This window comes from Acidovorax sp. M14, from assembly GCF_049331375.1.
GTDB lineage: Bacteria > Pseudomonadota > Gammaproteobacteria > Burkholderiales > Burkholderiaceae_C > Acidovorax.
In genome coordinates this window covers 57,672-113,633 of record NZ_CP186263.1, presented here as the reverse complement: position 1 = coordinate 113,633, position 55,962 = coordinate 57,672, and the positions used below count along the sequence as shown (strand labels likewise).

Below are 55,962 nucleotides of genomic sequence, written 5' to 3'. Positions count from 1 at the left end.
CGTGAACCGCGCCCGCAACTCCGGCATGCCCGTGGTGTTCTGGCTCGACTCGTACCGTCCGCACGAAGCGCAGCTGATCACCAAGGTCAAGATGTACCTGCACGAGCACAACACCACCGGCCTGGACATCCAGATCATGAGCCAGGTGCGTGCCATGCGCTACACGCTGGAACGTGTGATCCGTGGCCTGGACACCATCAGCGCCACCGGCAACATCCTGCGCGACTACCTGACCGACCTGTTCCCCATCATGGAACTGGGCACCTCGGCCAAGATGCTGTCCATCGTGCCGCTGATGGCCGGTGGCGGCATGTACGAAACCGGTGCGGGCGGCTCGGCCCCCAAGCACGTGCAGCAGCTGGTGGAAGAAAACCACCTGCGCTGGGATTCGCTGGGTGAGTTCCTGGCGCTGGCCGTGTCGCTGGAAGACCTGGGCCTCAAGAACAACAACCCCCGCGCCAAGCTGCTGGCCAAGACGCTGGATGCCGCCACGGGCAAGCTGCTGGACAACAACAAGAACCCCTCGCCCAAGACCGGCCAGCTGGACAACCGCGGCAGCCAGTTCTACCTGGCCCTGTACTGGGCGCAAGAGCTGGCCGCGCAGACCGAGGACGCCGAACTGGCCGCCAAGTTCGCGCCCCTGGCCAAGCAGCTGACCGAGAACGAGCAGAAGATCGTGCAAGAGCTGAACGCCGTGCAGGGCCAGCCCACCGACATCGGTGGCTATTACCTGCCCGATGTGGCCAAGCTGGACGCCGTGATGCGCCCCAGCGAGACGCTGAACAAGGCGCTGGCTTCGGTGGCCTGATCCTTTTCGGCCGCTCCAACGCAAAGGCCCCGCAGTGCGGGGCCTTTTTTATTTCGGGACCAGGGAGTTAGCGCGACCACCGAGGGCCGTGCGCCGCAGTCGATGCTCCGTCTGCCGCGCAGCCCCCAGAGCCACGTTCTCAGGGACGGTCGCGGTCCGCCACGCGGCTGCTCAAGGGCTTGGGCACATAGGCCGGCAAAAAGGCGCAGCCCTTGCCAAAACGCGCCTCGTTGGCCGGGCACTGCTGGGCAATGCCCTCAGGCGTGGGCTTGGCGCCCTCGTCCACCCAGCGCAGCAGCGCGGTCATCAGCGTGGGGTAGGTGGGGTCGCTCAGGTAGCTGTGGGTGTTGTGCTGGGTGAAGGTCTGCACCAGGCGCTCCGCGCTGCCGCCTTGCGCCATGGTGGCCTGAAAGGCCGCGTCCAGTTCGACAAAGGCCGTGGGGTCGTCCACGCCCTTGACGGTGAGCACCGGCACGGGGATGCGGCCGGTCAGGTCCGTGTCCTGCGCAAAGCGGGCCACGGCAGCAGGGTCGGCCCGGTAGCGCAGCACGGCGGCGTTCAGCGCGGCATCGTCGGGCGAGCCCCGGTACAACACGCCCCGGTTGCCAAACGGGCTGGCGCCGCCCGTGCGATGCTGCACCACGTCGCGGAAGTGGAAGGTGGCCCAGTTCATGTGGCCCTGGATGGAGCTGGCCGGGATGCGGATCACGTCCACGATGGTTTGGACCTTGCGCTGCTGCTCGGGCGTGCGCTCGGCCACCGGCTTGTTCAGCGCCAGGCATTCGTTCACGCGCGCGGCCAGGTCCGCCTGCGTCATCGCCGCATCGGCAGGCAGGCCGATGTTCAGCGGGTACTGCGCCTCGTTGGGCCGGGGGTGGTTGTTGCAGAGGTACTGGTAGACCACGCGCAGGTCGGTGCGAAAGTCGTACGAGCGCGTGCCGCCCGCCAGCACCCCGCTGGTGAGCAGCACGGCGTCGTAGGAGCGCTTGCCGTCGGCCGTGGTCTGGAACATCTCCGCCCCCTTGGCCGCCACGCTGGCGCCCCAGGACTGGCCGTGCAGGATGGTGCGCTGCGGCTGGGCCACATGGCGCACAAAGATCTGGCGCAGCCGCTCGGTGTCCTCGGCGGCGGCACGCACCTCGACGCCGCCCTGGCGGAAGGTGCTGCCCGCCCACGCGTACCCCGCGCGGACCATGATGGCCCAGCGCTCCAGGTCTTCCACCGACCGCTCCATCTTCGGCGCGCCCAGGGCCGGGCCGCCGTGGGCGTGCAGCACCAGGTGGCCGTTCCACTGCTGCGGCACCGCCACCAGATAGTACGCACCGGCCGAATCCTTGCCCGACAGGCAGCGGGCGATGGGCGCCAGGTCCTTGGGGCACGGGGTGGCCGTGGGCGCAGCCTCAGCAGCGGCACTCACCGGCGCCGAGGCTGGTGGTTGTACAGGCACCGGCGCGCAGGCCGAAAGCAGGCAGGTCACGCCGGCCAGCGCCAGGGCTGGCAGGGTGCGTGGTGTGGCATGGGGGGTGGGCATGGGTCGGGTCTCCGTTCTCTTTTTTGTCCGCGCTGGGCGTCGTGTCCAATACTACTATTTTGATAGCACATCAGGCATGTTTCACTAGCGCTACGGGTCATTTTGGCCCATTCTGCATGCTTGGCCCGCACGGCAGCCCCCAGGGCACCTTGGCGCCCCGGGACAGGGCCCAGGGTCAGAACTTGCCCATGTAGTCGCGCTTGCCCAGCTCCACGCCGTTGTGGCGTGCGATGGCGTAGGTTGCGTTCACATGGAAGAAGAACTGCGGCAGGCCGTAGTGCAGCAGGTAGTGTTCGCCCACAAACTGCTTCTCGCGCGGCGTGCCGGGCTGGATGGTGATCTGGCGCGTGGCGGCCTCGGCAAACGCGGCCTGCGGCAGGCTGTCGATGAACGCCAGCACGGTGCGGATGCGCTCGTTCAGGTCGGCAAAGCCGGGGCGCTCGGCGTCGGGCAGCGAAGGCACCTCCACACCGGCCAGGCGCGCGGCCACGCCCTTGGCAAAGTCGCAGGCGATCAGCACCTGGCGGGCCATGGGGAACATGTCGGGAAAGAGGCGGGCCTGCAGCAGCGCGTCCGGCTCGATCTTGCGTGCCGTGGCATGGGCCTCGGTCTTGGCCAGGATGTCCTGGAGCGAGCCCAGCATCTGGCGAAAGACGGGGATGCTGGCGTTGTACATGGGGTTCGTCATGGGCGGGGTCCTGGAAGTGTGTTGAAAACAAAGGGCGCCGCTCTGGTGTGGTGTTGCGCGCTGGATGGCACATTGAAAACCGATGGATTTTTGGTCAGGGCAAGGCGCAAACCGCAGCGATACCCGGAGGTATCGCGAGGATTTGCAACGCAGCCCTGGCCGAAAAGACGCGGTTTTTAAGTGCCAGATAGCGTGCAACACCACACTAGGCTCTGCGAACCAGGGCCCCGGCGCCACCGACCGCGATTGCAACACAGGCCCGCGCGGCGTGCTGGCCGCCGTGCGTATCCCCTCCCCCCCGGACCCTTCAGGCCGCTGCAGGCACGGGCCGCGCCGCCCGTGCGGCCACACCCACCCCCACCAGCGCCGCCGACACCACGCTCAGGCCCAGGGTCACGGCCGAGCCGTAGAAGATGCCCGCCGTCATGCCGTGGTCCAGCATGGCGCCAAACGCCGGGGCCGCCAGGCAAAAGCCCAGGTCCAGCCCCGAGTACACCGTGCCATACACGCGGCCCGTGGCGCCGGGGGGGGCAGCGCGCTTGATCAGCATGTCACGCGAAGGCCCGGCCAGGCCAGTGCCCAGCCCTGCCACCGAGGCCACCACCAGCGCCACCATGCCCGGCAGCAGCCCCGAGGCCACCACCACCAGCAACGCGGCCGAGCCCAGCAGGCACACGGAGATGATCTTCTCCAGCCGCTGCACACGGCCCACCAGAAAGCCGCCCACCAGCATGCCCGCCGCGCCGCACAGCATGTAGCCCGTGACCACCATGGCCGTCACGCTCAGCGGCAGGCCGTACATGGACTGCAGCGCCGGGCTGGCAAAGCTCTGGATGGCGCTGAGTGCACAGGTGCTCCAGAAGAAGAACGAGAAACACAGCCACACCGAGGGCAGCTTGAGGAAGGCCATGGGGTGCTCGGGCTTCTCCGCCGCCGCACCGCCACCGCCCTTGGCCTGGTGCGCCCAGGCGCCCTGGCGGTCGTCAATCGCGTCGCGGTTCCACACCATGATGGCCAGCACGGTGAGGGCCAGCAGGCCGCCGCACAGGCAGGCCGCGCGCCACGAGCCGGTGGCGGTGGCAATGCCCGCCATGAACACCGGCGCCGTCGCCCAGCCCAGGTTGCCGCTGATGCCGTGCACCGAAAAGCCATGCCCCAGGCGCTGCGGTGACACGCGCTTGTTCAGAATGGTGAAGTCCACCGGGTGGAACGGCGCATTGCCCAGCCCGGCCAAAGCCGCCGCCAGCAGCAGGCCCGTGTAGCCCTGCGCCGTGCCCGCCGCCAGGCCTGCGGCCGCAAAGCTAGACAGCGCAAAAAACATCACCGGCCGCGCGCCCACGCGGTCCACCAGAAAGCCCGACAGCGCCTGGCCCACGCCCGAGATGACGAAGAACACGGAGACCAGGAGCCCCAGCTCGGAATAGCTGAAGCCGAATTCACCGATCAGCCACGGGAACAGTGGCGGCAGCAGCATGTGGAAGAAGTGCGAGCTGCCGTGGGCCAGACCGATGAGGCCGATGGTGCGAGCGTCCTGCCGCAGGGGGACGGGGTTGACAGTGGTGGCGGTAGCGCCGGAGGTGGAAGCAGTCATGGGCTCGATCTTAGGCAGCATGGCCTCGGCAGGTTTACGATAGGCAGACAACTTCTATCGCAAACATGCCAAACCCGCCCACTGAACTCGCCGCGCCCGCCGAACCGGGGGTGGAACACTTTGCGGCCCAGGCCGTGTCCCGTGCGCCTGCCGGCAAGCCGCGCGGCATGTCGTACGTGGACTCGCTCACGCCCGAGCTGTTTGTGCCCACAGCCGCCCGCCCGGTGCGCGCCAAGCTGCGCTGGCTGGCCGCCGACACGCAGGTCATGCCCCACAGCCACCCGTGGGCGCAGGTGGCGATATCGACCACGGGCGTGATCCGGCTCACGGTGAACCACGGCACCTACATCGTGCCGCCCTCGCGCGCGCTGTGGATTCCGCCCGGCGTGGAACATGCCGTGACCATGGTCGAAGACGCCGACCTGCGCACGCTGTACTTCCACCAGCCCCGGGGTCGCTGCGGCCCCGGTGTGCCGCGCGACCAGGAAGACGCCTGGCGTCAGTGCCGCGTGCTGGAGGTGTCCGACCTGCTGCGCGCCCTGGTGCGCGAGATGCCCACCGCGCCCGACGGCGGCCCCGCGATCAGCCCCGCCGACCTGCGGCGCGAACAGCATTTGAGCGCCCTGGTCAGGGGCGAACTGGCCCGCGCCGCCGCCGTGAAGCTGGGCGTGGACCTGCCCCAGGACAAGCGCCTGCGCCACCTCTGCGAAGCCGTGCTGGCCGACCCCACGCGCCACGACACCCTGGCCGACTGGGCGCAGGACACCGGCGCCAGCCCGCGCACCGTGGCGCGCCTGTTCCGCTCCGAGCTGGGCAGCACCTTCACCCAGTGGCGCCAGCAGGTGATCCTGGCCAAGGCCGTGTCGCTGGCCGCCGGCCGCATGCCCATGGGCCAGATCGCCGCCGAACTGGGCTACAGCCCCAGCGCCTTCAGCGCCATGGTGCGCAAGTCGGTGGGGCAGCCGCCGGGGCGGTTTCTGGGGCAGCAGCAGCCGGCGGCCGTGGTCCCGTAGCCCCGTGCGTTTCGTGCAGCCAAGGCGCCGGGCCTCATGCGCCAGGTTCTGTACAGGCTTTGCAGGCCCATGCTTGCCTCATATTGGCTCATATTGGCTCATATTGCCGCTATGCAATAGAACCACATGCCTGGACAGCTATCAAAAAATGAGCATTCTGATGTCCCAGTGGCTGCAGTGCGCCGCAACTGCCGTTAAGGTTGCGGTCTGTTATCGCCCCACCCTGCCGAGTCCATGACCACCCCACCGCCCGCACGCACCTTCCACAGCTACGAACCCCGCCAGGGCCACGGCCTGCCGCACGACCCGTTCAACGCCATTGTGGGGCCGCGCCCCATTGGCTGGATTTCCACGCAAAGCGCCACGGGCGCCACCAACCTGGCGCCCTACAGCTTCTTCAATGCCTTCAACTACGTGCCGCCCATCGTGGGCTTTGCCAGCATTGGGTACAAAGACACGGTGCGCAACGTGCAGGCCACGAGCGAGTTTGTGTGGAACCTGGCCACCCGCGACCTGGCCGAGGTGATGAACCAGAGCTGCGCCGCTGTGCCACCTGAAGTGAGCGAGTTCGACCTGACCGGCCTCACCCCCCTGCCCTCCACGCGCGTGCGCCCGCCGCGCGTGGCCGAAAGCCCGGTCACCTTTGAATGCCGCAGCACGCAGATCCTGCAGCTGCAGGGGGTGGACGGGGCCCCGGTGGACACCTGGCTGGTGCTGGGCGAGGTGGTGGCCGTGCACATCGATCAGGCGCTGCTGAAAGACGGTGTTTACGACACCGCCAATGCGGGGCACATCCTGCGCGGCGGCGGCCCGGCGGACTATTTCACGGTGGGGCCGGAGCAGTTGTTCAGGATGTACCGGCCCCGGTGAGCTCCGGGCGCTCAGCGCTGCAGCGGTGCACACAGCCCGCCCTGGGGCGCGCGTGCCCACTGTTCCAGCCAGGCCCATACCTGCTGCAGACCGTCCCTCCGAGGTTCACCGCTCGCCGCAGGCTGCTGCAGGCCATGGTCTGCGCCCTCCATGCGGCGCGCGCACCACCCGGCGGGTGAACGCGGAGCTGCCCGTTGCGCAAACCGTTCGTAGGCCTGGGCAGGCACCAGCGCATCGTCCCCGCCCCACACCTGCAACACCGGCCAGGGGCCGTCGATGAGCGGCTGCGCCACGGGCCAGTTCGACAGGTCGCGCCAGTAACCCAGGCTGCGCCCCTGCACCACCACGCTGTCGTGCGGGGCACCCGCCACCAGCTGCCCCAGCGCGGTCCAGTCGCTCTCTGCGCCCACGCGGCGAGCCTGCAGTGCCCCCGCCTCCTGCGGGTCTAGGCCGCTGGCGCCAATGAGCACTAGCCCGGCCAGGTGCGGCACCTCGCGGGCCAGCGCAGGTAGCAGCTCGGCCCCTTCAGAGATGCCCACCAGCAGCTGCGGCAGCGCGGGCTGCCCCGGGCGCAACAGGGCATCGGCACGCAGGGCCGCACGGGCGTGTGCGAGCCAAGTGGAATGCCGGTCCAGCGAGACAAAGCTGTGCGGGCAGTCGGCGGGGGCGGTGCGAGCTCCGGGGTCTACGCCCGGCTTGTGCAGCACCAGCACCTGCGCGTGCAGCAGGCCGGCAAAGTAACGGTCCGCAATGGGCCCCATGCCCGCGCAGCCCGAGCCGGGGATGACGATCACGCGGTAGCGCAGCGGCGCGGTGCGCTCCGCGCGCTGCAGGGTCTGGAGCACGGCGCCGCCCGCACCCGGCACGGCCCGCTGGAGGAACCCAGCGCCCGGCGCCGGGCCCTGTTCTATGGCGGGCATCACAGGGTCCGGCTGTGCCGCACTCGCGCCCCCATGTGCGTGCGGGGCCACGCAACCAGTCAGCGTCAAGGCCAGGACGGCAGACGCAAAAAAGGCCAGCGCGGGGCTGGCCTTGGGGAGGGCAGGCACAGCACGGGCCGGGGCCCGCGAGGGCTGCGGGTGCACGGTGGGGCGCACTGCGGCTTACTTGAGGATCAGCACCTGCTCAGGCTGCTGCGGTTGCGGCACGGGCATGGGCTGGCCGCCCTGTTGGTACACCACCGGTGGGCGCACGCCGCGCGCCAGATTCGCGTCGGTGTAGCCCAGTTGCACCGCAAGCTGCTGGTACACGTCCTGCGCCAGCGACAGCGAGGTTTCACGCATCACCTTGGCCCGGTTGGGGGGCGCAATGTCGCCACGGATCGAGAGGATCTTGGTGTCGTTGCCTTCGCCCTGGGCGGAAAACGCGGCCTTGATCTCGTAGGTCTTGGTGTTGATGAGCGAGAAGTCGGCCAGCAGCTGCAGGCCGTACTGGCGCGTGGCGCTGGTAGTGCCCTGCAGGGGCGAGAGCGCATCGGTGAACTCGATGCTGGACACCACGCCAAACAGCACGTAGTCGGCGCCGTTGAACTCGCCCTTCTTGATGCGGGTGATCACGTCGTTGACCTGGGGCTGCGCCTGGGGCGTGGCCATCTTGCCGCCCTGCACCTGGTTGAGCACCTGCTCGGCCTTGCTGGGCTGGGGCTTGCCCGCGTCAAAGCCCTTGCCCTGCACCAGGCGGAAGTACGTGCCCTGCAGGATGGCGCCCTTGATGTCGTTGGTGTAGCCACCCAGTTCACGCTGCTCGATGTAGCTGTAGCGGCCTGCCACATAGGTGCCGCTGGCCTGCTCGGACGCCTGCATGGACTGCTGACCGGAGTACGAGCCCCCGCCGCCGTACATGCCGTGGCTGTGGCTGCCGCCCTGGCTGCCCTGCGCGCTCATCTGGCTGCTGCGCTGGTAGGTGCCGGCCATGAAGTATTCGGACACGCGCTGGGCGTAGGCCAGATCGGTCACGGCGATCTTGGGTGCGGCGCCGGGCTGCTGCGCCTGCGCGCCCGTTCCCCAGGCCAGCGTGGTGGCCGCGATCACGGCCAGGGCCGTGTGGAGGGTGATTCTGCGTTGCATGGTGTGCTCCTTGGGGCAGATCAGCGCTTGCTGGTCTTTCTGATTTCTTTCTCGTCCTGCCACTCGATCGTGCCTTCCTGCACATCAAACAGCTTCAGCGTGAACTTGTAGTACACGTCCTTGGTCGTGTTGTTCTGCTTGACGATGCTGGTCAGCTCGCCTTCCATGCTGTACTTGGCGGCGGTCATCTGGCCGACCTTGGCGGTGGTGCCCTGCTTGTACAGGCCGCTCTGGTTCTGGCGCTGCAGCTCGTCCACACCGGCCTGCATCTCGTTGATGGAGCGCACAAAACGCACCTTGCCCGACTTGACCAGCGCGGTCTGGATGGAGTTCATCACGTTGGTGGTGTCGATGTACTCGCTGGTCTTGTTCTTGACGGTGGAAATGGTCACCGTGGGGCGGCCCTGGAAGATGCCGGTTTCGAGCAAGCCGCCAGTCATCTTCTCGGCAATCATCTGCAGGTCGGTGGAGCCGAATTCGTTGGTCACCAGCTCGACGGCCTTGGCATCACCGTAATTGACTTGGCGGTCAAAACGCACGGTGGGCGACGACAGGTTCTGGCAGGCCGACAGGGCCAGGGTGCTGGCCGCAAAGGCCAGGATCAGCGCGCTGCGCTGGATGCGGTTCTTGGTTGTCATGGTTTTACTCCTCACTCAAACAGGGATTGGCGCGGCGCGATCAGCGCGGCTCCACATTCATTTCCAGGCGCAGGTCCACGGCGGCGCTGGTGGGGGCCACGCTCTTGACGGTCTGCTGGCCCAGGCCCAGCACGGTCATCTGCTTCCAGGACTCGCCGTCGCCCACCTGGTTGCCCACGTTGTCCAGCCACTTGAAGCGGTAGAACACGGTGCGGTCAGTGCGGCCCATGTTGGCCATATCGGCCTGCACCACCAAGATGTCGTTCTTGCGCACGATGCGCATCTCGCGCACGGCGATGCTGTTGGCTTCGCCGCGCAGGGCCACCTTGGCTGCCACGGCCAGCGGTGTGGCGGGGTCATGCAGCTGGGCGCTGGCGCTGCCAGCCAGGGTCATCAGGGCCGCGCACAGCACGGCGGGGATCGCGGCGGGGACAAAACGGGTTCTCATGCCAGAGGCTCCTTGAATGGGGTCAGAAACAGGGGTCAGTTCTTGGCGGCCGCTGCGGGCTGGGCGGCGGTGGGCTTGACGGTGGACGAGGGCACGGTGCGGGCGCGGTTGTTGTTGGTGGTGCGCACCGGGGCCGCGGGTGCCGCTGCTGCGGCAGGAGCCGGCTGGGGTGCCGCCGCCACCGTGGGCAGCTGGCCCAGCATGGCCACGTCGCCGATCAGCACGCTGTTGTCATACATGCGCAGTGGCACCAGGGCGTACTGGCCGTCGATCTTGATCGGCTGGGGCAACTGGCGGCCGTTGATGGAGACGGTGTGTTCGCCAGGGGGCAGGTAGCCACGGGCCACATAGACGCGGCCGGGCAGCATGCGCCACATGCGGTCGTCGGCCTGCTCGGTGGCCACCGAGGCTGCGGCGCCAATCAGGCCGCCGATGAGGCCGCCACGCTTTTGCAGCTCGTTCTGCAGCACGCCCTTGGCCACGGCGCGGGTGAAGCCGCGCAGCACCATGCCAGGCATTTCGTCCTTGAGCGCACGGCGGGCCATCACATTCACGTCCACCACTTTTTCGAGCTTGAGGTCGGTGCCGGCGGCCGACACCACCGTCAGGGGCGCGTCCTTGGAGGGCTCGATCACGGGGTACGAAATGCTGGCGGTGACCATGCCCCGGCCGGTGGGCACAGGGATGGTGAAGGCCTTGGGCTTGCGTGCAGGCGCGTCACCGGCCTCGACGATGAAGAGCACGTCGGTCATGCGCTGGCGGCGCTTCCAGGTGAAGCCGGTGCGGTTGTCCAGGCCACGCAGGCCTTCTTCGAGCACGGGGGTATCGGGCTTGAGCTCGATGGCCTTGCGGTAGCCGGGCGCAGCCAGGCCAGGCTCGTTGAGCATTTCGTACAGGAAGCCAGCCAGGTAGTGGGACAGCGCGTTGGAGTAGCCGTTCTTGAGGGCCAGCACTTCGGGGTCGTTGAGCGTTTCGACCGGGTAGCCATTCAGCTCCTTGCCGCCCGAGGTGGCGCCCTTGGACTTGGCCTCTTCTTCGGCCGCCAGGGTTTCCTTGGCGCGGAACTCGGCAATGATGGCTTCGCGCTCGTGCGTGCGCTTGATGTCCACACGGGCGTTTTCAAAGTCGCCCACGGCCATGCGGTTGAGCGCCAGGCGCGTGGTCAGCCACACCTTTTCATAGTCCTGGCCTTCGTAGACCTTCAGGCGCTCGCTCACCAGGGCCGCGCCCACGGTGCCCATCAGCTTGGAGGGGTTGGTCTTGGCGGTTTCTTCCCATTCCTTGACCTTGTTGTCGGCCAGCAGGAAGGCGTTGGTACTGTCGGGGTAGCGGCGGTCCATGCGCAGCAGCTCACCGCGCTCCATGTTGAAGAGCAGCGCCGTTTTTTCTTCTTCGGTCTTGGCCGTGCTCTCCAGGCTGGCCAGCGCGGCAGGGATGCCGCCACTGCGCCCGGCGGTCTGCATGTCAGTGGCCGTTTTGTCGTGGCTCTGCATGGTGGCGCAGCCGGTGAGGGCAGCGCTCAGCGCCAGCACCCACAGCAGGCGCGGACGGAAACGGGATGGGTGGGCGGTCATGGATGCTCCTTGCAGATCGGTCGGTTGCTCACCAGAAACACCCCGCGCTTCCCACGCGCAGCCGCGCAACAGCCCCGCCCAAAGGAGGGCGCAGCGAATACGGCGCGCATGGTGGAAGTCCGGTCAAGGCGGGTGCTGGCAGCCCGTGCGCCCCCTCCCGGCGCGGTTACGTGCTGTGTGCGACCCCCTCTGGCTGTGAGTTTCTTGGTTGTTGTGTATGGGGTTGTAGCCAGCCGCGCAATGTAGCAAAAGCTTGTATCTTTTCTGTAACCGTGTGGGGCCGGCGACACAGACGGACACAGGTGCGGGCGTATGGATTGCATGGTGTGCATGTCATCCCTCCTGCGGCTGGCGCGGCATGCGGTACAGCCACACCACCCGACCACCGGGCGCACGCAGCTGGGCACTGGGCAGCCAGCCGGGCACCGCAAACTCCAGGCTCACCAGCCAGGCACCGGGCGCCAGCTCGGCCTGGGCCTTGGCGGCCGCGCGGGCCATGCTTTCGGGCCGCTGGAACAGGTACACCATCTGGTAGGCGCTCCAGTCGGCCTTCCACATGTCGGCCCGCTGCACCCGGGCCCAAGGGCAGCGCAAGGCACACAGCAGGCGCAGCGGCCAGCTCCACTCCAGCCCGTCGAGCTGTGCGGCGGGGTAGGCATGGCGCAGCGCCTTGAGGCCATCGCCCAAACCACAGCCTGCATCGAGCACGCGCGCGCCCAGCGGCAGCGGTGCCTGCACGGCCAGAGACTGCAGCGCATGGCGCGGCGTGGGAAATAGGGGCGCATCGCGCCACGCATTGAGCGGGTAGACCAGCAACAACAACGACAGCGGCACCAGCCACGCCCACGTGGGCAGGCTGGCCGCCCCCAGCAGCGCCAGCGACAGAGGGAACCCGGCGGCAATCAGCCCGCGCCGCCACCAGCTGTCGCCCAGCACACTGGCAGCCGTGCCCAGCAGGCAGGCCACCAGCAAGGCGGCCACCGGTGGAACCGCGCGCTGCAGCGCCACAAAGATCAGCCACGCGCACGCCCACGCCGCCAATGCGGGCAGGGGCCAGGGCATGCGCAGGGCGAACATGGTTCTCCGTTCTCAGCGGCCAAAAATGCCGCGCAGCAGATTGACGGGGTTGACCACGTTGCCCGCGTCCGTGCCGCCGTCGCCTGCCGGTGGCTGGCCTGCGGGCGCGCCGCCCATGCCGCTGGAATAAGCGCCTGTGCCGCCCGACGGTGCAGCGGGTGCTGCGCCCATGCCGCCACGGCGCCCCTGCATCTCCTCGCCCAGCATGGCCATGGTGTGCGACTTCACCCGCACGCGCACCGACCATTCAGGCTCCCACGCAGCCTTGGGGTCGGCCGGGCGGGGTGGGTACACGATGTGGCTTTCGCCACCGTAGGCCATCATGCGCAGCATGGGTGTGGCGTCGCGCCCGCCGCCCGCAAAGATGCCTTGGGGAATCGCGCATTGCGTGGTCTCGGGCTGCAGCAGCACGCGCTCCTTGAGCCAGCGGTCGATGGTGGCGGGCGAGAGGTAGTCAAACAGGCCCATGCCGGTGTCGGGCGTCTCGGCGCTGGACCACATGATGAGGTCGTCCCCGCTTTGCGACATGGCGTGCAGGTAGTAGGCGCGCGCATTGCGCACCGGCTGCCAGCTGGTGCCCATGCTGTCCTGCGGCTTGCCGGTGGTGCGCAGGTCGATAGCGGGCATCAGGTCTTGCGCAGCGCCCAGCGTGAACTTCATCGAGGCAGGCACGCCGTCGCCCCGCACCTGGTGCTCGCCCACCACCGAGCTGTCCCGCGACAGGCTGACCTGGTTGCGTTCGTTGGGGTACAGCGCATAGGCCTGGCCCACGCGCGGGCCCCGGTCCGGCACGGCACGGCCCGCGAAGGCCTGGGCGTAGTCGGAGGGCTTGGCACGTGCCAGATCGATGACGCGGGGCTGGCCCGCACGCACCGCGCTACCGCAGCCCCAGTACAGCAGGATTCGGCCCTTGGGCTGCTGTTGCTGGTACTCACGGGGCACTTCGCCCGGCTCAGTCTGGGTGGGCTGGGCGCGCGGGGGGATCAGAGGCAGGGACTCGCCCATGCGCATGCCGGGCGGGATGGACTGGCTGGCTTCTACGCCGGGGCGCAGGCTGTTGTGCAAAGCGATGTCGATGACACGCGGCGGCATGATGGACATGGCGCGTGCGTTGCCGTACGAGGTGTTGCTGCCGCCCCCCATGCCCGGCGCTGCGCCGCCGCCCATGCCCCCCATGAGGCCCCCGAGCATGCCGCCGCCACCGGGCAGGCTGTCCATCTCGGGCATGCCGGCCATGGTGCCGGTGGACAGGTCCATCCACAGCTGCACCTTGGGAGCCTTGGTGTTTTGGGCCTGGGCGCCCAGGCTGGCAATGCACAGGCCGGCGGCCAGGCAGGCGGGGGTCAGGTAGCGCAAAGGGGTTGTCATCAGGTCTGCTCCAGGAGATACGTGGATCACCCGGCAAACCATCGTGGGCCGCAAAGCGGCTTCGTCGCCGCCCTGTGAAGAGGCCTTACGGTCAACCCGGGTGTGTTGAACGCAGCGCAGTGTAGGCCCGCAAGGACGCATTTTGCCCGTGCAAGTTACTTGTGGAAACCGTTTCTGTGCGCTATTTCACGCCATCTTGCGCGGCGACAACGCCGCGCCCCGGAGCGACGAGCGGGTCAACCGCGCAGGCGGTCGATCAGCCCGTTGAGCGCCTCCAGCGACCCGAACTGGATCGCCAGCTCGCCCATGTCCTCCACCCGGCCGTTGCGCTTGACGCGCTTTTTCACGCGCACCTCGACCTCGGCCATGAGCAGGTCCGACAGTTCTTCCTCCACACGCTTCAAGTCGCGCGACTTTTCCTTCTGGGGCTTTTGCGGCACCAGGCTGAACTCGGCGCCGATCTTCTTGACCAGCGCCTCGGCCTCGCGCACCGACAGCTTCTTGGCCGCGATCTGGTTGCCGGCCGTGATCTGTGCGGCGCGGTCCAGCGCCAGCAGCGCACGCGCATGGCCCATGTCGATGTCGCCCGCCATCAGCATGGTCTGCACCGGCTCGGCCAGGTTCAACAGGCGCAGCAGGTTGCTGGCCGCGCTGCGCGAGCGGCCCACGGCCTGTGCGGCCAGCTCGTGCGTGAGGCCAAACTCCTTGACCAGGCGCTGCAGGCCCTGGGCTTCTTCCAGGGGGTTGAGGTCTTCGCGCTGGATGTTTTCGATGAGCGCCATGGCGGCTGCCGACTCGTCGGGCACATCGCGCACCAGCACCGGCACCTCGGCCAGGCCCGCCAGGCGCGAGGCGCGAAAGCGCCGCTCGCCCGCAATGATTTCGTACTTGCCCGCGCGCTCCCCGCCCGTGAGCCGCCGCACCAGGATGGGCTGCATGATGCCCTGGGCCTTGATGGATTCGGCCAGCTCGTACAGCGCGCCTTCGTCCATGCGCGTGCGCGGCTGGTACACCCCCGGCACCAGTTCGCTCAGTGGCAGGCTGCTGGGCAGGCCCGCCTCGGCGGCCTGGGCCTGTTCCACTTTGTCTTCGACCTTGGGGCCCAGCAGGGCTTCGAGGCCTCGGCCGAGGCCCTTGGGTTTTTTGGTGACCATGCGATGTCTTCTTCTCGAAAAGGAATGGGGAGAGGGAAATCTTCAGCGGTCGATGATGACCAGCGTGCCGCGGCTGCCGGGCGCCACGGCGTGGGGCACGCCTGCGGGCACGATGAACACCTCGCCCGCGTTCACCTCGGTGACCTGCCCTTGCAGGTCCAGGCGCATGCAGCCGTCCAGCACCAGCAGGGCTTCGTCAAAGTCGTGCGACTCATCGGGGTAGGCCGCGTCATCCATGCGCAGCACCTTGAGGTTGGCACCCGCAGCGCGGCCCACCACCGTGGAGTTCCAGGCGCGGGGCAGTTGGTCGGCAAGGGCAGACAGGCTGATCTTGGTCATGGGTCGTTGGCCAGGGTTCAAAACGTCACAGTGCGGAGCGGCTCGCCACGCGGCGCCGCTTGCGACTGCGCCACAGGCGCAACCACACACCGAAGGCCACCGCGAGCAGCACGAGGGCCAGCATGAACTGCCCCAGCGCGCCCACCACCACCGCGCTGCTGGGCAGCAGCCAGGCAAGCACCACCTGCAAGGCGTCGCCAAGCCAGTAGAAGTCAGCCGTGACCCGCCGAGATGGAGGGACAGCGCCGTCCGCCACCACCGGCGGGCGCTTGCGCCAAAAAGCCCAGCGGCTCATGCCGGGGTGGCGAGCTGCATCAGCCAGCCGCGCCCCTCGTCCCAGTCACCCAGCCCGGATTCGGCATTGATATGCCCGCGCTCGCCATAGTCCACAAACCGCGCACCCCAGGCCTGGGCCAGACTTTCGGCGCGCTCGAAGCTGCAGTACGGGTCGTTGCGGCTGCCCACCAGCACGGCCGGGAACGGCAGGGGCTGGCGCACAATGGGCGCCCAGCCGTGGATCTGCGCGGCCAAGTCGGGCCGCTCCACATCGCCCGGCGCCACCAGCAGCGCACCGCGCACCTTGGCCGCATGGCGGGTGTGCGCCGCCCACCACGCGGTGAGGATGCAGCCCAGGCTGTGCGCCGCCAGCACCACGGGGCCCTCGGCATCGGCCACGGTTTCTTCCAGGCGCGCAGACCAGTCGCCGCGCAGCGGGCGCATCCAGTCGTGCTGCTCCACGCGCTGGTCGCCGTGCTGGGCTTCCCAGCGGCTTTGCCAGTGGTCGGGGCCAGAGTTCTGCCAGCCGGGCAGCAGCAGGATGGTGGTGGGCTTCATTACTATCAATTTAATAGCTATCAGCGCTTTCCTATCAGGCGCCAGCAGCCATTTTTGCCATGGAAGCCGTTGCCGCCGGCATGGTTTTGACGCGCGCGACCATCTCCTCGGCAAACTCGACAAACGCCTGGCTGCCCTTGGCCAGCGGATCGAACACCACACCGGGCAGCCCGTAGCTGGGCGCCTCGGCCAGGCGCACGTTGCGCGGAATCACGCTGTTGAACACCTTGTCGCCAAAGTGGCCCTTGAGCTGGTCGCTCACCTGCTGCTGCAGCGTGATGCGTGGGTCGAACATCACGCGCAGCAGGCCGATGATCTGCAGGTCGGCGTTGAGGTTGGCGTGCACCTGCTTGATGGTGTTGACCAGGTCGGTGAGCCCTTCCAGCGCAAAGTATTCGCACTGCATGGGCACGATCACGCCGTGGGCGCTGCACAGGCCGTTGAGGGTGAGCATGGAGAGCGACGGTGGGCAGTCGATGAGCACGAAGTCGAAGTCGGCATCCGCCTCGGCCAGCGCGGCCTTGAGGCGTTTTTCACGGTGCTCCAGCGTCACCAGCTCCACCTCGGCGCCCGCCAGTTCGCGGTTGGCGCCCAGCACCCAGTAGCCACATTTGTCCGACAGCACGGCCGCCTCTTTGACCGAGGCGGATTCGAGCAGCACGTCGTACACCGTGAGGTCGAGGCTGCGCTTGTCCACGCCCGAGCCCATGGTGGCGTTGCCCTGCGGGTCCAAGTCCACCATCAGCACGCGCTGGCCGATCTTGGCCAGGCCGGCGGCGAGGTTGACGGTGGTGGTGGTCTTGCCCACCCCACCCTTTTGATTGGCAACGCAAAAGATCTTGGCCATGTGGGTGCTGCAGTTCGTGTGGTGTTATTTGGAGATGGCCAGCTTGATGCCAAAGCCGATCAGGAAGACGCCCGCGATCTTTTCCAGCACGCGGCCGATGCGCGGGTTGGCGCGCATGCGCTCGGCCAGGTGGTGGGTGAGCAGCACGGCGACCAGGCCATAGAGAAACGTCAATGCCGCCACCGTGGCCGCCATCACGCCAAAGGTCAGCATGCCCTGGTGCCGGGCCGGGTCCACGAACAGCGGAAAGAACGCCATGTAGAACACGATGGCCTTGGGGTTGAGCAAGGTGATGAGCCCGGCCTGCTTGAAGTAGTGGCGCGGCTCGATGTTCAGGATGGGCTGGGCGCCCGGCTTGGCCGTGACCATCTTGAAGCCCAGCCACGCGAGGTAGGCCGCGCCCAGCCACTGCACGGCGTTGAAGGCCGCCGGGTACGTGGCCAGCAGCGTGGCCACCCCAGCCACCGCCGCCCACATCAGCACCTGGTCACCCGCGATCACACCCATGGTGGCAGCCAAACCACCCCGGATGCCGCCCTTGCTGGTGGAGGTGATGAGCGCCAGATTGCCCGGACCTGGGATGAGCAGGAACAACACAATGGCAGCGACAAAGGCGCCGTAGTCTGCGATGCCGAACATGGTTTCTCCTGGTGCGCGGGGAGGGTGCGGTGCAAAGATGCACCCGGGTGAGCAGCCGAGTTTACGCGAGCCCCCTGCTTCGGCTGCCGAAAAGTCGGCAGCCCGGTGGTCCGGGTGATCAGACGGGCTTCATCCAGACGATGCAACGCTCGGCATCCAGGCCCGGCACCGCGAGCTGTTCCACGTGAAACACCGCCACATCCGCAGGCAGCGCGGCAATTTCGTCCTCGGGGTGTTTGCCCTTCATGGCCAGCCACACACCATGGGGCGCGGCCAGTGCGCTGCGCGACCAGGTCACAAAGTCCGGCAACGAGGCAAACGCGCGGCAGCTGATGAGGTCGAACGGCGCGGCCAGCGTCTCGACCCGCGCATGCACGCCATGCAGGTTGCGCAGCTTGAGCGCCACCGCTGCCTGCTGGATGAACGCGGCCTTCTTGCCCACGGTGTCCACGCAGCTCACATCCACGTCGGGGCAGCAGATGGCAAACACCACGCCGGGCAAGCCACCGCCCGATCCGACATCCAGCAGCTTCACCGTCGCCACCCCACCCTGCTGCAGAACTGCGACATGCCTACGCAGCGGCGCCACGGCGGCCAGGCTGTCCAACAGGTGGTGCGTCATCATCTCCTGCGGGTCGCGCACGGCGGTCAGGTTGTAGACCTTGTTCCACTTCTGTAGCAGCGCCAGGAAGTCCAGCAACAGCCCGATCTGCGCATCGCTCAGGCCCAGCGCCAAGGCGTCCGCCCCGGCTTGCAATTGCTGGCGCAGGCTGTCGTTGTTGCTGTTCGCCACCATCGTCATGCCGCCACTTCGCCTTCTGCCTTGGTGGGCGTTGCCGGTGCCACGACGAACTCCTTGAACCCGCCCTTCTTCAAATGCACCATCAGCAGCGAGATCGATGCGGGCGTGATGCCCGTGATGCGCGAGGCATGGCCCAGGGTCTCGGGCCGGTGGCGGTTGAGCACCTGGCGCGCCTCGATGCTCAGGGCCGTGACCTGCATGTAGTCCAGGTCGGGCGGCAGGCGCAGCTTTTCAAAGTGTGCGGCGCGTTCCACCTCGTCCTTCTGGCGGTTGATGTAGCCCGCGTACTTGGCCGCAATCTCCACCTGCTCCACCACCGGCTCGCTCAAGTCGCCCAGGGTTTCACGTGAAACATCGGCGGATGCGTACTTGCCACCGTCCATCGACATCAGGTTGGCGTAGCTCACATCCGGGCGGCGCAGCAACTCGAACAGGTTGTACTCGTGCTCAATGCTCTTGCCCAGCACGCGCTCGGATTCAGCGGCGGGCAGGTTGCGCGGATTCACCCAGGTGGCCTTCAGGCGCTCTGTTTCACGTGAAACTGCATCACGTTTGCGACTGAAAGCATCCCAGCGCGCGTCATCCACCAGACCCATCTGGCGCCCCACTTCGGTCAGGCGCATGTCCGCGTTGTCCTCGCGCAGCTGCAGGCGGAACTCAGCCCGGCTGGTGAACATGCGGTAGGGCTCGGTCACGCCCTTGGTGATCAGGTCATCCACCAGCACGCCCAGGTAGGCCTCGTCGCGGCCGGGCAGCCAAGGGGCGTCGCCCCGGCATTGCAGCGCGGCGTTGATGCCCGCGAACAGGCCCTGGGCCGCCGCCTCTTCGTAGCCGGTGGTGCCGTTGATCTGCCCGGCAAAGAACAGCCCCTGGATCTGCCGCGTCTCGAAGCTGCTCTTGAGCGAGCGGGGGTCAAAGTAGTCGTATTCGATGGCATAGCCGGGGCGCAGGATGTGCGCGTTCTCCAGCCCCGGCATGCTGCGCACCAGGTCGTACTGGATGTCGAACGGCAGGCTGGTGCTGATACCGTTGGGGTAGTACTCGTGCGTGGTCAGGCCTTCGGGCTCCAGAAAGATCTGGTGGCTGTCCTTGTCCGCAAAGCGGTTGATCTTGTCCTCCACACTCGGGCAGTAGCGCGGGCCCACGCCCTCGATCTTGCCGGTGAACATGGGGCTGCGGTCAAAGCCGCTGCGGATGATCTCGTGCGTGCGCTCGTTGGTGTGGGTGATCCAGCAGGGCACCTGCTGGGGGTGCATCTGCGCATTGCCCATGAAGCTGAACACGGGCACCGTACCCTCGTTCACGCCGCCGGGCATGCCGTCCCCTGGTTGTTCGGTGCACTTTGAGAAGTCGATGCTGCGCCCATCAATGCGCGGCGGCGTGCCGGTCTTCAGGCGCCCCTGGGGCAGCTTCAGCTCTTTGAGGCGTGCCGACAGCGACACCGCCGGCGGGTCCCCTGCCCGGCCAGCCGCGTAGTTGTTCAGGCCCACATGGATCTTGCCGTCCAGAAAGGTGCCCGCCGTGAGCACCACGGTGCGGCTGCGAAAACGGATGCCCACCTGCGTCACGGCGCCCACCACGCGGTCGCCTTCCACCATCAGGTCGTCCACCGCCTGCTGGAACAGCCACAGGTTGGACTGGTTCTCCAGCATGCGGCGGATGGCGGCCTTGTACAGAATCCGGTCCGCCTGCGCCCGCGTGGCCCGCACAGCCGGGCCCTTGCTGCTGTTGAGAATGCGGAACTGGATACCGCCCTCGTCCGTGGCCAGCGCCATGGCGCCGCCCAGCGCATCCACTTCCTTCACTAGGTGGCCCTTGCCGATGCCGCCGATGCTGGGGTTGCAGCTCATCTGCCCCAGCGTCTCGATGTTGTGGGTCAGCAGCAGCGTTTTGCTGCCCATGCGCGCGGCGGCCAGCGCGGCCTCGGTGCCAGCATGGCCACCGCCGACAACGATCACATCAAATTCCTGGGGGTACAACATGGGGAACACTCCGGGGCCACGGTGGGCCCGACATTCAAAACCGTCTGCCGTCCTGCGACGGCCCCACAAGAGCGGGTCGCACGGCGGCGGGCTGCGCCACCACCGGCCCATCAAGGCGGCAAGGGTGCAAGGGGAAACCCGCGATTTTCCCACCTTTGCATGCTTTTTGTGCAAAGCCCTGGGCACAGCGGCTGCACCAACCGTCCGCAGTGCGGATGGCCACCGCTGCCTGGGGCAGATGTTCCACGTGAAACAAGCACCCACCCCCACGCGACGGAGAGCGGCAGCTTGCAGTATTCCTGCCCCGGCTTTGTGCTCCAATGGTTCGCATGACCACCCAACTTCTCATCTTCGCGGGCAGCACCCGCCAACAGTCCTTCAACCGCAAACTGGCCCACGCCACTGCCGCCATCGCGCGCGATGCGGGGGCCAGCGTCACGCTGATGGAGCTGTCGGACTTCAACATCCCGCTGTACAACGCCGACCTCGAAGCCCAGGGCACGCCCGCCGATGTCATCCGCCTCAAGGAAATCCTCTGGCAACACCCGGCCTGGATCATCTGCTCGCCCGAGTACAACGGCAGCTACACCGCCCTGCTCAAGAACACCATCGACTGGGCCTCCAGCCCCGTCAAGGGCAACCCGGACTGGCAGGACGGCGGCAAGAGCTTTCGCGGCAAGGTTGTGGGCATGCTCAGCGCCTCGCCCGGCGCCCTGGGGGGCCTGCGTTCGCAGAGCCACCTGGCCCCCCTGCTGATCAATGCCGAATGCTGGCTGGCGCCCAAGGCGTTTGCCCTGGGCTCGGCCGGCAGCGCGTTTGACGACAGCGGCAACCTCATCCAGCCAGCCCACCGCGACCGCGTGCGTGCCGTGGTGGACCAGGTGCTGTGGGGCGCCAGCCGCCTGCAGCCCGCTGGCGGCCAATAAGGCGGTCCGCCCGTGGACTGCCGCCCCGGTTGCGGCGCCTGCTGCACTGCCCCCTCCATCAGCTCGCCCATCCCCGGCATGCCGCTGGGCAAGCCGGCGGGGGTGCGATGCATTCAGCTGGGGGACGATGCGCGCTGCCGCATCTTTGGCCAACCTGAGCGCCCGGCAGTGTGTGCAGGGCTGATGCCCTCGGCCGAGATGTGTGGCAGCAGCCAGGCACAGGCTCTGCACTACCTGTCGCAGCTGGAATCGCTCACGCAACCGGCCCCGCGCTCATAGTCGGTCTTGCAGGGCCTCCGAGGGACGTTGCAGGCGGTTCAAGCCCCAAAGTGACCCCAAGCGCTAGTGCCACATGCGCCAGCAGCTATCAAAATAGTAGTTTGCAAGCGAGGCTGTCACAAACCACCGGTGTGCGCCGTCTGTGCTTCACTGAAGCACTCCACCGCCGCCATTGCCATGACCACCACCGACCCGTTCACCACCCTGCGCCCTCGCCTCTTTGGCATTGCTTACCGCATGCTGGGCGTGCGGGCCGATGCCGAGGATGTGCTGCAGGACGCCTGGCTGCGCTGGAGCCGCACCGACGCCAGCACCCTGCAGTCGGCCGAGGCCTGGCTGGTGACCATCGTCACGCGCCTGTCCATCGACCGGCTGCGCGCGCTCAAGGCCGAGCGCGAGGCCTATGTGGGCTGGTGGCTGCCCGAGCCGCTGGTGGAGCTGGACGCCCACACGCCCGAGTCGGCCGCCGAGCTGGCGGGCGAGCTGTCGGTGGCCTTTCTGTACGTGCTGGAACGCCTGGGGCCCGAGGAGCGCGCGGCCTTTTTGCTGCGCCAAGTGTTCGACTACGACTACCCCGAGATCGCCGCCCAACTGGGCAAGACCGAGGCCAGCTGCCGCCAGATGGTGCACCGCGCCAGCGAGCGCGTGCAGCAGGCGCGCACCCGCTTCGAGGTGCCGCAGGCGGTGCACCACCAGTTGCTGCAGCGCTTCATGAAAGCCGCCCAGAGTGGCGACCGCCATGCCATTGAGGCGCTGCTGAGTGAAGACGCCCAGCTCATCGGCGATGGTGGCGGCGTGGTGCCCTCGTTCCCCAAGCCGCTGGTGGGGCCGTTCCGCATCACCAACCTTTACTGGGCGCTGTTCCGGCGCCTGGGCGCGCAGGTGGTCTACCGCATGGCGCTCATCAACGGCGAGCCGGGCCTGCTGCGCTACGTGGACGGACGCATCGAGTCGGCCCAGGCGTTTGTGACCGATGGCGAGCGCATCGTGGCCATCTACGCGGTGCGCAACCCGGACAAGCTGGCGGGCATCCCCGCCACGCTGCCGCTGTAAAGACACGGGCACAGCGCCGTTCGTGCGAACCGCTGCGCAGGCGGCCCCGGCAGGCGCGCCAGGGCAGAAAAAAGCAGGCCTCCTGTCACAACCCGGCACGGCGCAGCGTCTTGATGGGTATGGAAGACGGCAATGCAGCCACATGGCGACATCGCCACAAGGCCCCGCACCAGCGCCGTCTTCCACGACCGTCATCAACAACCCTTTGCCATCGCCCAGGAGATTTCCATGTCGCAACACAGCGCCCGCCTCCCCTACCACCAACTGTCGTCCAAAGCCTTCATGGGCCTGGTCAACGTCTCAGAAACCATCAAGAAAGGCCCGCTGGGCACCCGGCTGGCCGAACTGGTGTTCCTGCGCGTTTCGCAGATCAACGGCTGCGCCTACTGCATGGACATGCACTGGAGCGCGCTCGTCAAGGACGGCGCCGACCCGCGCCACCTCAACGCCGTGGCCGGCTGGCGGGAGGCGCCGTTCTTCAGCGAATGCGAACGCGCCGCGTTTCGCTGGGCCGAGATCATCACAGCCACGCCCCACAGCGACGCGAGCGATGACGAATACGCCAAGCTGAAGGCCCTGTTCTCCGACGCCGAGATTTCCGACCTGGGCTTTGCCATCGCCATCATCAACGCCTGGAACCTGCTGAACGCGGGCATGCGCGCCCCGATCCCGCAGGCCGGCTGAGCGCTGGCAGATGAGGGGTACGGACCGGAGGAAGGCACATCGGCCCGTGGAGCCTGCCAAAGGCAACAGACACCAAAAACCGGGTCAAACTGGCTGGTAGCGCTAGTGGATATTGCCTTTAGTGCTATCAATAGTGAAGCATAAAACACCCCACACATGGCCACGGGTGTAGCCTGCCTGACAGACCCGGCCACTGCCTCGCCCTACAGTGGTGTCTTCCCACCCACAACACCGGAGACACCCACCCATGCTCAACATCCCCTCGCTGCAGGGCAGCGTCAGCCCTGACGAATGGCAGCTGCGCTGCGATCTGGCCGCCTGCTACCGCCTGGTGGCGCTCTACGGCTGGAGCGACCTGGTCTTCACCCACATCAGCGCCAAGCTGCCCGAGTCGGTGTCGGGCGCGGGTGAGCACCACTTCCTCATCAACCCCTACGGCCTCATGTTCGACGAGATCACGGCGTCGAGCCTGATCAAGGTGGACATGCAGTGCAACAAGCTGCACGAATCGCCCTTCCCCGTGAACCCGGCTGGCTTCGTGATCCACAGCGCCGTGCATGAAGCCCGGCCCGAGGCGGGCTGCGTGCTGCACACCCACACCCGCGCTGGCGTGGCCGTGAGCGCGCAAAAGGGCGGCGTGCTGCCCATCAGCCAGCAAAGCACCTTTGTACTGGGCTCGCTGGCGTACCACGAGTACGAAGGCGTGGCCTTCCGCGACGAAGAAAAGCCGCGCCTGCAGGCCGACCTGGGCGAAGCCAACTTCCTCATGCTGCGCAACCACGGGCTGCTGACGGTGGGCAAGACCATTGCCGACGCCTTCCTGTCGATGTACACCTTCGAGAACACCTGCCGCATCCAGATCGATGCCCAAGCGGGCGGCGAGCTGACGCAGGTGAACCCGCAGATCGTGAGCGGCGTGGCCCAGGCCATGCGCGTGCAGACCGGCGGCCTGGGCGGTGCCTTTGCCTGGCCCGCGCTGCTGCGCAAAGTGCAGCGCGACCTGCCTGGATACGACAGCTGACGCAACCCGTCCCCGCCGCACCACGCAGCGGGCGCCGGGGTTGCGCACCGGCGCCTGCAAGAATCCGGCACAGCGCATAGGATCGGCGGTTCCCGACCGTTTTCAAGGACCGATCCATGAAGCTTTACTACTCCCCCGGCGCCTGCTCCCTGTCCCCCCACATCGCCCTGCAAGAGGCCGGCCTGGCCTACACCCCCGTGCTGGCCAGCACCAAGAGCCACAAGCTGCAGGACGGCACCGACTACTACACCATCAATGCGCTGGGTTATGTGCCCGTGCTGGAGCTGGACAACGGGGAGCGCCTGCGCGAAGGTCCGGCCATCGTGCAATACATTGCCGACCAGGTGCCCGACAAGCAACTCGCGCCCGCCAACGGCACCCTGGCGCGCTACCGCCTGCAAGAGTGGCTGACCTTCATCGGCACCGAGCTGCACAAGGGCTTCAGCCCCCTGTTCAACCCCGCCACCCCCGAGGAGTACAAGCCCATGGTGCGCGAACGCCTGCTGCAGCGCCTGCAGTGGGTGGACAGCCAGCTCGCCGGCAAGCAGTACCTGATGGGCGACCAGTTCACCGTGGCCGACGGCTACCTGTTCACCGTGACCAACTGGACCCAGCCCACCAAGCTCGACATCTCCGGCCTGGCCAACCTGGCGGCCTACCGCGAACGCGTGGGCGCCCGCCCCGCAGTGCAGGCGGCCATGAAGGCTGAAGGGCTGCTGAAGTAAGGCTGAGGCTACAAGGGGCGCTGCCGCCAAGCCACCAGCGCCCCCACCCACAGCGCGCAGGCCGAGAACACCAGCCCGCGCGCCAGGCCCCCGGGCCCATCGGCGATCCAGCCCACCACCGTGGGCCCCACGATCTGCCCGGCCGCAAACACGATGGTGAACGCGCTGATGCCGCTGGCCCACAGCGCCTGCGGCAGGTTGTGCCGTACCAGCGCCGTGGTCGATGCCACCACCGACAAAAACACCCCGCCAAACAGCAGCCCCGAGGCCAGCACCACCGGCCACGCGCCCGTGATGGCAGGCAGGATGGTGGCCACACCCAGCAGCGCATTCAGGCGCGCCAGGGCCTCACCGCCCCGGCTGCGGTCCAGCAGCCCGGCCCAGATGCGCGACGACAACACCACGGCCAGCCCCAGCAGGGCGTAGAACAGCGTCACCTCGCCCGCACCCCGGCCCTGCTCGCGCAGCAGTGCCACCACAAAGGTCATGTAGCCGATGTAGCCCACGCCAAACAGGCCGTAACCCAGCAGCGCAGGGGCCAAGGCCCGCCAGCGCACGCGGTCGGGCGCTGCAGCCGACGGTGTGGTCCCAGATGCAGCCGCCACAGGTGCAGCCAGCCCGCTCAACACGCGCGCCGGCCACAGCAGCGCCAGCGTGGCCGCCACGCAGGCCAACGCGAGCGCCCACCAGGCCCAGGTCCAGCCATGCGGCGCAGGCGCCACGCCCAGCACCGCAGGCACCAGCAAGGCCGACAGGCTGATACCCCAGCCCGTGCCGCCGTAGTACAGGCCCAGCAGCAATCCGCTGCGCCCCGGCACCTGCGCACCCAGCCGCGCCGCGAGCAGGCCCCCGGCAATGAACACCAGCGCACTGGCCCCACCAGCCAGCAGGCGCTGCGCCAGCAAGGGCGTTGCCTGCGTAAAAAACCCGCTCAGGCCCATGAACACCGTGGCCATCACCGCGCCCACCAGCAGCACTGCCCCAGGGGCTGCGCGCCGCAACAGCCAGGGCGTGGCCAGAGCACCGAGCAAGTAGCCCAGCGCATTCGCCGTGTTCATGCCGCCGGCCAGCGTGTACGACCAGCCCAGGTCTTCACGCATGGGCGGCAGCAACAGGGCATAGGCAAACCGCGTGATGCCCAGCGAAATGGCGGCCCCCATCGACAGGGCCACGGCGAGCCACAGGCTACGCAACGGAGAGATGGAAAGGGATGCGAGTGGCGGTGGCGAGGGCATGGCGGTCCATTCTCATGCAACCGCACCCGCGCCGCTTGCGCCGCCGGGACAGCACGGGGTTAACACAAAACCGGAGCCCTTGTTGACGCCAGTGTGCTGCACGTTTTGCGCTGCAGCATTAAGCTGCAGGCCTGCTTTTTTGGCACATCGCCTTTCTCCAGGACTTCTCACCATGACCTCTTTGTTTGAACCCACCCGCGCGGGCGACCTCCAGCTGGCCAACCGCATTGCCATGGCGCCGCTCACGCGCAACCGCTCGCCCGAGGCCATCCCCACCGACCTGGTCGCCACCTACTACGCGCAGCGCGCCAGTGCCGGTCTCATCATTTCCGAAGCCACGGCCATCAGCCCGCAAGCCCAGGGCTATGCCGATGTGCCGGGCCTCTATGGCACCGAGCAGCTGGACGGCTGGAAGAAAGTAACCCGCGCCGTGCACGACGCCGGCGGCAAGATCGTGGTGCAGCTGTGGCACGTGGGCCGTGTCTCGCACACCGACCTGCAGCCGGGCAACGCTGCACCCGTCGCACCCTCGGCCGTGCAGGCCAACACCAAGACCGTGCTCATCAAAGACGGCGTGCCCACCTTCACACCCACCTCGATGCCCCGCGCACTCGATGCCGAAGAGATCCCCGGCATCGTGCAGGCCTACCGCCACGCCGCACGCAACGCGATTGCATCGGGCTTTGACGGTGTGGAAATCCACGCAGCCAACGGCTACCTGATCGACCAGTTCCTCAAGACCGGCGCCAATCAGCGCACCGACGACTACGGCGGCAGCATTGCCAACCGCGCTCGCCTGCTGCTGGAAGTGACCCGCGCCATCGTCGAGGAAATCGGCGGCGGCCGCACCGGCATCCGCCTGTCGCCCGTCACCCCCGCCAACGACATCGTGGACGCCGATCCGCAGCCGCTGTTCGACCATGTGGTGCGCCAGTTGGCGCCCCTGGGCCTGGCCTACATCCACGTGATCGAAGGCGCCACCGGCGGCCCGCGCGAAGTGGAAGGCCGCCCGTTTGACTACGCCGCCCTCAAGGCCGCCTACCGCGCAGCGGGTGGCAAGGGTGCCTGGATGGTCAATAACGCCTACACGCGCGAACTGGCCGATGCCGCCCTGGCCAACGGTGCCGACATCGTGGCCTTTGGCCGCCCCTTCATCGCCAACCCCGACCTGGTGGCGCGCCTGAAAGCCAACGCCCCGCTCAACGAGGTGAACCGCGCCACGCTGTACGGCGGTGGCGCCGAGGGGTACACGGACTACCCGGCGCTCAGCGCCTGAGTCCCCACCGAGCGGCGCAGCCGCTCAAGAGGGTGAACCGAGCCCGATCGGGCTCGGCGCGCGCATCACGATGCGGGTGAACAGCCGGTCATACGCCGCATCGCGCGGCTTGCCCGGGGCCAGCGGGTTGGTGTTGCTGGCAAAGGCCGCGTCGATGGCGGTCCAGTCGCCCGGCTGCAGGGCCTCCTGCGCGGCGGGCAGCACCACGGTTTCTTCCAAGCGCATGTGCTCCAGGTAAAAGCGGATGTAGCGCTCCAGCGCCAGCGCAAACGCCTCGCGGCGCGCATCGCCCATCAGCTCCCAGCCCAGCAGCAGGTGCTGCAGTTCGCGCACCGCGGCCTCGCCGCCGGCATGGTCTCGCTCCAGCTGGGCGATGGCCTCGGCCGCCTGGGGTGAGCGCTCGGCCACCTTGGGGAACAGCCACTGCGACTCCTTGGGGTGGTGCTGCCGCTCGGGAAACTCATCGATGTAGAACAGCATCGCCCGCATCACGTCAAAGAACGCAGCGGGCTCGTCACCTGGGCCCTGGTCCAGCATCAGGCGCAGCGAGTGCAGCACCGCTGCGAGCGACGCATGCTCCTCGCGAATGGTTCGCAGACTGATCGACGGCATGGCGCACTCCCCAGGTTCAACAAGGCCCCAAGGGTGCCACGCGCTCCCCGGTGCGCCCATGACGCAGGTCAATAAACCGCCGGGCAGCACCGCCCACAAAAAAATGCCCCGCAGACCAGGCCAGCGGGGCTCGTCGAAACAAAAGGCCTGGTGCGGTCAGTGCGTCAGGCGTGCCTGCGCAGGGCCTGCAGCCAGCGCCTGGGGCGCCTGATCTGCATAGGGGGCAGCCACTGCGCCGCCGTGGCCATAGCCACCGGCCGATTCGGCCAGACGGAACTGCTGCACCACGTGCGACAGACGCGCGGCCTGCTCGCGCAGCGACTCGGCAGCGGCGGCGGACTCTTCCACCAGCGCCGCGTTCTGCTGCGTCATGCGGTCGATCTCGCCCACCGAGCTGTTCACCTGGCCAATGCCGGCCGATTGCTCGGACGCTGCGGCCGTGATCTCGCCAATGATGTCGCCCACGCGCTGCACGCTGCTCACGATGTCCTTCATGGCTGTGCCGGCTTCTTCCACGTGGCGCACGCCGCCGTCCACGGCCGTCACGCTGCTCTGGATCAGGCCTTTGATGTCGCTGGCCGCCGCCGCACTGCGCTGCGCCAGGCTGCGCACCTCGCTGGCCACCACTGCAAAGCCCCGGCCCTGCTCGCCTGCGCGGGCCGCTTCCACGGCCGCGTTCAGCGCCAGGATGTTGGTCTGGAAGGCAATGGAGTCGATCAGGCCGATGATGTCGCCGATCTTGCGGCTCGATGTCGAAATCTCGTGCATGCTGGCCACGGCCTGCTGCACCACGCCGCCACCGTGGGTGGCCATCTGCGAGGCCGACGCGGCCAGCTGGTTCGCCATCTGCGACGACGACGCCGTCTGTTGCACCGTGGACGTGAGCTGCGACAGCGAAGACACAGCTTCTTGCGCGTTGCTGGCCGTCTGCTCGGTACGTTGCGACAGGTCCTGGTTGCCCGTGGCGATCTCCTGGCTGGCCGTGGCGATGTTGCCGCTGGCATCCCGCACCTGCGCCACCAGTGCGCTCAGGCCTTGCTGCATGTCGCGCAGCGCGCGCTGCAGGTCGGCCACTTCGTCCTTGCCCTCGGCGGCAATGTGCTGCGACAGGTCGCCGCCCGCAATGGCCTGGGCCATCTTGCGCGCTTCTTCCAGGGGCTTGCAGATGGAGTTCATGTTCATCAGCGTGGTGGGCACCACCACCACCACGGTGATCAGCACCGCCAGCACAAACAGCCACTTGGTCTGGTTGGACACCTCGCTCTGCTGCGCCACCGACTTGGACACCTCGGCGCGCAACACCGAGTCCAGCTCGGCCATCAGCTTGTCGGCCTCGGCAAACTCGGCCACCGCCTTGCCGCTCATGCGGTTGGCAATGGTGGCGGTGTCGTAGCCACCCGCCTCCAGCTGGCGCGCCACGTGCGCAAACAGCTCGCGGTAGCTGTCCAGGCGCTTGACGATGTTGCGCACCACCGCGTTGTCAGAGTCTTCCCCGCCTTCCAGGAACTTGTTGGCAATCTTCTTGGCCTTGTCCTGGCTCTCCACCCACTTGGCATGGGCGGCCTTCACGGCTTCGGGCTTTTCGTAGCCAATGATCATGTCCTTCTCGTACTGGCGGATGGCCCCCATCTCGCCCCGCAGCTCGGCCATGCTGCTCACCTTGGCGAACGAGTGGTCCATGAAGTTCTGGCTCATGTCGTTGATGCGGAACATGCCCAGCATGCCCGCGCCACCCAGCAGCCCCAGCAGGCCCAGCACCACGCCAATGGCGCCCAGCATGCGCAAACGTATGGTGAACTGCCGCATGAGCGAGAAGAGATTCATGATCTGTCGTCCTTGATATAGCTATGCCGATGCGGTGACCGCACCTCCCCCGAGGCCACGGATTCGCAACAAATCGTTGCAGTTTGCCAGACATCGATGACCGTGCTGTACGTATTTATCACATGCGCCACCGCTTGAGTAAGAGGGCATTCGCCATCACGCTGACCGAGCTGAGCGCCATGGCCGCGCCCGCCACCACCGGGTTCAGATACCCCAGCGCCGCCAGCGGAATGCCCGCCACGTTGTATGCAAACGCCCAGAACAGGTTCTGGCGGATCTTCATCACCGTGCGGTGCGAAATATCCAGCGCCGCCGCCACCAGCATCGGGTCGCCGCGCATCAGCGTGATGCCCGCCGCATGCATGGCCACATCGGTGCCATTGCCCATCGCCATGCCCACGTCCGCCGCAGCCAATGCCGGGGCATCGTTAACGCCGTCGCCCACCATCGCCACAATATGGCCCCCACGCTCCGCCGCTGCGCTGGGTCGCTGCCCCCCGAGGGGGCTTTCGCGCCTTGGGGCGGCCCGGCGGCGCTCATGGTGCTTGCCATCGCTGCCCTGTTGCAGCGCCGCCACCTTGGCCGCCTTGTCGCCCGGCAGCACCTCGGCCATCACCTCGCCCGCAGCCGGGTCCAGCCCCAGGCGCCGCGCCATGGCCTCGGCGGCGCCCCGGTTGTCGCCCGACACCATCACCGTGCGAATGCCGCGCGCCTTCAGCGCCGCCAGCGCTTCGCGCGCACCCGGCTTGGGTTCGTCGCCAAAGGCCATCAATGCCCGCAGCGCCAACCCTTCCGTGTCCCGCTGGGCCACGGCGGACACCGTGGCGCCTTCGCGTTGCAACGCTTCCGCGCGGTCTGACAACGGGCCCAGGCCCACACCCAGCTCCTGCATCCAGCGCAGGCTGCCCACCAGGTAGCTCTGGCCGTCCACCTCGCCCTCGGTGCCGCGCCCGGGCACGGCGCGCACGTCCTGCGCGGTGGCCACGTTAATCTGCCGCTCGCCCGCAGCCGCCACCACTGCGCGCGCCAGCGGGTGTTCGCTGCCGCTTTGCACCGCCGCCACGGCTGCCATCACTGCCGCCTCATGAAGACCCGGTACCACCTCAAACGCCGTGAGCCGGGGCTGGCCCACGGTCAGCGTGCCGGTCTTGTCAAAGGCCACCGTGTCCACCTTGTGCGCCAGCTCCAGCGCCTGCACGTCCTTGATGAGGATGCCGTGTTTGGCCGCCACGCCCGTGCCCGCCATGATGGCAGCCGGCGTGGCCAGCCCCAGCGCACAGGGGCAGGCAATCACCATCACGGCCACGGCGTGGATCAGCGCCGCCTCTAGCCCCGCACCCATGGCCAGCCAGCCCGCCAGGGTCACCAGCGCCACCACCAGCACCACCGGCACAAAAATGGCCGACACCTGGTCCACCAACCGCTGGATGGGCGCCTTGGCCGCCTGGGCGTCTTCCACCAGCCGGATAATCTGGGCCAGCACCGTCTCGGCGCCCACGGCCGTCACCGCCATCACGATGCGGCTATCGCCGTTGATCGAGCCGCCCGTCAGCGCCGCGCCCACGTCGCGCGCCACCGGCAGGGGTTCGCCGGTCAGCATCGATTCATCCACCTGCGTGTGGCCCTCGTGCACCGTGCCGTCCACCGGGATGCGCTCGCCCGGCCGCACCACCAGCTGGTCGCCCACCAGCACTTCCGACACCGGCACATCCACCTCGCCCTGCTTGGTGAGCAAATGCACCACATCCGGCCGCAGCGCATGCAGCGCGCGGATGGCCGCCGTGGTCTGGCGCTTGGCGCGCGCCTCCAGCCACTTGCCCAGCAGCACCAGCGTGACCACCACGGCCGACGCCTCGAAGTACAGGTGCGGCACATGCCCCGGGTGGTCCGTGGGCGCTGTGAGCCACAGCCACATCGACAGGCCCCAGCCCGCACTGGTGCCCAGCGCCACCAGCAAGTCCATGTTGCCGCTCAGCGCCTTGGCCGCATGCCAGCCCGCCTTGTAAAAGCGCGCCCCCAGAATGAACTGCACCGGCGTGGCCAGCGCAAACTGCATCCAGGCAGGCAGCATCCAGTGCTGGCCGAACAGGTCCCCGATCATCGGCAGCACCAGCGGCGCCGACAGCAGCAGGCCAATGCCCACGGGCAGGAACCCCGCCCAGGGCGACAGGTCTTCCACCGCCTCGTCCTGCCCCGCCGCACGCGGCTCGTAGCCCGCATTGCGCACCGCGCGGCGCAGCACCGCCTCCATGGCGGCAGCGTCAGCGCCCACCTGCGTGACAAAGGCAATGCGCGCAGACTCGGTCGCCAGGTTGACCGAGGCCTCCTGCACGCCCGGTACCTTGCGCAGCGCGCGCTCCACACGGCCCACGCAGCTTGCGCAGGTCATGCCAGAAATGCCCAGGTCCAGCGAGTGCACAGACCCGGGCGCGGTATTGGGGGGGGTGGTAATGGTGTTCATGGCAGGGATGCTGATCCTTGACGTGATGGCAAGGTCAAGCATTGATCTTGATCAACCCTCACATCATGAGTGTCTTGCGCAGTGTTTGACTCTGCCACGATGTCAAGCTTCAACATTCGCTTCGGTCGCATCCACGGCCACATTTCCAAACCAACAAGGACACACCATGGCAACCAACACCACAACCTTCCAAGTACAGGGCATGACCTGCGGCCACTGCGAACGCGCCGTCACCCAGGCCGTGCAGCAGGTAGACCCCAACGCCCAGGTGCGCATCGACCGCGCCAGCGGCAAGGTGGACGTGGACAGCACCGCCCCCCGCGAAGCCCTGGCCGCCGCCATTGCCGAAGAAGGCTACACCGTCGCGGCTTGAGAGGCTGAGAGTCTTCTGCCTCTGAGCGCCGCGCCACCACACACCCCAACGAGGGCCACACCATGACAACGCCCCAGTCCGTCAATACCGCGCCGACCGCGCGCACCAAGGCCGCAGCGCCCCGCGCCATCGCCTGGCCTGTGCCCATCGGTGTCGCAGCCCGGCGCGCCGGCATCTCGGCGCGCATGGTGCGGCACTACGAATCGCTGGGCCTTATCAGCGGCGTGGCCCGCACCGACAGCGGCTACCGCCAGTACACCGAGGCCGATGTGCACGCCCTGCACTTCATCCGCCGCAGCCGCGACCTGGGCTTCTCGATGGAAGAAATCGCTGAACTACTGGGCCTGTGGCACGACCGCAGCCGCGCCAGCAGCCAGGTCAAGCGCATCGCCCAGCAGCACATCGACGATCTGAGCGAACGCATCGCCCAGATGCAGGCCATGCAGCGCAGCCTGCAAACGCTGGTGTCCTGCTGCCAGGGCAACGACCGGCCGGACTGCCCCATCCTGGACGATCTGGCCTCCGGGCAGGCAGAGCAACACGCACCCCGGGCCTTGCGCAAAACGCTACCAAATCAATAGCTGTTTGGGCATATTCCACTAGCGCTTGGGGCAGTTTTTGCTTGAAACCTGCGCTGCCAGGCCCTTCAGGCGCCCGCCGACCGCGCAGGGGGTTTGGCTTTGCCAACGGCCGCCTTCCGGCGTGCTGGCAACGCAGGCGCAGTCCCCGCCTCGGCCGTTGACACCGGAGTCTGCGCAGGCCGCCGCAACACCCCATCACACAGCGTCGCAATGCACTGCTGCGCCACCTGCTCGGGCGTGTATTCGCCATCGGGCTGGTACCAGCGGCCGATCCAGCTGAGCGCTCCGGCAATCACAAAGGCCGTCATCTTCGGGTCGCAGGGCTGCAGCGATCCTTCGGCCACGCCCTCGGCCACGAGGCGGCGAAACTCCTGGTCGATGGCGGACTTGAGGCGGCGCAGCTCCTTGCGGCTTTCGGGGGGCAGTTGCTCGTCGCCCACGCGGATCAGGCACATGCCGAAGTCCATGGTGACGATGCGCGCATACACCTGCATGCAGGTCATGAGCTGGTCGATGGCCTTGCCGCCCGCAGCGCGCGAGGCATCGATCCCCTCCAGCATCATCGTGAGGCCCTTGCTCACGCACTGCAGCAGGATCTCGTCCTTGTTCTTCACGTAGTAGTACAGCGTGGGCTTGGTCACGTTCAGGCGCGCGGCGATGTCGTCGAGCGAGGTCGCATGAAAGCCGCGTTCGTTGAACAACTGGGCCGCCGCCTGCAGCACGGCATTGCGCTTGGCCTCGCGCTGGCGCTCGCGGTGCGACACCGGGGGCCAGGGAGACGCCGCAGCGGTCGGGGTTGGCGCAGGGGCGGGTGGGGCCGACCCAACCTTCGCGGGTTTTTTGACCGGCTTGGCCAGCTTGACCTGTGTGGCAGCGGGTGCAGAAGACGGCGCTGCGGCGGTGGGGGTGGCGCTGCGGCGGCGGGTTGCCACTTTGGCGTGGGGCATGGATGGCAGTTCCTCGGGAAAGTACGGATGCTGATGAGGGTCGCGGCTTCCAGAATCTACTTGCGAGTAAACAGTTTACGCACAAGTAGGAAATTTGCGCTGGGTTCCATCGAAATTTCTGTCAGAAGCTGCAGTCAACCCGTATTAGAAAGCCAATGGAGACAACCCCTTCCGGCCCCGCTGCTGCCACGCCCCTGCTGCAGGTGCAGGGCGTGACCCTGGCGTTCGGTGGCGTCAAGGCGCTGACCGGCGTGGGGTTTGATGTGCAGCCTGGCTCCATCACCGCCGTCATCGGCCCCAATGGCGCGGGCAAGACCTCGCTGTTCAACACCATCTCGGGCTTTTATCGGCCCAGCCAGGGCTCCATCCGCTTTCAGGGGCAGGACATCACCCGCGTGCCCGCACCGCAGCGCGCCAAGCTGGGCCTGGGCCGCAGCTTTCAGAACATCGCGCTGTTTCGCGGCATGACGGTGCTCGACAACATCAAGCTCGGCCGCCACGCGCACCTCCAAACCAACGTGCTCGACGCGCTGTTCTACCTGGGCCGCGCGCGCCGCGAAGAGGCCGCGCTGCGCCGCGACATCGAGGAGCGCATCATCGACTTTCTCGAAATCGACCACATCCGCCACGCACCCGTCTCGGCCCTGCCCTACGGCCTGCAAAAGCGCGTGGAGATGGCCCGGGCCCTCGCCATGCAGCCGCAGATCCTGATGCTGGACGAGCCCGTGGCCGGCATGAACCGCGAAGAGACCGAAGACATGGCGCGCTTCATCCTCGATGTGCGCGAAGAATGGGGCGTGACAGTGCTCATGGTCGAACACGACATGGGCATGGTGATGGACCTGTCGGACCACGTGGTGGTGCTCAATTTTGGCCAGGTCATTGCCCAGGGCACGCCCGCGCAGGTGCAGGCGGACCCCGAAGTCATCCGCGCCTACCTGGGCGCGGGCGACGTGGGCGACCTGCGCGCCAAGCTGCAGGGGGTGAGCACCGCATGACTGGCAACTTCGACTGGGCCTACCTGTTTGAGATCAGCCTCACCGGCATCGCCGGTGGCGGGCTCTACGCACTGGCCGCACTGGCTTTCGTCATGGTCTACAAGGCCACGCGCGTGGTCAACATTGCCATTGGCGAGCTGCTGATGGTGGGGGCCTACCTGTTCTTCACCTTCGCGTCGATGTTCGCGCTGCCGCTGTGGCTGGCCATCCCGGCCGCCGTGCTAGGCACGGGCCTGCTGGGCGCGGTGATCGAGCGCACCATGATCCGCCCGCTACTGGGCGAGCCGCCGATTTCCGTCTTCATGGTCACCGTGGGCCTGGCCTCGGTGCTGGTGGGCTTGGTGGAAATGATCTGGACGGCAGACCAGCGCCGCCTGCCCGACTTCATGCCCACGCAGCCCATCATGGTGGGCGATGCATTCCTCGCGCCCAAGGTGTTCTGGGGTGCCGTGATCGCCATCGTGTTCATCGCGGCAGTGCTGGTGGTGTTCCGCTTCTGGCGCGGCGGCGTGGCCCTGCGTGCCACCGCCAGCGACCAGGCGGCCGCGTACTCGGTGGGCATCAACGTGCCGCGTGTGTTCTCGTTGGCCTGGGTGGCCTCGGCCATGCTGGCAGCCATCTCCGGGATCATCGTTGGCTCAATTGGCGGCATCTCGTCCAGCATGGGCGTTTTCGGGCTGTCGGTGCTGGTGGTCGTCATCGTGGGCGGGCTCGACAGCGTGCTGGGCGCGCTCGTCGGCGGCATCCTCATCGGCCTGATCGAGGCGCTGGCCGGGGCCTACCTGGGCGGCGAATACAAGCTGCTGGCCACCTTCATCGTGCTAGTGGCGGTGCTGCTGGTGCGGCCGTACGGCCTGTTCGGCACGCACGAAATCGAGAGACTCTAAGGCCGGACCCATGCGCATCGGAACCCTCAAGGAAACCTACATCGCCGACGCAGCGCTGTTCGACTCGCGCACGCAAAAGGTGTGGCTGGCCGTGGGCGCCGCGCTGCTGGTGCTATTCCCCTTCATGGCCAGCGACTACTGGCTGTACCTGGCCTGCCTGGTCAGCATCAATGTGGCCAGCGCGACGGGCCTGAACATCCTCACGGGCTACACAGGCCTCGTCAGCCTGGGGCAGGCGGCCTTCATGGGCCTGGGCGCCTACACCGTGGCCGTGCTGGAAACCAAGGTGGGCACGCCCTTTGTGCTCAACCTGCTGGCCGGTGGCTTTGTCGCCATGCTGGGCGGCATCGTGGTGGGCATCCCCTCGCTGCGCGTGAAGGGGCTGTACCTGGCAATTGCCACCATTGCCGCATCGTTCATTGCGCACTTCATCTTTGCCAACTGGAAGTTCACCGGCGGCACTGGCGGCCTGAGCGTGCCGCCCGCCAAGCTGTTCGGTATGGCGCTCGACACGTCGTTCAGGCTGTACTGGCTCATCGTGCCGGTCACCATCCTGATGCTGCTGGGCGCGGCCAACCTGTTCCGCACGCGCGTAGGCCGCGCGTTCATCGCGATTCGCGACCGCGATATCTCGGCCGAGGTGCTGGGCATACCGCTGCTGCGCTACAAGCTGCTGTCGTTCGGGCTCTCGTCGTTCTACGCGGGCGTGGCAGGCGGGCTGTGGGCGTACTTCTTTCGCGTGGTCACGCCCGAGAGTTTTCCGCTGCTCATGTCCATCTTCTTCCTCGCGGCCATCATCGTCGGCGGCATGGGCTCCATCCTGGGCGGCATTCTGGGTGCGGTGTTCATGACCATGGTGCCCGAGCTGCTCAAGCTCGTGGTGGACCTGATGCCCGGCGGCAGCGAACTCACCGTGTTCCTCTCGCCCGTGCGCACGGTCATCTTTGGCCTGCTCATCATTGGTTTTCTCGTCTTCGAGCCCCATGGCCTGGCCGAAGTGTGGCGGCGCGTCCGTCGTTTCTTCCATCTCTGGCCTTTCCGCAACTAAACCTATAGGAGACAACCATGGACACACAACGCACTTCCTTCCAGCGCCGCCAACTCTTGCTCGGAGCCGCTGGTGCCGCAGCCCTCACCAGCCCGCTGTCGGTGCTGGCCCAAGGCGCCGAAGAGATCGTGATCGGCGGCTCCATCCCGCTCACCGGCGTGTTCGCGTTTGCGGGCGTGGGCATCAACGCGGGCATGGGCGACTACGTGAAGATGCTCAACGATGCGGGCGGCATCAAGGGCCGCAAGGTCAAGTACGTGCCCGAAGACACGGGCTACAAGGTCGATGTGTCGGTGGCTGCGTTCAAGAAGATCACCAGCCAGAACAAGGTCAACCTGTACTACGGCGACTCCACGGGCTTCTCCAAGACCATCAACCCCGAGCTGGACCGCAACGGCAACATCCTGATGGCCGGCGCGTCGTTTGCCACCGAACTCAACGACCCCAAGAAGTACCCCAACCAGTTCCTCGTGGGCCCCGACTACACCGAAATGTTCGGCATCCTGCTCAAGCACATTGCCAAGGAAAAGCCCGGTGCCAAGGTGGCCTTCGTGTACTCCGATTCGGAATTTGGCCGCGACCCCATCGAGTCCAGCGAAGCCATGGCCAAGCAGCTGGGCCTGTCGGTGCCCATCAAGATCATGACGCCCGCCGGCAGCGTGGATGTGTCCACCGAGGTCATCAAGCTGCGCCGCGCAGCGCCCGACTACACCATCTTTCACGGCTACATCCTCGCGCCCATCCCTGAGTTCATCACCCAGGGCAAGCAGCAGGGCATGACCAGCAAGTGGATGGGCACCTTCTGGACCATGGACAGCTCCACCGTCATGAAGATGGGCGACGCCGCCGACGGCTTCATGGGTGTGATGCCCTACCGCTACTACTACGACACCGAGAAGGCGCCCATGCTGGAGAAGATTCGCGCCCTGCGGCCCGAGTACCAGAGCACGGCCTACATCCAGGGCTTCCTGGCCGCCATGCTGTTCACCGAATCGGCCAAGCGCTGCCTGGATGCGGGCAAACCGCTCACCGGCCCCAACCTCAAGGCCGCGCTCAACTCCATCAAGGACTTCGACACGGGCGGGCTGATCGGCGTGCCGATCACCATCAGTGGCAACTCCATCCCCGTGGGACGCGTGTACCGCGCCGACATGAAGGCGCAAAAAATGGTGGCCGCATCTGACTGGATCAAGCTCTGACCCCGCCTTTGCCATGACCCAGCCAACCCCGGCCAACGTCCTCGAAGTCAACAACATCGAGGTCATCTACAACAAGGTGGTGCAGGCCCTGCGCGGCCTGTCGCTGGCCGTGCCACGTGGGCAGATCGTGGCGCTGCTGGGCAGCAACGGGGCGGGCAAAAGCACCACCCTCAAAGCGGTGTCGGGGCTGCTGGCGCTCGAAGATGGCACGGTGGAGAGCGGCAGCATCCACTTCAATGGCCAGCCCACGGCGGCCCTGGCGCCGCAGCAGCTGGTGCGCAACGGCCTGAGCCACGTGATGGAAGGCCGCCGCGTTTTTGAAGACCTCACGGTCGAAGAAAACCTGGTGGCCGCGACCTATGCGCTCACGGGCCGCAAGGACGCAACACCGGATTTCGACCTGGTCTACAGCTACTTTCCGCGTCTGCATGAGCGGCGCAAAGGCTTGGCCGGGTACCTGTCGGGCGGCGAACAGCAGATGCTGGCCATTGGCCGCGCGCTGATTGCGCAGCCCCAGCTCATCCTGCTCGACGAGCCCTCGCTGGGCCTTTCTCCGAAGCTGGTCGAAGACATCTTCACCATCATCGCGCGCATCAATGCCGAGCGGGGCACCAGCATGCTGCTGGTGGAGCAGAACGCCACCGTGGCCCTGGCCGTGGCGCACCGGGGCTACATCATGGAGAACGGCAAGATCGTGATCGACGGCACGGCCGAGCGCCTGGCCAACGACCCCGATGTGCGCGAGTTCTATCTGGGCATGGGCGGTGGTGGCGAGGCCAAGAGCTTCAAGGACATCAAGCACTACAAGCGTCGCAAACGCTGGCTGTCATGAGCACACTTCCCGACCTCCCCCTGCCCCAGATGCTGCGCGAGCGCGCACGCACCGACGCGCAGCGCATAGCCATCCGGCAAAAGGACTTCGGCATCTGGAAGCCCTTCACCTGGGCGCAGTACCACCAGCGTGCCAGTCACTTCGGCCTGGGTCTGCGCGCTCTGGGCCTGCCTGCGGGCGGGCATGTGGGCGTGATCTCCGAGAACCGCATCGAATGGGTGCTGGCCCAGATGGGCGCGGGCCTGGTGGGCGCCGTGACCGTGGGTGTGTACCCCACCAGCCCCACCAACGAAGTGGCCTATGTGGTCGGCCATGCCGACATCGAGATCATGGTCTGCGAAGACCAGGAGCAGACCGACAAGCTGCTGGCCGCGCTGCCCGATCTGCCGCGCCTGAAAAAGATCGTGGTCATGGAGACCAAGGGCCTGCGCAGCTTTGCGCCCGAGGTGCGCCAGTTCATCACCACGTTTGACGAGGTCGAGCAGCTGGGCGCGGCGTCGGGCCAGCAGGCCATCATCGACGATGCCCTGGCGCGCCAGCGGCTCGACGATGTGGGCCTGATGATCTACACCTCGGGCTCCACCGGCAAGCCCAAGGGCGCGATGATTTCGTACCGCAACATCCGGGGCGTGGTGCCTGGCATCGTGGACCGGCTGGAGCTGTCGCGCGAGACCACGCACCTGTCGTATCTGCCGCTGTGCCATGTGGCCGAGCAGATGCTGACCAGCTTTGTGCCGGTGTACATCGGCTCGCAGGTGAACTTTGGCGAGTCCATCCGCACGGTGCAGGAAGACCTGCGCGAGGTCGCACCCACCATGTTCCTGGGCGTGCCGCGCATCTGGGAAAAGCTGCACGCCGCCATCCACATCAAGCTGCAAGAGACCGGTGGCCTGCGCCGCGCGCTGTTCCACAAGGCCTACAACGCCTGCAAGCCGTTGGCTGAGAAGCCGCGCAGTGCCTGGAGCACTGCCGACAAGCTCACGTATGCCGCCAGCTACTGGCTGGTGTTCCGCGCGCTGCAGAACTTCATTGGCCTGCGCAATGCCCATGTGGCACTCACCGGCGCCGCACCCATTCCGCCCGACGTGGTGCGCTTCTTCCGCGTGCTGGGCGTGCCGCTCATCGAGGTGTATGGCCTGACCGAATCCACCGGTATGGTCACGGGCCACCGTCTGGACCATGTGGTGGTGGGCACCGTGGGCGTGCCCACGAAAGGTGTCACGCACCGCATTGCCGACACCGGCGAACTGCAGCTCAAAGGCGACATGGTGTTTGCGGGCTACTACAAGAACCCCGAAGCCACGGCCAGCAGCATCGTGGGCGGCTGGCTGCACACGGGCGATGTGGTGCGCGAAGAGCAGGGCCAGATCAAGATCGTGGATCGCCTGAAAGACATCATGATCACGGCCGGCGGCAAGAACCTCACGCCGTCCGAAATCGAGAACACGATGAAGGGCAGCCCCTTCATCAAGGAATGCATCATCGTGGCCGAGGCGCGCAAGTTTGTCGGTGCACTGGTGATGATCGACTACGAGACCGTGGGCAAGTGGGCCGAGGCGCGGCGCATTCCGTTCACGCACTACCGCTCGCTGGTGGAACACCCGGAGGTGCGCGGTCTCATTGACGCCGAAATCAACCAGGGCAACCAGCGCCTCGCGCAGGTCTCGCAGATCCGCAAGTTCCACCTGCTCACTAAGGAACTGGACCACGACGACGGCGAGGTGACCGCAACGATGAAAGTGCGCCGCGCAAGCATCTACAAAACCTATGCGGCCGAGATCGAGGCGCTGTACCAATAGCCCAGGGCTTGGCGCGTTGGAATCCATTTACTATCAAAACAGGAGCTGATAGCGCAATATCCACTAGCGCTTGAAGCGGATTGGACATGAAAAATACCGCCACAGACCCTGCAGCATCCTCCAATGCACCGTCCGCGCCCGCCCCACAGCAGACCCTGCTGCTGGAGCGCAACGGCGCCATCGCCACGCTCCGCTTCAACCGGCCCGAGGCGCTCAACGCCATCGATGTGCCCATGGCCAATGCCTTTCTGACCGCTGTGCAGACCGTTGCATCCGACCCCGGTGTACGCGCCGTGGTGCTGTGTGGCAACGGCCGGGGCTTCATGGCCGGGGGCGACCTGGCCACGCTGCGCGCCGATCCGGTGCAGGGCGCCATCGACATCCTCACGCCGCTCAATACCGCGCTGCAGTTGCTCACGCAGATGAATGCGCCGGTCGTTGCCCAGGTGCATGGCGCCGCTGCCGGTGCCGGCCTGAGCCTGGTGCTGATGGCCGACTATGTGATCGCTGCCGAAGGCACGCGCTTCAATCTGGCTTACATCAACCTGGGCACCAGCTGCGACGTGGGTGCCTCGTGGGCCTTGCCACGCATCGTAGGGGTGCGCCAGGCGCTGGAGATTGCGCTGCTGGGCGAAGCCTTCACGGTCGACGATGCCCTGCGCCTGGGCCTCGTCAACCGCGTGGTGCCCGGCGCCGAGCTGGACAGCGCCACCGCCACCCTCGCCCAGCGCCTGGCCAACGGCCCCACGCTGGCCTACGGCGCCATGAAGCGCCTGATGCGCACGTCGATGGACCACACGCTGCCCGAACAACTGGCCGCTGAAAAGGACGCCTTTGTGCACTGTGCAGGCACCGAAGACTTCCGTGCGGGGGTAGAGGCGTTTCACCAGCGCCAGAGCCCGCAGTTTGTGGGGCGGTAATCCGACGGTCCTCCTTCACAACCCCTGTTGCGCCACGGCCGCCCTGCGCGGGCATTGGTTACGATTCCAGAACACTCCGTTTGCCCGCCCCGGGTTTATGCCGGCGCCGAGGCCGTCTACAGTTCACGCAGTGTCACCACTGGGTGCGCAAAAGACAAATCCCCATGATCACCGTCCGCCCCTCCTCCGAACGGGGCCGGTCCTCCACCGGCTGGCTGCACAGCGCCCACAGCTTTTCGTTTGGCGACTACTTCGACCTGCGCCACCAGGGCCATGGCAACCTGCTGGTGCTCAACGACGACACGGTGGCGCCCGGCAAAGGCTTTGGCACACACGGGCACCGCGACATGGAGATCGTGAGCTATGTGCTCGACGGCGCCCTGGCCCACCAGGACAACCTGCACGAACGCACCGGCCAACAACCTGGCGGCCCAGCGGCCTCGGGGGCGCCAGGGGCTGATTCGGCGGAGGCTCCCACCGGCATCCTGCACCCGGGCGACGTACAGCGCATGAGCGCAGGCTGGGGCGTGCGCCACAGCGAATTCAATGCGCTGCCCGACCAGCCCACCCATTTTTTGCAGATCTGGATCAAGCCGCTGTTCACCGGCATACGCCCCAGCTACGAACAAAAACACTTCCCGCCCGCAGACCGCCGGGGCCGCCTGGTGCGCATTGCGTCGCGCCGGGGAGAGGACGGCTCGGTAAGCATGAACGCCGACGCCTCCATCTGGGCAGGCCTGCTGGACGGCAGCGAAACTGCCACCCAAGTGCTGAACCCTGAACGCCTGGCCTATGTGCACGTAGCGCGCGGGGCGCTGCAGGTCAACGGCATCGCACTGTCTGGTGGCGATGGCGCCCTGCTGGACGGCGAAACCACGCTGACCCTGCACGACGGCCATGATGCCGAGGTGCTGGTGTTTGACCTGGCGCGGCGTTAAGACGCGTGACGCTCCACCAGCGCACGGAACTGCCCCCCATGACCCCCGACAACGCCTTCCTCCACCTGCCCGAACTGCAAGGCCGGCTGACCCCCGCCCATGCCTCGGGCCTGCGCCTTACCGATGAGGTGCTGGCCGAATGGGACGCCCAGGCGCGCTGCCAGGGCCTGCCCGCCCACTGGCGCTTGCCAGACCACAAGGTCGAACAATCCCGCCGCGAGGTGCTTGCCGCCATCACGGCCCAGCAGCAGGATCTGTGGGTGTTTGCCTATGGCTCGCTGATGTGGAACCCAGGCTTTCACTTTGGCGAAGTGCGCCGCGCCTGCCTGCCCGGCTTTGCACGCCGTTTTGCCTTGAGCACCACCATCGGCCGGGGCACCCCCGATTGCCCGGGCCTGGTGCTGACCTTGCAGCGCACGGGCGACGAAGACCCACAGGGCTGCGAGGGCCTGGCATTCCGCATCCCGGCGCCGCTGGTGGAGGACGAGTCCCGCATGCTGTGGCGGCGCGAGATGATCACCGGCGCCTACTGCCCGCAACTGCTGCCCCTGCCAACGCCCCAGGGCGAGGTGCAGGCGCTGGTACTGGTCGCCAACACAGCCCATACCCATTACCGGGCCAATCTGTCCCTGCAGGCCACGGCCACAACCATTGCCACCGCCTGCGGGCGCATTGGCAGCAACCGGGACTATCTGGAGCAGCTGGTGCAGCAGTGCGAGGTGCTGGGCATTGAAGACACCTATGTACGTGAGCTGGCGGCGTTGGTGGATGCCGCCTGCGGCCGCAGCCGCTGAAGCCACCATGGCCCGGCGGGCCGCGGTGTCAGAACGGTGCCGATTCCGGGTCGGTATCGACGGGCACTTCGCGGGGACCAGTCACCACCCCACCCCCAGCCACTTTGCGCGCCGGGGCAGAGGGTACTTCTGCGGCCATCGGTGGCCGTGATGCCGCTGGAGCGGTTTCCGCCCGGTCGCTGGCCACGGCCTGCGCTGCACTCGCCACCCCACTCTCCGAGTCCCCTCCCAGCGCCTCGATCAGGTCCGGAATCAGCTTGACCAGTTCGCCCGTGGCGATCGCCACGTCGGTGTCAAAGCCGCCGTCGTCCGCCTCGGTGCCTTCAAACACGGTGTCGAGGAACGACACTTTCTTGATCTGCAGGCCTTCGGTGAGCATGAAGCTCACGCGGTCGTCCCAGGTGAGTGCCAGCTTGGTGGGCAGCTTGCCCGCGTCGATGTGGGCCTGCACCTCTTCGATGTCGAGCGGGTGGCGGGCGTAGCGCACCACGGCTTTTTCTTCGTTGGCGCTTTTCAATTCGCACTCACGGTCCACCGTGAAGCCCACGGGCGGCTCCTGCTCCTTGAGCCAGTGGGCCATGGCGGCCTGGGGGCTGGTCTGGGTGTCGAGCAGCGACACCGACAGGCCGGGCAGCGATTCGACCAGCAGGGTCACCACTTCATCGGCGCGGCCCTGGCTGGACGTGTCCAGCACCAAGAGGCGCGAGGCCGTATCGATCCAGATCCACATCGAGCCCTGCTTGGTGAAGGCCATGGGCAGCAGGTCCAGCTTGGCCTCGTCTTTCAGCTCCTTGCTTTCCTTCTTGCCGGGCTTGCGGCCGGTTTCCTTTTCGATGCGTTCGGCCTTTTCCTTGACCTTGCGCGCCAGCACGCTGCCGGGCAGCACCTTGGTCTCGACCATGAAGCGCAGGATCCACTGCCCGCCCACCGATTCGACCAGGGGGCCATGCAATTCACCCCGGGGGGGCACCCAGCCCAGCGACTTCTCCTGCGTGGCGCCACATTCCTGGAAAGGGGCCTTGGCCAGCGCTTCTTCCACTTGCGTCAACTCGACCTGCCATTGCGGAGCAATGCGGTACACGATCATGTTCTTGAACACGGAAAACCTTTGGTTGGGGTCGCTGCGAACAACGACACGGACACAGAACCCGCCATTGTCGGCGGTCGCCACCCTGGCGCCGGGCCGCTGGGACACGGACAGCCCTTGGGGGACTGAAAAAGCTACACAATCAATAGCAATCGGGGCATATGGCACCAGCGCATCGTCCAATATTTGCCCCAAATGATGCTGCAGGCTGCTTTGCAAGCGTTCGCCGCAACTTTACACAGCCTCACCCAACACGCACGGTGGCGATACGTGGGCGGCAGACACTGGACTCCAATCGCTGAAACGGTCGTTGCAGCGAGCTCACCACCGCGAAAGGACTTCCACCATGGCCTCCCGTTTCTCTCACCCCCTCTCCCACCGTATTGCCGCCACTGCCCTGCTCGCCGCCATGGCCTTGCCTGTGCTGGCCCAGCAACCCCCCGCAGCGCCTGCAGCCCCCAAGGCCCCCGCCGAAGGCCGCCATGAACGCCACCACGGCGACATGGCACAGCGCCATGCCAAGCGCCTGGCAGACCTGAAAGCCCAGCTCAAGCTGACCCCTGCCCAGGAATCGGCCTGGACCACCTTCACCACCGCCATGCAGCCCGGCGAACGTCCCGCCCGCCTGGACCGCCAGGACATGGACAAGCTGACCACGCCGGAACGCATCGACCGCATGCGCGCAATGCGCGCCCAGCATGCCGCCGAAGCCGACCGCCGCGGCGAGGCCACCAAGGCCTTCTACGCCACGTTGACGCCCGAGCAGCAAAAGACCTTTGATGCCCAAGCCCACCGCGGCCGCCCCATGGGTGGCATGCGGGGCGGTGAGGGCCGCCACGGGCATGGCGACCACCATGGCGGCATGCGCGGAGGCGAAGGCCGTCCGGGCCCTGCCCCCACGCCTGCGCCCGCCAAGTAAGGCATAGCCCTGAACTGGGGCGACAGGCGCTGGAGCCTATCGCCACCCGGGGAATGTTTTAAATCCCTCTGTCATTCCTATCCCTGCCAACCCGGCGTTCTACAAAGAACGCCGGGTTTTTTCTTGGACGGTCCCGCGCTGAGGGTGCCTTACAGGGCCATGAGACGAGCCAAGGAGCGCAAGCCCATGTAGCTGTGGATAACCCTGGGCACATTTTTGGCACAACCAGGCAGTTATCCACACAAAACGCCGCCGCCCGAAAGTTGTTGTCGACGAGCCCCGCACTTTGCGCGCGCCGCCCCACATACTTTGCAGCGACGCAAGTGCGCGTCAACGTTGAAGAAAAAGCGCTTGTCCACACAAACAGGCGTTCTCTACTACTACTGCTATTTATATATAAAGCCTTTAAAGAATAACCAGAACCCCCAATCCGGGCACCTGTCACCTCCGGGGACGGGTCCATCGACCGATTGGACAACCTGACAGACAGGCGATTGATGCCGGAATGGGGAAGTAACGGCTCGGCCGGGCGGTCCTGTCCGGTGGATCGCTCACTCCGTTGGAGGCTACAAAGAGAAGTTGCTGGTGGGGGGCGATGCCTTTCATGCCGCACCAGCGGGTGCAATGCTTCCGCCACCTGGGGCACCCCATCCGCCTTCAGCCAGAGGGGGATGACCCTGTCCCACAGGCTTGGTCCGAACCCTTGCAGCCAAGGAGAAGGAGCATGGTTTCCCTCATTTGCTATCAATTGATGAGCATTCAGGGCACGAAGCCGTGGCGCTCCCCTTCGTTTTGGGCCCATTTCCTGCCACCGATGCGCGCGGTGCGTAAAACTGGGGATAGTTTTGGCACAACCGGGGGCTTATCCACAGAAAACTGCGTGGCACCGCTTTTGTCCCCGCTCGGGAGACAACGGGAGCAGGGCGGGGTGCACAGGGTTGGCAACGGGCTAAGTGCGCGCCAGCGCTGGCAAAAATGCAGTTGTCCACACGCCGGGCCGCCCTCTACTACTACGACTATGTATTTATAAAAGACATAAGAAGAAGACAGAGGACAACTGAGTCCACGCAAACGGCAGGGGTGGATGAAAGCCGCACCCACATGCCGGGCGTACCAGTGCTGGCCCAGGATCCAAGATGCGATCTGGAACCGCCCAGAAGGCCGTGGAGGGCCTTGGGCGCAAAAGCAGACCCAAGGGGGGCCGAAACAGACCCACAGGCTGCTCACGGGCCTCCTGAGGCCCTCAGAAGGGAGTTAGGGGGTTATTAAGGGGCTTGGGATGTGGACAAGGGCCGGGAACACCCGGCGGGCGCCACTTATGCCTGCGAGGTGCGCAGGAAGCTGTCCAGAACGTCCACCGACAGCGCCTTGCTGAACAGGTAGCCTTGGTAGAGCTGGCAGCCTGCGCGGGCCAGCAGCGCGCATTGCTCGGGCGTTTCCACGCCTTCGGCAATCACTTCCAGCCCCAGGCTGCGTGACAGGCCGATGATGGTGTCCACAATGGCGGCGTCGTTGGGGTCGGTCAGCAGGTCGCGCACAAAACTCTGGTCGATCTTGAGCTGGTCGAGCGGCATGCGCTTCAAGTAGCTCAGGCTGGAGTAACCCGTGCCAAAGTCGTCCAGCGAGAAGCCCACCCCGTACGACCGCAGCGCGGTCATGGTGGCGATGGTGGTTTCCATGTCTTCCACCAGCAGGCTTTCGGTCAGCTCCAGCTTGAGCTGGGCCGAGGGTGCGCCGGTGATGGCCAGCACGCGGGCCACGTCGTCCACAAAACTGGCATGGCGGAACTGGCGCGAACTCACGTTCACGGCCATGGTCAGGTGCGACAGGGCCGGGTCGCTCTGCCAGCTGGCCAGCAGCTTGCACGCGGTGTGCAGCACCCAGCGGCCCAGTGGCAGGATCAGACCCGTTTCTTCGGCCAGCGGGATGAACTGTGCGGGCGACACCATGCCGCGCTGCGGGTGGGCCCAGCGCACCAGTGCCTCCACCCCCACGCAGCGGCCCGACTGGTGGATCTGCGGCTGGAAGTGCAGCAAAAACTCTTCCTGCATCAGCGCCGAGCGCAGGTCGGTTTCCAGCCCCGCGCGCGCCGTGACCACGGCCTGCATGTCGGGGTCAAAAAAGCGCAGCGTGTTGCGGCCCGCCGTCTTGGCCTGGTACATGGCCAGGTCGGCCTGCTTGAGCAGCTCGCCCACCGTGGTGCGCTCGCCGGTGAAGGGCGCAATGCCGATGCTGGGCGTACTGCGGTACTGGTAGCCCTGCAGCGCATAGGGCACGGCCAGCATGGCCAGGATCTTTTCACCCACGCCCCGGGCGTGCAGCGCCAGCTCGTGCGGCTTGGGGCTGAGTTCTTCCAGCATGACCACAAACTCGTCACCCCCCAGCCGGGCCACCGTGTCCACGCTGCGCACACAGGTGTTCAGGCGCTGCGCCACCTGTTGCAGCAGCAGGTCGCCCTGGTCGTGGCCCAGGGTGTCGTTCAGGGTCTTGAAGTTGTCGAGGTCGATGAACAGCAGCGCTCCGCCCTGCTGGCGCCGCTGCGCGGTGGCCAGGGCCTGGTGCATGCGGTCCATGAGCAGCATGCGGTTGGGCAGGCCGGTGAGCGCGTCGTAGAACGCCAGGCGCTGGATCTCGCGCTCGCTGGCCTTGCGCTGGCGGATATCGGTGTTGATGGCCAGGATGGACTGAGGCTGGCCGTCGTCGCCCCGCACCAGCGTCCAGCGGCCTTCCACCTCGATGGTGCTGCCATCGCGGTGGCGCTGCACGATCTCGCCCGTCCACTCGCCCTGCTCCAGCACCGTTTGCGTGGCGTGACGGAAGTGCGTGGGGTCTTCGTACAGCAGCGTCTCGATGGACTGCCCCAGCGCCTGCAGCTGCGACCAGCCGTACAGGCGCTCCGCGCTCTTGTTCCAGAAGATGATGCGGTGGTCCAGGTCGCGCACCAGGATGGCGTCCTGCGCCTTGTCCAGCAGCGAGGCCTGGTGGCGGATGCGGATGTCGGCCAGCTGCCGCTCGATCTCGGCCGACGCACGCGAGGCGAAGATCTGCAGCGTGGAGGTGATGAAGTCCGTGTCCGCAATCGCGTGGCGGAACAGCACGAAGACGATGCCCACCACCTCGCCGTCGGCATTGCACAGCTGCTGGCCCACATAGGCCTGGGCACCCACCGCGCGCAGCACGGGGGCTTCGGGGTACAGCTGCTGCACCTTGTCGGTCACCACATGGGTGCGCTGCGACATCAGCAACAGGCTCGGTGTGCCATCCAGGCTGTATTCGTCGTTGGGCAGCATCTGGCCGTCGAGCACGGCCGCCAGCGTGACGACCCGAGGCGCCTGGCCCTGCGACTGCGGCAGCAGCCGCACCACGCAGCCGCCCTGCGCATCCAGCGCATCGGCCATGTTGCGCACCAGCTGCACAAAAAATTCGGTGCCCGTGCTGGCCGACACGGCGGCCGCCACCTTGAGCACCGAGGCCTGCAGCCGCTGCTGCGCCTTGTGCGCGCGCAGGCTGGTGATGCCGATGGCCAGGTCGTTGGACAGCTCCTGCAGCAGCGCGGCCTCTTCGGGGCTGATCTGCAGCACGTCGGGAGCGTACAGGTACAGCAGGCCAAAGCTGCGCTCTTGTGCATGGTCGCGCGCATGCTCGCGCAGCGGCAGGCAGATCACCCCGTGAAAGCCATGCTCCAGCATGCGCTCGGTCCAATCAGCAAAGTCCCCTTCGGTGCGGATGTCCTGCACGATCACCGGCTGGCCGGTGCGCACCGCAATGCCCGCCGGGCCCCGGCCATAGGGATCGTCGGCCGACCAGCTCAGGTGCAGGTTTTCCAGGTAGTTCTGGTTGTAGCCCGCATGGGCTACCGGGCGGATGGACTTGCGCTCATCGTCCATGGCAAACCCCACCCAGCCCATGCGGTAGCCGCCGATGTCCACCGCAATCTGGCAGATGGCCTGCAGCAGCGCGGTCTCGGACGTGGCGCGCACCAGGGTCTCGTTGCACGCGCTCAGCAGGCGCTGGGCGCGGCCCATGCGTGCCAGCTCGCGCTCGGTGCGCAGGCGTTCGGTCACGTCGGTGGCCAGCACCTGGCGGGCCGGGCGCCCGTTGAAGCTGATGCTGCCCGCCGTGATCTCCACATCCATGAAGCTGCCGTCCTTCTTGATGTGGCGGCTGATGACGGGCTTGTTGCGCTGGTCCATCGGAACGGCGCGGATGTTGGCCTCGACGTTGGGGCGCCGGTCAGCGGGCCACAGATCCAGCATTGACATGGTCAGCAGCTCGGACTCGGTGTAGCCGTAGTGGCGCTCCATCGATCGGTTCACAGCCTGCAGCTGCAGGGTTTCGCGGTCGTACACCCACATGGGATGCGGGTGCTCGTCAAACAGCATGCGGTATTGCTGCTCGGACGCATGCAGTTGCCCGGCCACGTGCCGCAGCTGCACCATGGCACCCAGCGACTCGGTCAGGATCTCCAGGTGCGCCACATCGCGGCGTGAAAACGCATTGACCTTGTCCGATGTGACCTTGAGCGACCCGACGATGGCGTCGCCACTGCGCAGCGGCACCGCCATCACCGACCGCACGCCGTGGCGGTGGGGCATCGACGCCATGTCCCAGCCCTCGGCCTCGGTGTCGTTGCACACCACGGTCTGGCCCTTGCTGAGCGCGGGCCAGAGCAGGCTCTGGTCCACCGCCAGCAGGTTGCCCACCGGGCGCACGTGGTCACCGGCCGACGCCTGCGCCACCAGCTGGCGGCCTTGCAGCAGCTCCACCATGGCGCCGCGCGCTTCGGTCTGGCGCAGCACGGTGCTGGCCACCAGCTGCAGCACCTCAGGCAGCGGCATGTCCAGCGACGAGATGCGCTGCTGCACCTGCAGCAGCTCGGCATGGTTCTGTGCGTCGCGCTGGGCGTCCAGGTCGGCCAGCTTTTGCGCGCTGATGTCGGTCATGCCGCCCACCATGCGCACGGCCTTACCCTGCAGGTCGCGGATCAGGAAGCCCCGGTCCAGCACCCAGGCATAGCTGCCATCCTGGCGGCGAAAGCGGTACTCATCCGACCAGTGGTTGGCCGTGCCGTCGATGGCGGCATGGATACCTTCAAGCACTTCTTCGCTGTCATCGGGGTGCAGCCGCAAGGTCCACGAGGTGCTGTCCGGCGGCAACTGGTCGAGCGGCACGCCGAACAGGGTCTGCATGCCCTCGTTCCACCACATGGCATCGGTGTGCAGGTTCCAGTCCCACACCGCGTCGGCCGTGGCGCGTGAGACTAGGTGAAAGCGCTCTTCGCTTTCACGGCGGGCCTGCCGGGCCTGGTGCTGGGCCGAGATGTCCTGAAACGCCCCCTGAACCCGCATGATTTGGCCGTCAGCGTCGCGCACCGCCTGCCCGGTGGTGCGCACCCAGAAATGCCGCCCTGCCGGTGTGACGAGTTCGGCTTCCAGGTCAAACGGTGTGCCGTGGCGGATACAGCTCTCAAACGCTGCCTGCATGGCCTGCCGGTGCGGGGGCAGGTACAGCTCCATGATCTGTTCCACCGAGCCCACACGCCCCGCAATGCCGAAGGCGGCGGCGATCTCCTGCGACCAGTTCAGCTGCAGGCTGGGCAGCTCCACAATCCAGCCGCCAATGCGGGCCATCTGCCCGGCCACGCGCAGGGTCTCGCTCTGGGCCAGCAACTCGGCGTGCATCTTGTCGCGCTGCTGCACCAGGTCGGCCAGCACCTGCTTCTGGCGGCGCAGTTCCAGCTGCACCATGGCCTGCTCGGCCAGTATGCGCAGGCCCTCCAGCTGCTCGGCCTCGATGTGCCGGGGGATGGAGTCCAACACCGCCAGCGTGCCCAGCGCCTGCCCTTCGGGCGTGACCAGCGGCACGCAGGCATAAAAGCGCACATGGGGGTCCTGCGTGACCAGCGGGTTGTGGGCAAAAACCGGGTGCTTGTGCGTGTCGTTAACCACCATCGGCTCGCGACTGCCGCTCAGCGCATGTGCGCAGAACGCTATCGCGCGCTCGGTCTCCCTGAACGGCACACCGACTGCGGCCTTGAACCACTGCCGGTCGCTGTCCACGAAGTTGACCACCGCCATAGGGCACTGGCACACGCGCGCGGCCAGGGTGGCCAGCTGGTCAAAGCTGTCTTCCGTCGGGGTGTCGAGGATCGCGTAAGACTGCAGCGCCTGGAGCCGTGCGGCCTCTGCGGTGGCTTGCGCTGGTGGCATGGTCAGTCCACCGTGGCGCCGCTGCGCACGCAGCTGCCCAGCCTGGTCAGTGCGACCAGGCCATGGGTGGCGGGGCGGAGTAGCGTCGGCAAGGCAATCGGGCAGTAGAGGGAGCGTGCAATGCGGCTGCACCGCGCGCTCAGGGTCACAGCGCCACAGGCACTGCGGCAAAGAGTGTGAATGCTACACCGCACAGCCCTTGCTGGCGATCTGCGCCCATGGGGGTTTGCCCCAAAAAAACACAGTGTTCTGACCTTGCGCAGTCACCCAGGCAACCTTCGCGCAACGCGAGGCTTGCTAACGTGGCCCCATGCAGATTTCCGAACTCGCACAACAGGCCTCGGTGTCCGTCCACGCGCTGCGCCACTACGAGCGGCTGGGCCTCATCCGCCCGGACCGCCGGGCCAACGGCTATCGCGACTACCCGGCCCGCATGCGGCGCGAGGTGGTGTTCATTGTCATGTCGCGGCAGCTGGGCTTCAGCCTGCCGCAGATAGCGCTGCGCCTGGACGAATACCGCGCCGGTACCCTGGGCATTGATGACATGGTGCAGGCCTTGCAGGAACGTGTGGACGCCATCGACCAACAGATCGCTGCGCTGCAGTCCCAAAAATCCACGGTGCAGGCGCACCAGGCCTGGTTGCGCAACCCGTTGCGCCAGCAGCCGCAGCGGTCGTCATCTGCGGCGCGGCAAACCCGCTCGGGCCCAGCCACCACGCCCGCCAGGCCCTGGCCGCGTGTGCGCGGCCCGGCAGCCCGCAAGCCCTAGCCCTCGGGCCCGCACAACCCCCTCAGCAGGAGACAACCACCATGACTGTTCCACCGACACCCCAGTCCAGCTATACCGAGTCCCACCCACCCCAAGCCATTATGGAAGCCTTGAAAGGCATGGTGCTGGCCATGCCCATGGCCCGCACGCTGGGGCTGCGCTTTGTGCATGCCGAGCCCGGGCGGGTGGAGGTGGAGATACCGGTGAGCGAGGCCTTCAGCTTTCGCCCCGGTCAGTTGCAGGCCACGGCCGTGTTTGCGGTGGCCGACTTTGCGGCGGTGGCCGCGGCAGGCAGTGTGTTGCCGCCCGGCTGGACCAATGCCACGGTGGACACCACCCTGAAAATTGTGGCCCCCGCGCAGGGCGAATGCCTGCGGGCGCGCGGCCGTGTGGTGGATGCGGGGCGCCTGCTCACCGTCTGTGCGGCCGATGTGTGGGCGGTGGATGCCGCGGGGCAGGAGCGGCTGTGCGCCACGCTGCTCGCCACGGCGCGCAACATCGACACCGGCGCCCCACGCCCGCCCCGGGGCTGACCGCTGCTGCGGTGCCCGTCAGGCTTTCTGGCGCCGTGCCCGCACGGCCGCCGCCAGCCCTTCGAGCACTGGCACGGTCTGCGCCATGCTGATGCAGGCATCGGTCACCGACACGCCTTGCGCCAGCGGCTGACCGGGCACGATGTCCTGGCGGCCTTCCTGCAGGTGGCTCTCGATCATCAGGCCGGTGATGCGTGCGTCGCCTGCGGCAATCTGCTGCGCCACTTCTGCCGCCACGGTGATCTGGCGCTGGTGCTGCTTGCTGCTGTTGGCATGGCTCACGTCGATCATCACCTGCTCGCGCAGGCCGGCGGCCTTGAGCACAGCGCAGGTCGCATCCACATCGGCAGCGCTGTAGTTGGGCTGCTTGCCACCGCGCAGGATCACGTGGCAGTCCTGGTTACCGCGCGTTTCAAAAATCGCGGCCTGGCCCATCTTGGTCATGCCCATGAAGGCGTGCGCGGCGCTGGCCGCCAGGATGGCGTCACTCGCCACCTTCACGCCGCCGTCGGTACCGTTTTTGAAACCCACGGGGCAACTCAACCCGCTGGCCAGCTGGCGGTGGCTCTGGCTCTCGGTGGTGCGCGCGCCGATGGCGCCCCAGCTCACCAGGTCACTGATGAACTGCGGCGAGAGCAGGTCCAAAAATTCGGTGCCCACCGGCAGTCCCAGCGCCAGCACATCCAGCAGCAGCGCACGCGCCATCTCCAGCCCTTCGTTGATGGCAAAGCTGCCATCGAGGTGCGGATCGTTGATGTAGCCCTTCCAGCCCACGGTGGTGCGCGGCTTTTCAAAATACACCCGCATCACGATGAGCAGGTCGTTCTGCAGCGCGTCCGCCTGCTGCTTGAGCTGGCGCGCGTAGTCCATGGCCTGGCCATGGTCGTGGATGGAGCAAGGCCCCACCACGACGACCAGCCGGTCGTCCTGCCCATGCAAGATGCGCGAAATGGTGGCACGGCTGGATTCGACCAGGGTCAGCGCCGCATCGGGCGTGGGCAGCCATTCCTGCAGCAGCGCTGGTGTGATCAGCGGCCGCACAGCCTTGATGCGCGTGTCATCAATGCGGGTGGTGTCGTGGGTGGAGATGGGGGTGGCGGAGCGGTGTGCGTGGGTCATGGTGGTCCCGATTGTCGCGGAGCCCGGTCACAGGCCGAATTGGGCCACCTGCCAGATACCGGCGCGGCCCAGGCCAGAGACGCAGAGCAAGGGCCGCCCCGCAGCGAGTGCGTCGTCCCCCTGCCCGCAGCGCGCAGCGGTGCGAGAGGGGGGAAGCGGCGTAGCCGCTCAGGGGGGTGTCCGAATTCAAGGTCTGCGGAACGCCGCATTCTGCCGCGCCCAGTGGCGCGACTGCAGGTGGTCCATGCGCACCGTGCCGCCCGTGGACGGCGCATGCACAAACCGCCCTTCGCCCACATAGATGCCCGCATGGCTGGGCTGGCGGCCCGTGCCAAACACCACCAGGTCGCCCGCGCGCAGCTCGCTGCCGTCGATGGGATAGCCCCAGGTATTGAGCTGCGCCACCGTGCGCGGCGGTGGTGTGCCCACCTGGTTGCGGTACACGTAGCCGATCAGCCCGCTGCAATCAAAACCCGAGTCTGGCGTGTTGCCGCCGTAGCGGTACGGCGTGCCCACCAGGCCCAGCGCGTGGATGGCGATGTCGTGCGCCTGCTCGGGGGTGAGCGGTGGCGTGGTGCGGGAAGGGGCCGAGGCCGATGGAGGGAAAGAAGGTGACGGAGGCCGCGACGTGCCGCAACCGGCCAGCACCAGCAGGGCGGCGGTGCAGGCGGCAGCAAGGCCCAGGGGGTGAAAAGCACGCATGGACCGAAGGGTAACGGATGGGGCGGCGCGCAGCGCCCTACCCCACCAGCCGCCAGGGGATATTGGCCCAAAGTGCCGCCAGCGCTTGTCCATCAAGCGCCAGCAGCTATCGTTTTGATATGGCTGTCGCTTACGCCACGACCACGGCTTGGGGCGCCGTGCGCCGTGCCATCAGCCGGTTGGCCACGCTCACGATGGCATTCACCGAGGCGGTCACGATGTTGTGGCTGGCGCCTGCGCCAAAGGTGGAGCCCGCCACGCCGTCCATGGCCGCTTCCACAATCGCCAGCGCCTGGGCGTTGGCGCCCGTGCCGGTGGCGCGTTCTTCGTAGTGATCCACCCGCAGTGGCAGGCCGAGTGCGTCCACCGTCGCGGCAATCGGCCCGTTGCCCTGGCCGCGCAGTGTCTGCCGGGTGCTGTCGATGGTCACGTCCAACTCGATGCCCTGGCCGTCTTCATCGATGCTGTGGCTGTGACAGGTGATGGCGGCCTGTGCTGGGGCCTGCAGATAAGTGCCCTGGAAAAGTGCCCACAGCGCATCGCCCGTCATCTCGCCTTCGCTTGCGTCAGTCTGGCGCTGCACCACGGCGCTGAACTCCACCTGCATGCGGCGGGGCATCACCACGCCGTGTTCGCGCTCCAGCAAGAAGGCAATGCCGCCCTTGCCCGATTGGCTGTTCACGCGGATCACGCTGTCGTAGGTACGGCCGAGGTCTGCCGGGTCGATGGGCAAGTACGGCACTTCCCACAAGGCGTTCGGGTCTTGCGCCGCAAAGCCCTTCTTGATCGCGTCCTGGTGCGAACCTGAGAACGCGGTGAACACCAGGTCGCCTGCGTAGGGGTGGCGTGGGTGCACGGGCAAGGCCGTGCATTCCTCGGCAATGCGCGCCACCGAGGTGATATCCGAGAAGTCGAGGTTGGGATGCACGCCCTGTGTGTACAT

General features: G+C 66.9%; 52 protein-coding genes (2 of these 52 running past the window's edge). 24 read left to right on the top strand and 28 right to left on the bottom strand.

The features are described from left to right. Positions 1-808, top strand: the 3' end of a protein-coding gene (locus tag ACOYR4_RS00535; protein ID WP_110960585.1) for an NADP-dependent isocitrate dehydrogenase. 1,427 nt of this gene lie to the left of the window's left edge; only the last 808 of its 2,235 coding nucleotides appear in the window; its start codon lies off the left edge, out of view; it ends in the stop codon at positions 806-808. A gap of 139 nt (positions 809-947) precedes the next feature. On the opposite strand, the gene ACOYR4_RS00530 is transcribed toward ACOYR4_RS00535, so the two are convergent. The 3 genes from ACOYR4_RS00530 to ACOYR4_RS00520 all read right to left on the bottom strand — a co-directional run bounded on the left by ACOYR4_RS00530 (position 948) and on the right by ACOYR4_RS00520 (position 4,618). Continuing rightward, positions 948-2,339 carry a hypothetical protein gene (locus ACOYR4_RS00530; protein ID WP_422848290.1) on the bottom strand — a complete coding sequence of 464 codons (1,392 nt, stop codon included), beginning with the start codon at positions 2,337-2,339 and terminating at the stop codon, positions 948-950. Positions 2,340-2,514: 175 nt separating this feature from the next. After that, positions 2,515-3,027: a DUF1993 domain-containing protein gene (locus tag ACOYR4_RS00525; RefSeq protein WP_015011934.1), complete on the bottom strand. Its 513-nt coding sequence runs from the start codon at positions 3,025-3,027 to the stop codon at positions 2,515-2,517. Positions 3,028-3,334: 307 nt separating this feature from the next. Next, positions 3,335-4,618: an MFS transporter gene (locus ACOYR4_RS00520; RefSeq protein WP_422848289.1), complete on the bottom strand. Its 1,284-nt coding sequence runs from the start codon at positions 4,616-4,618 to the stop codon at positions 3,335-3,337. Positions 4,619-4,683: 65 nt separating this feature from the next. On the opposite strand from ACOYR4_RS00520, the gene ACOYR4_RS00515 reads away from it, so the two are divergent. Further along, positions 4,684-5,631, top strand: a complete 948-nt coding sequence (locus tag ACOYR4_RS00515; RefSeq protein ID WP_422848288.1) for an AraC family transcriptional regulator — start codon at positions 4,684-4,686, stop codon at positions 5,629-5,631. A 234-nt stretch (positions 5,632-5,865) separates the two neighbouring features. After that, entirely contained in the window at positions 5,866-6,501 is a 636-nt protein-coding gene (locus ACOYR4_RS00510) for a flavin reductase family protein (RefSeq protein ID WP_291443473.1), read from the top strand. A gap of 11 nt (positions 6,502-6,512) precedes the next feature. On the opposite strand, the gene ACOYR4_RS00505 is transcribed toward ACOYR4_RS00510, so the two are convergent. From ACOYR4_RS00505 to mnmG, 15 genes are all read right to left on the bottom strand, one after another. Continuing rightward, positions 6,513-7,421, bottom strand: coding sequence for an alpha/beta hydrolase (locus ACOYR4_RS00505; RefSeq protein ID WP_310045891.1), 909 nt, complete (start codon positions 7,419-7,421; stop codon positions 6,513-6,515). Positions 7,422-7,604: 183 nt separating this feature from the next. After that, complete coding sequence (locus ACOYR4_RS00500) at positions 7,605-8,567, bottom strand: hypothetical protein (RefSeq protein ID WP_056056992.1); 963 nt, start codon at positions 8,565-8,567, stop codon at positions 7,605-7,607. 20 nt (positions 8,568-8,587) lie between these two features. Then, complete coding sequence (gene lpoB, locus ACOYR4_RS00495; protein ID WP_110960591.1) at positions 8,588-9,205, bottom strand: penicillin-binding protein activator LpoB; 618 nt, start codon at positions 9,203-9,205, stop codon at positions 8,588-8,590. A gap of 40 nt (positions 9,206-9,245) precedes the next feature. Then, on the bottom strand, positions 9,246-9,653 hold the full coding sequence (locus ACOYR4_RS00490; RefSeq protein WP_015011927.1) for a YcfL family protein: 408 nt from the start codon (positions 9,651-9,653) through the stop codon (positions 9,246-9,248). A 35-nt stretch (positions 9,654-9,688) separates the two neighbouring features. After that, positions 9,689-11,227, bottom strand: a complete 1,539-nt coding sequence (locus ACOYR4_RS00485; RefSeq protein ID WP_209816664.1) for a COG3014 family protein — start codon at positions 11,225-11,227, stop codon at positions 9,689-9,691. 333 nt (positions 11,228-11,560) lie between these two features. Next, on the bottom strand, positions 11,561-12,304 hold the full coding sequence (locus tag ACOYR4_RS00480) for a class I SAM-dependent methyltransferase (RefSeq protein WP_295942637.1): 744 nt from the start codon (positions 12,302-12,304) through the stop codon (positions 11,561-11,563). A gap of 12 nt (positions 12,305-12,316) precedes the next feature. Then, positions 12,317-13,672: a hypothetical protein gene (locus ACOYR4_RS00475; protein WP_422848287.1), complete on the bottom strand. Its 1,356-nt coding sequence runs from the start codon at positions 13,670-13,672 to the stop codon at positions 12,317-12,319. 236 nt (positions 13,673-13,908) lie between these two features. Continuing rightward, a complete protein-coding gene (locus tag ACOYR4_RS00470; RefSeq protein WP_422848286.1) occupies positions 13,909-14,826 on the bottom strand; it encodes a ParB/RepB/Spo0J family partition protein in 918 nt (305 codons plus the stop codon). A 42-nt stretch (positions 14,827-14,868) separates the two neighbouring features. Further along, positions 14,869-15,165: a cupin domain-containing protein gene (locus ACOYR4_RS00465; protein WP_116748482.1), complete on the bottom strand. Its 297-nt coding sequence runs from the start codon at positions 15,163-15,165 to the stop codon at positions 14,869-14,871. A gap of 25 nt (positions 15,166-15,190) precedes the next feature. Beyond that, positions 15,191-15,460 (bottom strand): hypothetical protein, encoded by a 270-nt coding sequence (locus ACOYR4_RS00460; protein WP_422848285.1) that lies wholly within the window; start codon positions 15,458-15,460, stop codon positions 15,191-15,193. Next, positions 15,457-15,999, bottom strand: a complete 543-nt coding sequence (locus ACOYR4_RS00455) for an RBBP9/YdeN family alpha/beta hydrolase (protein ID WP_422848284.1) — start codon at positions 15,997-15,999, stop codon at positions 15,457-15,459. The genes ACOYR4_RS00460 and ACOYR4_RS00455 overlap by 4 nt, the downstream gene beginning before the upstream one ends. 34 nt (positions 16,000-16,033) lie before the next feature. Continuing rightward, entirely contained in the window at positions 16,034-16,846 is an 813-nt protein-coding gene (locus ACOYR4_RS00450) for a ParA family protein (protein WP_252660068.1), read from the bottom strand. Positions 16,847-16,870: 24 nt separating this feature from the next. Then, on the bottom strand, positions 16,871-17,485 hold the full coding sequence (locus ACOYR4_RS00445) for a LysE family transporter (protein WP_422848283.1): 615 nt from the start codon (positions 17,483-17,485) through the stop codon (positions 16,871-16,873). A 118-nt stretch (positions 17,486-17,603) separates the two neighbouring features. After that, positions 17,604-18,281: a 16S rRNA (guanine(527)-N(7))-methyltransferase RsmG gene (gene rsmG, locus ACOYR4_RS00440; protein WP_422849702.1), complete on the bottom strand. Its 678-nt coding sequence runs from the start codon at positions 18,279-18,281 to the stop codon at positions 17,604-17,606. A 2-nt stretch (positions 18,282-18,283) separates the two neighbouring features. After that, on the bottom strand, positions 18,284-20,269 hold the full coding sequence (gene mnmG / locus ACOYR4_RS00435; RefSeq protein ID WP_422848282.1) for a tRNA uridine-5-carboxymethylaminomethyl(34) synthesis enzyme MnmG: 1,986 nt from the start codon (positions 20,267-20,269) through the stop codon (positions 18,284-18,286). A 329-nt stretch (positions 20,270-20,598) separates the two neighbouring features. On the opposite strand from mnmG, the gene ACOYR4_RS00430 reads away from it, so the two are divergent. The 6 genes from ACOYR4_RS00430 (at position 20,599) to gstA (ending at position 24,957) form a co-directional block, all read left to right on the top strand. Continuing rightward, on the top strand, positions 20,599-21,195 hold the full coding sequence (locus ACOYR4_RS00430; RefSeq protein ID WP_015011916.1) for an NADPH-dependent FMN reductase: 597 nt from the start codon (positions 20,599-20,601) through the stop codon (positions 21,193-21,195). 12 nt (positions 21,196-21,207) lie between these two features. Beyond that, positions 21,208-21,474 carry a YkgJ family cysteine cluster protein gene (locus ACOYR4_RS00425; protein ID WP_422848281.1) on the top strand — a complete coding sequence of 89 codons (267 nt, stop codon included), beginning with the start codon at positions 21,208-21,210 and terminating at the stop codon, positions 21,472-21,474. Between the two features lie 177 nt (positions 21,475-21,651). Beyond that, complete coding sequence (locus tag ACOYR4_RS00420) at positions 21,652-22,527, top strand: RNA polymerase sigma-70 factor (RefSeq protein ID WP_116748474.1); 876 nt, start codon at positions 21,652-21,654, stop codon at positions 22,525-22,527. A gap of 228 nt (positions 22,528-22,755) precedes the next feature. Beyond that, positions 22,756-23,211, top strand: coding sequence for a carboxymuconolactone decarboxylase family protein (locus ACOYR4_RS00415; RefSeq protein ID WP_422848280.1), 456 nt, complete (start codon positions 22,756-22,758; stop codon positions 23,209-23,211). 247 nt (positions 23,212-23,458) lie between these two features. Next, positions 23,459-24,232, top strand: coding sequence for a class II aldolase/adducin family protein (locus ACOYR4_RS00410; protein WP_422848279.1), 774 nt, complete (start codon positions 23,459-23,461; stop codon positions 24,230-24,232). 116 nt (positions 24,233-24,348) lie between these two features. After that, positions 24,349-24,957 carry a glutathione transferase GstA gene (gene gstA / locus ACOYR4_RS00405; RefSeq protein ID WP_015011911.1) on the top strand — a complete coding sequence of 203 codons (609 nt, stop codon included), beginning with the start codon at positions 24,349-24,351 and terminating at the stop codon, positions 24,955-24,957. A gap of 8 nt (positions 24,958-24,965) precedes the next feature. Here gstA and ACOYR4_RS00400 read toward each other — a convergent pair whose 3' ends face one another. Beyond that, positions 24,966-26,192 (bottom strand): YbfB/YjiJ family MFS transporter, encoded by a 1,227-nt coding sequence (locus ACOYR4_RS00400; protein ID WP_422848278.1) that lies wholly within the window; start codon positions 26,190-26,192, stop codon positions 24,966-24,968. Between the two features lie 172 nt (positions 26,193-26,364). Here ACOYR4_RS00400 and ACOYR4_RS00395 point away from each other — a divergent pair, with 172 nt between their 5' ends. Next, positions 26,365-27,468, top strand: a complete 1,104-nt coding sequence (locus tag ACOYR4_RS00395) for an alkene reductase (RefSeq protein ID WP_422848277.1) — start codon at positions 26,365-26,367, stop codon at positions 27,466-27,468. Positions 27,469-27,492: 24 nt separating this feature from the next. Here the strand turns inward: ACOYR4_RS00395 and ACOYR4_RS00390 are convergent, their stop codons facing one another. The 3 genes from ACOYR4_RS00390 to ACOYR4_RS00380 all read right to left on the bottom strand — a co-directional run bounded on the left by ACOYR4_RS00390 (position 27,493) and on the right by ACOYR4_RS00380 (position 32,365). Beyond that, complete coding sequence (locus ACOYR4_RS00390; protein ID WP_295940919.1) at positions 27,493-28,080, bottom strand: hemerythrin domain-containing protein; 588 nt, start codon at positions 28,078-28,080, stop codon at positions 27,493-27,495. A gap of 156 nt (positions 28,081-28,236) precedes the next feature. Next, the gene (locus ACOYR4_RS00385) at positions 28,237-29,904 is read right to left on the bottom strand and encodes a methyl-accepting chemotaxis protein (RefSeq protein ID WP_110960609.1); all 1,668 of its coding nucleotides are present in this window, start codon (positions 29,902-29,904) and stop codon (positions 28,237-28,239) included. Positions 29,905-30,022: 118 nt separating this feature from the next. Continuing rightward, positions 30,023-32,365 carry a heavy metal translocating P-type ATPase gene (locus tag ACOYR4_RS00380; protein ID WP_422848276.1) on the bottom strand — a complete coding sequence of 781 codons (2,343 nt, stop codon included), beginning with the start codon at positions 32,363-32,365 and terminating at the stop codon, positions 30,023-30,025. A gap of 166 nt (positions 32,366-32,531) precedes the next feature. Here ACOYR4_RS00380 and ACOYR4_RS00375 point away from each other — a divergent pair, with 166 nt between their 5' ends. Both ACOYR4_RS00375 and cueR read left to right on the top strand, forming a co-directional pair. Beyond that, entirely contained in the window at positions 32,532-32,738 is a 207-nt protein-coding gene (locus ACOYR4_RS00375; RefSeq protein WP_015011905.1) for a heavy-metal-associated domain-containing protein, read from the top strand. A gap of 62 nt (positions 32,739-32,800) precedes the next feature. Next, a complete protein-coding gene (gene cueR, locus ACOYR4_RS00370) occupies positions 32,801-33,319 on the top strand; it encodes a Cu(I)-responsive transcriptional regulator (protein ID WP_291443518.1) in 519 nt (172 codons plus the stop codon). Between the two features lie 65 nt (positions 33,320-33,384). Here cueR and ACOYR4_RS00365 read toward each other — a convergent pair whose 3' ends face one another. Beyond that, entirely contained in the window at positions 33,385-34,266 is an 882-nt protein-coding gene (locus ACOYR4_RS00365) for a TetR/AcrR family transcriptional regulator (RefSeq protein ID WP_422848275.1), read from the bottom strand. Between the two features lie 155 nt (positions 34,267-34,421). Here ACOYR4_RS00365 and ACOYR4_RS00360 point away from each other — a divergent pair, with 155 nt between their 5' ends. From ACOYR4_RS00360 to ACOYR4_RS00320, 9 genes are all read left to right on the top strand, one after another. Beyond that, positions 34,422-35,264, top strand: coding sequence for an ABC transporter ATP-binding protein (locus tag ACOYR4_RS00360; protein ID WP_422848274.1), 843 nt, complete (start codon positions 34,422-34,424; stop codon positions 35,262-35,264). Next, positions 35,261-36,151, top strand: a complete 891-nt coding sequence (locus tag ACOYR4_RS00355) for a branched-chain amino acid ABC transporter permease (protein WP_056056932.1) — start codon at positions 35,261-35,263, stop codon at positions 36,149-36,151. The genes ACOYR4_RS00360 and ACOYR4_RS00355 overlap by 4 nt, the downstream gene beginning before the upstream one ends. Before the next feature lie 10 nt (positions 36,152-36,161). Beyond that, the gene (locus ACOYR4_RS00350; protein ID WP_056056930.1) at positions 36,162-37,199 is read left to right on the top strand and encodes a branched-chain amino acid ABC transporter permease; all 1,038 of its coding nucleotides are present in this window, start codon (positions 36,162-36,164) and stop codon (positions 37,197-37,199) included. Positions 37,200-37,216: 17 nt separating this feature from the next. Then, positions 37,217-38,398 (top strand): ABC transporter substrate-binding protein, encoded by a 1,182-nt coding sequence (locus tag ACOYR4_RS00345; RefSeq protein WP_422848273.1) that lies wholly within the window; start codon positions 37,217-37,219, stop codon positions 38,396-38,398. A 13-nt stretch (positions 38,399-38,411) separates the two neighbouring features. Continuing rightward, positions 38,412-39,230 carry an ABC transporter ATP-binding protein gene (locus ACOYR4_RS00340; RefSeq protein ID WP_057271180.1) on the top strand — a complete coding sequence of 273 codons (819 nt, stop codon included), beginning with the start codon at positions 38,412-38,414 and terminating at the stop codon, positions 39,228-39,230. After that, positions 39,227-41,029: an AMP-dependent synthetase/ligase gene (locus ACOYR4_RS00335; RefSeq protein ID WP_422848272.1), complete on the top strand. Its 1,803-nt coding sequence runs from the start codon at positions 39,227-39,229 to the stop codon at positions 41,027-41,029. The genes ACOYR4_RS00340 and ACOYR4_RS00335 overlap by 4 nt, the downstream gene beginning before the upstream one ends. Before the next feature lie 86 nt (positions 41,030-41,115). Then, positions 41,116-41,949 (top strand): enoyl-CoA hydratase/isomerase family protein, encoded by an 834-nt coding sequence (locus tag ACOYR4_RS00330; RefSeq protein ID WP_422848271.1) that lies wholly within the window; start codon positions 41,116-41,118, stop codon positions 41,947-41,949. A 164-nt stretch (positions 41,950-42,113) separates the two neighbouring features. After that, complete coding sequence (locus ACOYR4_RS00325; RefSeq protein ID WP_422848270.1) at positions 42,114-42,887, top strand: pirin family protein; 774 nt, start codon at positions 42,114-42,116, stop codon at positions 42,885-42,887. Between the two features lie 38 nt (positions 42,888-42,925). Next, the gene (locus ACOYR4_RS00320) at positions 42,926-43,681 is read left to right on the top strand and encodes a gamma-glutamylcyclotransferase (RefSeq protein WP_422848269.1); all 756 of its coding nucleotides are present in this window, start codon (positions 42,926-42,928) and stop codon (positions 43,679-43,681) included. Between the two features lie 28 nt (positions 43,682-43,709). On the opposite strand, the gene ACOYR4_RS00315 is transcribed toward ACOYR4_RS00320, so the two are convergent. Further along, positions 43,710-44,780: a recombination-associated protein RdgC gene (locus ACOYR4_RS00315; RefSeq protein ID WP_422848268.1), complete on the bottom strand. Its 1,071-nt coding sequence runs from the start codon at positions 44,778-44,780 to the stop codon at positions 43,710-43,712. A gap of 334 nt (positions 44,781-45,114) precedes the next feature. On the opposite strand from ACOYR4_RS00315, the gene ACOYR4_RS00310 reads away from it, so the two are divergent. Next, positions 45,115-45,687: a Spy/CpxP family protein refolding chaperone gene (locus tag ACOYR4_RS00310; protein ID WP_422848267.1), complete on the top strand. Its 573-nt coding sequence runs from the start codon at positions 45,115-45,117 to the stop codon at positions 45,685-45,687. A gap of 1,316 nt (positions 45,688-47,003) precedes the next feature. Here ACOYR4_RS00310 and ACOYR4_RS00305 read toward each other — a convergent pair. After that, the gene (locus ACOYR4_RS00305; RefSeq protein ID WP_110960621.1) at positions 47,004-51,896 is read right to left on the bottom strand and encodes an EAL domain-containing protein; all 4,893 of its coding nucleotides are present in this window, start codon (positions 51,894-51,896) and stop codon (positions 47,004-47,006) included. 310 nt (positions 51,897-52,206) lie between these two features. Here ACOYR4_RS00305 and ACOYR4_RS00300 point away from each other — a divergent pair, with 310 nt between their 5' ends. Beyond that, a complete protein-coding gene (locus ACOYR4_RS00300) occupies positions 52,207-52,665 on the top strand; it encodes a MerR family DNA-binding transcriptional regulator (protein WP_422848266.1) in 459 nt (152 codons plus the stop codon). Between the two features lie 101 nt (positions 52,666-52,766). Further along, complete coding sequence (locus ACOYR4_RS00295; RefSeq protein WP_015011881.1) at positions 52,767-53,198, top strand: PaaI family thioesterase; 432 nt, start codon at positions 52,767-52,769, stop codon at positions 53,196-53,198. 18 nt (positions 53,199-53,216) lie between these two features. On the opposite strand, the gene ACOYR4_RS00290 is transcribed toward ACOYR4_RS00295, so the two are convergent. The 3 genes from ACOYR4_RS00290 to leuA all read right to left on the bottom strand — a co-directional run. Next, positions 53,217-54,317, bottom strand: a complete 1,101-nt coding sequence (locus ACOYR4_RS00290) for a 3-deoxy-7-phosphoheptulonate synthase (protein WP_422848265.1) — start codon at positions 54,315-54,317, stop codon at positions 53,217-53,219. Positions 54,318-54,503: 186 nt separating this feature from the next. Next, positions 54,504-55,019: a C40 family peptidase gene (locus ACOYR4_RS00285; RefSeq protein ID WP_060986765.1), complete on the bottom strand. Its 516-nt coding sequence runs from the start codon at positions 55,017-55,019 to the stop codon at positions 54,504-54,506. A gap of 130 nt (positions 55,020-55,149) precedes the next feature. After that, a protein-coding gene (leuA, locus tag ACOYR4_RS00280) for a 2-isopropylmalate synthase (RefSeq protein WP_422848264.1) crosses the window boundary here: on the bottom strand, positions 55,150-55,962 show its 3' end. The gene runs 867 nt beyond the window's last position; the window shows 813 of its 1,680 coding nt (coding positions 868-1,680); the start codon falls outside the window, past its right edge; it ends in the stop codon at positions 55,150-55,152.

Bases quoted from the DNA above. Each gene is read 5' to 3' on its own strand.
- ACOYR4_RS00415 (WP_422848280.1), top strand. From the start codon at position 22,756: ATGTCGCAACACAGCGCCCGCCTCCCCTACCACCAACTGTCGTCCAAA.
- ACOYR4_RS00330 (WP_422848271.1), top strand. From the start codon at position 41,116: ATGAAAAATACCGCCACAGACCCTGCAGCATCCTCCAATGCACCGTCC.
- ACOYR4_RS00345 (WP_422848273.1), top strand. From the start codon at position 37,217: ATGGACACACAACGCACTTCCTTCCAGCGCCGCCAACTCTTGCTCGGA.
- ACOYR4_RS00335 (WP_422848272.1), top strand. From the start codon at position 39,227: ATGAGCACACTTCCCGACCTCCCCCTGCCCCAGATGCTGCGCGAGCGC.
- ACOYR4_RS00465 (WP_116748482.1), bottom strand. From the start codon at position 15,165: ATGACCAAGATCAGCCTGTCTGCCCTTGCCGACCAACTGCCCCGCGCC.
- cueR (WP_291443518.1), top strand. From the start codon at position 32,801: ATGACAACGCCCCAGTCCGTCAATACCGCGCCGACCGCGCGCACCAAG.
- ACOYR4_RS00470 (WP_422848286.1), bottom strand. From the start codon at position 14,826: ATGGTCACCAAAAAACCCAAGGGCCTCGGCCGAGGCCTCGAAGCCCTG.
- ACOYR4_RS00305 (WP_110960621.1), bottom strand. From the start codon at position 51,896: ATGCCACCAGCGCAAGCCACCGCAGAGGCCGCACGGCTCCAGGCGCTG.
- ACOYR4_RS00300 (WP_422848266.1), top strand. From the start codon at position 52,207: ATGCAGATTTCCGAACTCGCACAACAGGCCTCGGTGTCCGTCCACGCG.
- ACOYR4_RS00445 (WP_422848283.1), bottom strand. From the start codon at position 17,485: ATGTTCGGCATCGCAGACTACGGCGCCTTTGTCGCTGCCATTGTGTTG.
- ACOYR4_RS00295 (WP_015011881.1), top strand. From the start codon at position 52,767: ATGGAAGCCTTGAAAGGCATGGTGCTGGCCATGCCCATGGCCCGCACG.
- ACOYR4_RS00400 (WP_422848278.1), bottom strand. From the start codon at position 26,192: ATGCCCTCGCCACCGCCACTCGCATCCCTTTCCATCTCTCCGTTGCGT.
- ACOYR4_RS00385 (WP_110960609.1), bottom strand. From the start codon at position 29,904: ATGAATCTCTTCTCGCTCATGCGGCAGTTCACCATACGTTTGCGCATG.
- ACOYR4_RS00350 (WP_056056930.1), top strand. From the start codon at position 36,162: ATGCGCATCGGAACCCTCAAGGAAACCTACATCGCCGACGCAGCGCTG.
- rsmG (WP_422849702.1), bottom strand. From the start codon at position 18,281: ATGGTGGCGAACAGCAACAACGACAGCCTGCGCCAGCAATTGCAAGCC.
- ACOYR4_RS00450 (WP_252660068.1), bottom strand. From the start codon at position 16,846: ATGGCCAAGATCTTTTGCGTTGCCAATCAAAAGGGTGGGGTGGGCAAG.
- ACOYR4_RS00410 (WP_422848279.1), top strand. From the start codon at position 23,459: ATGCTCAACATCCCCTCGCTGCAGGGCAGCGTCAGCCCTGACGAATGG.
- ACOYR4_RS00420 (WP_116748474.1), top strand. From the start codon at position 21,652: ATGACCACCACCGACCCGTTCACCACCCTGCGCCCTCGCCTCTTTGGC.
- ACOYR4_RS00320 (WP_422848269.1), top strand. From the start codon at position 42,926: ATGACCCCCGACAACGCCTTCCTCCACCTGCCCGAACTGCAAGGCCGG.
- ACOYR4_RS00285 (WP_060986765.1), bottom strand. From the start codon at position 55,019: ATGCGTGCTTTTCACCCCCTGGGCCTTGCTGCCGCCTGCACCGCCGCC.
- ACOYR4_RS00500 (WP_056056992.1), bottom strand. From the start codon at position 8,567: ATGCAACGCAGAATCACCCTCCACACGGCCCTGGCCGTGATCGCGGCC.
- ACOYR4_RS00310 (WP_422848267.1), top strand. From the start codon at position 45,115: ATGGCCTCCCGTTTCTCTCACCCCCTCTCCCACCGTATTGCCGCCACT.
- ACOYR4_RS00360 (WP_422848274.1), top strand. From the start codon at position 34,422: ATGGAGACAACCCCTTCCGGCCCCGCTGCTGCCACGCCCCTGCTGCAG.
- ACOYR4_RS00530 (WP_422848290.1), bottom strand. From the start codon at position 2,339: ATGCCCACCCCCCATGCCACACCACGCACCCTGCCAGCCCTGGCGCTG.
- ACOYR4_RS00395 (WP_422848277.1), top strand. From the start codon at position 26,365: ATGACCTCTTTGTTTGAACCCACCCGCGCGGGCGACCTCCAGCTGGCC.
- ACOYR4_RS00390 (WP_295940919.1), bottom strand. From the start codon at position 28,080: ATGCCGTCGATCAGTCTGCGAACCATTCGCGAGGAGCATGCGTCGCTC.
- ACOYR4_RS00490 (WP_015011927.1), bottom strand. From the start codon at position 9,653: ATGAGAACCCGTTTTGTCCCCGCCGCGATCCCCGCCGTGCTGTGCGCG.
- ACOYR4_RS00340 (WP_057271180.1), top strand. From the start codon at position 38,412: ATGACCCAGCCAACCCCGGCCAACGTCCTCGAAGTCAACAACATCGAG.
- ACOYR4_RS00525 (WP_015011934.1), bottom strand. From the start codon at position 3,027: ATGACGAACCCCATGTACAACGCCAGCATCCCCGTCTTTCGCCAGATG.
- ACOYR4_RS00505 (WP_310045891.1), bottom strand. From the start codon at position 7,421: ATGCCCGCCATAGAACAGGGCCCGGCGCCGGGCGCTGGGTTCCTCCAG.
- ACOYR4_RS00485 (WP_209816664.1), bottom strand. From the start codon at position 11,227: ATGACCGCCCACCCATCCCGTTTCCGTCCGCGCCTGCTGTGGGTGCTG.
- ACOYR4_RS00355 (WP_056056932.1), top strand. From the start codon at position 35,261: ATGACTGGCAACTTCGACTGGGCCTACCTGTTTGAGATCAGCCTCACC.
- gstA (WP_015011911.1), top strand. From the start codon at position 24,349: ATGAAGCTTTACTACTCCCCCGGCGCCTGCTCCCTGTCCCCCCACATC.
- ACOYR4_RS00455 (WP_422848284.1), bottom strand. From the start codon at position 15,999: ATGAAGCCCACCACCATCCTGCTGCTGCCCGGCTGGCAGAACTCTGGC.
- ACOYR4_RS00365 (WP_422848275.1), bottom strand. From the start codon at position 34,266: ATGCCCCACGCCAAAGTGGCAACCCGCCGCCGCAGCGCCACCCCCACC.
- lpoB (WP_110960591.1), bottom strand. From the start codon at position 9,205: ATGACAACCAAGAACCGCATCCAGCGCAGCGCGCTGATCCTGGCCTTT.
- ACOYR4_RS00475 (WP_422848287.1), bottom strand. From the start codon at position 13,672: ATGACAACCCCTTTGCGCTACCTGACCCCCGCCTGCCTGGCCGCCGGC.
- ACOYR4_RS00480 (WP_295942637.1), bottom strand. From the start codon at position 12,304: ATGTTCGCCCTGCGCATGCCCTGGCCCCTGCCCGCATTGGCGGCGTGG.
- ACOYR4_RS00460 (WP_422848285.1), bottom strand. From the start codon at position 15,460: ATGAGCCGCTGGGCTTTTTGGCGCAAGCGCCCGCCGGTGGTGGCGGAC.
- ACOYR4_RS00510 (WP_291443473.1), top strand. From the start codon at position 5,866: ATGACCACCCCACCGCCCGCACGCACCTTCCACAGCTACGAACCCCGC.
- ACOYR4_RS00375 (WP_015011905.1), top strand. From the start codon at position 32,532: ATGGCAACCAACACCACAACCTTCCAAGTACAGGGCATGACCTGCGGC.
- ACOYR4_RS00380 (WP_422848276.1), bottom strand. From the start codon at position 32,365: ATGAACACCATTACCACCCCCCCCAATACCGCGCCCGGGTCTGTGCAC.
- mnmG (WP_422848282.1), bottom strand. From the start codon at position 20,269: ATGTTGTACCCCCAGGAATTTGATGTGATCGTTGTCGGCGGTGGCCAT.
- ACOYR4_RS00515 (WP_422848288.1), top strand. From the start codon at position 4,684: ATGCCAAACCCGCCCACTGAACTCGCCGCGCCCGCCGAACCGGGGGTG.
- ACOYR4_RS00430 (WP_015011916.1), top strand. From the start codon at position 20,599: ATGACCACCCAACTTCTCATCTTCGCGGGCAGCACCCGCCAACAGTCC.
- ACOYR4_RS00290 (WP_422848265.1), bottom strand. From the start codon at position 54,317: ATGACCCACGCACACCGCTCCGCCACCCCCATCTCCACCCACGACACC.
- ACOYR4_RS00520 (WP_422848289.1), bottom strand. From the start codon at position 4,618: ATGACTGCTTCCACCTCCGGCGCTACCGCCACCACTGTCAACCCCGTC.
- ACOYR4_RS00325 (WP_422848270.1), top strand. From the start codon at position 42,114: ATGATCACCGTCCGCCCCTCCTCCGAACGGGGCCGGTCCTCCACCGGC.